At 71.7% G+C, this 54,530-nt stretch carries 59 protein-coding genes (1 of these 59 running past the window's edge); 20 read left to right on the plus strand and 39 right to left on the minus strand.

The window, feature by feature from the left end:
• On the plus strand, window positions 1–537 hold a 537-nt coding region (locus ACF09J_RS33350), incomplete at its 5' end, for an NDP-sugar synthase (protein WP_392309213.1).
• 40 nt (window positions 538–577) lie between these two features.
• On the opposite strand, the gene ACF09J_RS33355 is transcribed toward ACF09J_RS33350, so the two are convergent.
• From ACF09J_RS33355 to ACF09J_RS33385, 7 genes are all read right to left on the minus strand, one after another.
• The gene (locus tag ACF09J_RS33355; protein WP_392309214.1) at window positions 578–2,383 is read right to left on the minus strand and encodes a DoxX family membrane protein; all 1,806 of its coding nucleotides are present in this window, start codon (window positions 2,381–2,383) and stop codon (window positions 578–580) included.
• Between the two features lie 149 nt (window positions 2,384–2,532).
• Entirely contained in the window at window positions 2,533–3,474 is a 942-nt protein-coding gene (rlmB, locus tag ACF09J_RS33360; protein WP_392309215.1) for a 23S rRNA (guanosine(2251)-2'-O)-methyltransferase RlmB, read from the minus strand.
• 101 nt (window positions 3,475–3,575) lie between these two features.
• On the minus strand, window positions 3,576–4,976 hold the full coding sequence (gene cysS / locus ACF09J_RS33365) for a cysteine--tRNA ligase (RefSeq protein ID WP_392309216.1): 1,401 nt from the start codon (window positions 4,974–4,976) through the stop codon (window positions 3,576–3,578).
• 103 nt (window positions 4,977–5,079) lie between these two features.
• Window positions 5,080–5,484 carry a PPOX class F420-dependent oxidoreductase gene (locus ACF09J_RS33370; RefSeq protein ID WP_392309217.1) on the minus strand — a complete coding sequence of 135 codons (405 nt, stop codon included), beginning with the start codon at window positions 5,482–5,484 and terminating at the stop codon, window positions 5,080–5,082.
• A gap of 71 nt (window positions 5,485–5,555) precedes the next feature.
• A complete protein-coding gene (ispF, locus tag ACF09J_RS33375) occupies window positions 5,556–6,050 on the minus strand; it encodes a 2-C-methyl-D-erythritol 2,4-cyclodiphosphate synthase (protein WP_392309218.1) in 495 nt (164 codons plus the stop codon).
• Window positions 6,040–6,804 (minus strand): 2-C-methyl-D-erythritol 4-phosphate cytidylyltransferase, encoded by a 765-nt coding sequence (gene ispD / locus ACF09J_RS33380; protein ID WP_392309219.1) that lies wholly within the window; start codon window positions 6,802–6,804, stop codon window positions 6,040–6,042. Before ispD ends, ispF begins: the two co-directional genes overlap by 11 nt.
• A gap of 309 nt (window positions 6,805–7,113) precedes the next feature.
• Window positions 7,114–7,596: a CarD family transcriptional regulator gene (locus tag ACF09J_RS33385; RefSeq protein WP_003953493.1), complete on the minus strand. Its 483-nt coding sequence runs from the start codon at window positions 7,594–7,596 to the stop codon at window positions 7,114–7,116.
• Window positions 7,597–8,286: 690 nt separating this feature from the next.
• On the opposite strand from ACF09J_RS33385, the gene ACF09J_RS33390 reads away from it, so the two are divergent.
• Window positions 8,287–8,958: a DUF461 domain-containing protein gene (locus ACF09J_RS33390; RefSeq protein WP_392309220.1), complete on the plus strand. Its 672-nt coding sequence runs from the start codon at window positions 8,287–8,289 to the stop codon at window positions 8,956–8,958.
• Between the two features lie 117 nt (window positions 8,959–9,075).
• On the opposite strand, the gene ACF09J_RS33395 is transcribed toward ACF09J_RS33390, so the two are convergent.
• Together ACF09J_RS33395 and ACF09J_RS33400 are read right to left on the minus strand one after the other, a co-directional pair.
• On the minus strand, window positions 9,076–9,756 hold the full coding sequence (locus ACF09J_RS33395; RefSeq protein WP_010358452.1) for a response regulator transcription factor: 681 nt from the start codon (window positions 9,754–9,756) through the stop codon (window positions 9,076–9,078).
• Complete coding sequence (locus ACF09J_RS33400) at window positions 9,753–11,066, minus strand: sensor histidine kinase (protein WP_392309221.1); 1,314 nt, start codon at window positions 11,064–11,066, stop codon at window positions 9,753–9,755. Before ACF09J_RS33400 ends, ACF09J_RS33395 begins: the two co-directional genes overlap by 4 nt.
• Window positions 11,067–11,300: 234 nt before the next feature.
• Here ACF09J_RS33400 and phoU point away from each other — a divergent pair, with 234 nt between their 5' ends.
• The 3 genes from phoU (at window position 11,301) to ACF09J_RS33415 (ending at window position 13,265) form a co-directional block, all read left to right on the plus strand.
• Window positions 11,301–11,990, plus strand: coding sequence for a phosphate signaling complex protein PhoU (gene phoU, locus ACF09J_RS33405; protein ID WP_392309222.1), 690 nt, complete (start codon window positions 11,301–11,303; stop codon window positions 11,988–11,990).
• Between the two features lie 122 nt (window positions 11,991–12,112).
• The gene (locus ACF09J_RS33410) at window positions 12,113–12,268 is read left to right on the plus strand and encodes a hypothetical protein (protein ID WP_199836638.1); all 156 of its coding nucleotides are present in this window, start codon (window positions 12,113–12,115) and stop codon (window positions 12,266–12,268) included.
• 478 nt (window positions 12,269–12,746) lie between these two features.
• Window positions 12,747–13,265: a lamin tail domain-containing protein gene (locus tag ACF09J_RS33415; RefSeq protein WP_392309223.1), complete on the plus strand. Its 519-nt coding sequence runs from the start codon at window positions 12,747–12,749 to the stop codon at window positions 13,263–13,265.
• Window positions 13,266–13,347: 82 nt separating this feature from the next.
• On the opposite strand, the gene ACF09J_RS33420 is transcribed toward ACF09J_RS33415, so the two are convergent.
• Complete coding sequence (locus tag ACF09J_RS33420; protein ID WP_392309224.1) at window positions 13,348–14,835, minus strand: MFS transporter; 1,488 nt, start codon at window positions 14,833–14,835, stop codon at window positions 13,348–13,350.
• A 182-nt stretch (window positions 14,836–15,017) separates the two neighbouring features.
• Here ACF09J_RS33420 and ACF09J_RS33425 point away from each other — a divergent pair, with 182 nt between their 5' ends.
• The 5 genes from ACF09J_RS33425 (at window position 15,018) to ACF09J_RS33445 (ending at window position 19,821) form a co-directional block, all read left to right on the plus strand.
• Complete coding sequence (locus ACF09J_RS33425; RefSeq protein WP_392309225.1) at window positions 15,018–15,374, plus strand: hypothetical protein; 357 nt, start codon at window positions 15,018–15,020, stop codon at window positions 15,372–15,374.
• 309 nt (window positions 15,375–15,683) lie between these two features.
• Window positions 15,684–17,003 (plus strand): phosphatase PAP2 family protein, encoded by a 1,320-nt coding sequence (locus tag ACF09J_RS33430; protein WP_392309226.1) that lies wholly within the window; start codon window positions 15,684–15,686, stop codon window positions 17,001–17,003.
• Between the two features lie 195 nt (window positions 17,004–17,198).
• Window positions 17,199–18,407, plus strand: coding sequence for a sodium:calcium antiporter (locus tag ACF09J_RS33435; protein ID WP_392309227.1), 1,209 nt, complete (start codon window positions 17,199–17,201; stop codon window positions 18,405–18,407).
• A gap of 193 nt (window positions 18,408–18,600) precedes the next feature.
• On the plus strand, window positions 18,601–19,140 hold the full coding sequence (locus ACF09J_RS33440) for an EF-hand domain-containing protein (protein WP_392309228.1): 540 nt from the start codon (window positions 18,601–18,603) through the stop codon (window positions 19,138–19,140).
• Between the two features lie 270 nt (window positions 19,141–19,410).
• A complete protein-coding gene (locus ACF09J_RS33445) occupies window positions 19,411–19,821 on the plus strand; it encodes a hypothetical protein (RefSeq protein ID WP_392309229.1) in 411 nt (136 codons plus the stop codon).
• 317 nt (window positions 19,822–20,138) lie between these two features.
• On the opposite strand, the gene ACF09J_RS33450 is transcribed toward ACF09J_RS33445, so the two are convergent.
• On the minus strand, window positions 20,139–20,900 hold the full coding sequence (locus tag ACF09J_RS33450) for a phosphoglyceromutase (RefSeq protein ID WP_392309230.1): 762 nt from the start codon (window positions 20,898–20,900) through the stop codon (window positions 20,139–20,141).
• 186 nt (window positions 20,901–21,086) lie between these two features.
• Between ACF09J_RS33450 and ACF09J_RS33455 the strand changes: the two genes are divergently transcribed.
• A complete protein-coding gene (locus ACF09J_RS33455; protein WP_392309231.1) occupies window positions 21,087–22,355 on the plus strand; it encodes an MDR family MFS transporter in 1,269 nt (422 codons plus the stop codon).
• Between the two features lie 27 nt (window positions 22,356–22,382).
• Here ACF09J_RS33455 and ACF09J_RS33460 read toward each other — a convergent pair whose 3' ends face one another.
• Window positions 22,383–22,811, minus strand: coding sequence for a DUF2000 family protein (locus tag ACF09J_RS33460; protein WP_392309232.1), 429 nt, complete (start codon window positions 22,809–22,811; stop codon window positions 22,383–22,385).
• 49 nt (window positions 22,812–22,860) lie between these two features.
• On the opposite strand from ACF09J_RS33460, the gene ACF09J_RS33465 reads away from it, so the two are divergent.
• Window positions 22,861–23,691 carry a helix-turn-helix domain-containing protein gene (locus ACF09J_RS33465; RefSeq protein WP_392309233.1) on the plus strand — a complete coding sequence of 277 codons (831 nt, stop codon included), beginning with the start codon at window positions 22,861–22,863 and terminating at the stop codon, window positions 23,689–23,691.
• A gap of 3 nt (window positions 23,692–23,694) precedes the next feature.
• On the opposite strand, the gene ACF09J_RS33470 is transcribed toward ACF09J_RS33465, so the two are convergent.
• Window positions 23,695–24,222 carry a YbjN domain-containing protein gene (locus ACF09J_RS33470; RefSeq protein ID WP_392309234.1) on the minus strand — a complete coding sequence of 176 codons (528 nt, stop codon included), beginning with the start codon at window positions 24,220–24,222 and terminating at the stop codon, window positions 23,695–23,697.
• Window positions 24,215–25,552 carry a D-inositol-3-phosphate glycosyltransferase gene (gene mshA / locus ACF09J_RS33475; RefSeq protein WP_392309235.1) on the minus strand — a complete coding sequence of 446 codons (1,338 nt, stop codon included), beginning with the start codon at window positions 25,550–25,552 and terminating at the stop codon, window positions 24,215–24,217. Before mshA ends, ACF09J_RS33470 begins: the two co-directional genes overlap by 8 nt.
• 806 nt (window positions 25,553–26,358) lie before the next feature.
• On the opposite strand from mshA, the gene ACF09J_RS33480 reads away from it, so the two are divergent.
• The 3 genes from ACF09J_RS33480 to ACF09J_RS33490 all read left to right on the plus strand — a co-directional run bounded on the left by ACF09J_RS33480 (window position 26,359) and on the right by ACF09J_RS33490 (window position 30,103).
• Entirely contained in the window at window positions 26,359–27,144 is a 786-nt protein-coding gene (locus ACF09J_RS33480; RefSeq protein WP_392309236.1) for a class I SAM-dependent methyltransferase, read from the plus strand.
• A 195-nt stretch (window positions 27,145–27,339) separates the two neighbouring features.
• Window positions 27,340–28,446, plus strand: a complete 1,107-nt coding sequence (locus tag ACF09J_RS33485) for an NlpC/P60 family protein (protein ID WP_392309237.1) — start codon at window positions 27,340–27,342, stop codon at window positions 28,444–28,446.
• 328 nt (window positions 28,447–28,774) lie between these two features.
• Window positions 28,775–30,103 (plus strand): PP2C family protein-serine/threonine phosphatase, encoded by a 1,329-nt coding sequence (locus ACF09J_RS33490; RefSeq protein WP_392309238.1) that lies wholly within the window; start codon window positions 28,775–28,777, stop codon window positions 30,101–30,103.
• 33 nt (window positions 30,104–30,136) lie between these two features.
• Here ACF09J_RS33490 and ACF09J_RS33495 read toward each other — a convergent pair whose 3' ends face one another.
• The 3 genes from ACF09J_RS33495 to ACF09J_RS33505 form a co-directional block, all read right to left on the minus strand.
• Entirely contained in the window at window positions 30,137–30,481 is a 345-nt protein-coding gene (locus ACF09J_RS33495; RefSeq protein ID WP_390829755.1) for a DUF2516 family protein, read from the minus strand.
• A 143-nt stretch (window positions 30,482–30,624) separates the two neighbouring features.
• Window positions 30,625–31,302 carry a hypothetical protein gene (locus ACF09J_RS33500; RefSeq protein ID WP_392309239.1) on the minus strand — a complete coding sequence of 226 codons (678 nt, stop codon included), beginning with the start codon at window positions 31,300–31,302 and terminating at the stop codon, window positions 30,625–30,627.
• Between the two features lie 104 nt (window positions 31,303–31,406).
• Window positions 31,407–31,937 (minus strand): helix-turn-helix domain-containing protein, encoded by a 531-nt coding sequence (locus ACF09J_RS33505; RefSeq protein WP_392309240.1) that lies wholly within the window; start codon window positions 31,935–31,937, stop codon window positions 31,407–31,409.
• 412 nt (window positions 31,938–32,349) lie between these two features.
• Here ACF09J_RS33505 and ACF09J_RS33510 point away from each other — a divergent pair, with 412 nt between their 5' ends.
• On the plus strand, window positions 32,350–33,426 hold the full coding sequence (locus tag ACF09J_RS33510) for a MerR family transcriptional regulator (RefSeq protein WP_392309241.1): 1,077 nt from the start codon (window positions 32,350–32,352) through the stop codon (window positions 33,424–33,426).
• Here ACF09J_RS33510 and ACF09J_RS33515 read toward each other — a convergent pair.
• Together ACF09J_RS33515 and ACF09J_RS33520 are read right to left on the minus strand one after the other, a co-directional pair.
• Window positions 33,423–35,603, minus strand: coding sequence for a phosphotransferase (locus ACF09J_RS33515; protein WP_392309242.1), 2,181 nt, complete (start codon window positions 35,601–35,603; stop codon window positions 33,423–33,425). The two genes, ACF09J_RS33510 and ACF09J_RS33515, sit on opposite strands and share 4 nt — an antisense overlap.
• A 254-nt stretch (window positions 35,604–35,857) precedes the next feature.
• Entirely contained in the window at window positions 35,858–36,730 is an 873-nt protein-coding gene (locus tag ACF09J_RS33520; RefSeq protein ID WP_392309243.1) for a winged helix-turn-helix domain-containing protein, read from the minus strand.
• Window positions 36,731–36,898: 168 nt separating this feature from the next.
• On the opposite strand from ACF09J_RS33520, the gene ACF09J_RS33525 reads away from it, so the two are divergent.
• Window positions 36,899–37,090, plus strand: coding sequence for a hypothetical protein (locus ACF09J_RS33525; protein ID WP_392309290.1), 192 nt, complete (start codon window positions 36,899–36,901; stop codon window positions 37,088–37,090).
• Here ACF09J_RS33525 and ACF09J_RS33530 read toward each other — a convergent pair.
• Both ACF09J_RS33530 and ACF09J_RS33535 read right to left on the minus strand, forming a co-directional pair.
• Window positions 37,081–37,848, minus strand: coding sequence for an HAD family hydrolase (locus ACF09J_RS33530; protein ID WP_392309244.1), 768 nt, complete (start codon window positions 37,846–37,848; stop codon window positions 37,081–37,083). The genes ACF09J_RS33525 and ACF09J_RS33530 overlap by 10 nt on opposite strands.
• Window positions 37,848–38,726: a winged helix-turn-helix domain-containing protein gene (locus ACF09J_RS33535; RefSeq protein WP_392309245.1), complete on the minus strand. Its 879-nt coding sequence runs from the start codon at window positions 38,724–38,726 to the stop codon at window positions 37,848–37,850. The genes ACF09J_RS33530 and ACF09J_RS33535 overlap by 1 nt, the downstream gene beginning before the upstream one ends.
• A 180-nt stretch (window positions 38,727–38,906) precedes the next feature.
• Between ACF09J_RS33535 and ACF09J_RS33540 the strand changes: the two genes are divergently transcribed.
• A complete protein-coding gene (locus ACF09J_RS33540; RefSeq protein WP_392309246.1) occupies window positions 38,907–39,095 on the plus strand; it encodes a hypothetical protein in 189 nt (62 codons plus the stop codon).
• Between the two features lie 42 nt (window positions 39,096–39,137).
• Here the strand turns inward: ACF09J_RS33540 and ACF09J_RS33545 are convergent, their stop codons facing one another.
• The 4 genes from ACF09J_RS33545 to ACF09J_RS33560 all read right to left on the minus strand — a co-directional run bounded on the left by ACF09J_RS33545 (window position 39,138) and on the right by ACF09J_RS33560 (window position 43,644).
• Window positions 39,138–40,046 carry a winged helix-turn-helix domain-containing protein gene (locus ACF09J_RS33545; protein ID WP_392309247.1) on the minus strand — a complete coding sequence of 303 codons (909 nt, stop codon included), beginning with the start codon at window positions 40,044–40,046 and terminating at the stop codon, window positions 39,138–39,140.
• Window positions 40,047–40,475: 429 nt separating this feature from the next.
• Complete coding sequence (locus ACF09J_RS33550) at window positions 40,476–41,735, minus strand: GNAT family N-acetyltransferase (protein ID WP_392309248.1); 1,260 nt, start codon at window positions 41,733–41,735, stop codon at window positions 40,476–40,478.
• Window positions 41,736–41,853: 118 nt separating this feature from the next.
• Window positions 41,854–42,876 (minus strand): asparaginase, encoded by a 1,023-nt coding sequence (locus ACF09J_RS33555; RefSeq protein WP_392309249.1) that lies wholly within the window; start codon window positions 42,874–42,876, stop codon window positions 41,854–41,856.
• 99 nt (window positions 42,877–42,975) lie between these two features.
• Window positions 42,976–43,644, minus strand: a complete 669-nt coding sequence (locus ACF09J_RS33560) for an AmfC protein (RefSeq protein WP_392309250.1) — start codon at window positions 43,642–43,644, stop codon at window positions 42,976–42,978.
• A 172-nt stretch (window positions 43,645–43,816) separates the two neighbouring features.
• Here ACF09J_RS33560 and dtd point away from each other — a divergent pair, with 172 nt between their 5' ends.
• Window positions 43,817–44,242, plus strand: coding sequence for a D-aminoacyl-tRNA deacylase (gene dtd / locus ACF09J_RS33565; protein ID WP_392309251.1), 426 nt, complete (start codon window positions 43,817–43,819; stop codon window positions 44,240–44,242).
• A 68-nt stretch (window positions 44,243–44,310) separates the two neighbouring features.
• Here the strand turns inward: dtd and ACF09J_RS33570 are convergent, their stop codons facing one another.
• From ACF09J_RS33570 to ACF09J_RS33595, 6 genes are all read right to left on the minus strand, one after another.
• The gene (locus tag ACF09J_RS33570) at window positions 44,311–45,276 is read right to left on the minus strand and encodes a YgfZ/GcvT domain-containing protein (protein WP_392309252.1); all 966 of its coding nucleotides are present in this window, start codon (window positions 45,274–45,276) and stop codon (window positions 44,311–44,313) included.
• 10 nt (window positions 45,277–45,286) lie between these two features.
• Window positions 45,287–45,757 (minus strand): Fur family transcriptional regulator, encoded by a 471-nt coding sequence (locus ACF09J_RS33575; RefSeq protein ID WP_392309253.1) that lies wholly within the window; start codon window positions 45,755–45,757, stop codon window positions 45,287–45,289.
• 29 nt (window positions 45,758–45,786) lie between these two features.
• Window positions 45,787–46,362: an FABP family protein gene (locus ACF09J_RS33580; protein ID WP_392309254.1), complete on the minus strand. Its 576-nt coding sequence runs from the start codon at window positions 46,360–46,362 to the stop codon at window positions 45,787–45,789.
• Between the two features lie 220 nt (window positions 46,363–46,582).
• Window positions 46,583–47,512, minus strand: coding sequence for a hypothetical protein (locus ACF09J_RS33585; RefSeq protein ID WP_392309255.1), 930 nt, complete (start codon window positions 47,510–47,512; stop codon window positions 46,583–46,585).
• A complete protein-coding gene (locus tag ACF09J_RS33590; protein ID WP_392309256.1) occupies window positions 47,509–48,291 on the minus strand; it encodes a hypothetical protein in 783 nt (260 codons plus the stop codon). The genes ACF09J_RS33585 and ACF09J_RS33590 overlap by 4 nt, the downstream gene beginning before the upstream one ends.
• Entirely contained in the window at window positions 48,288–49,043 is a 756-nt protein-coding gene (locus ACF09J_RS33595) for a hypothetical protein (protein WP_392309257.1), read from the minus strand. The genes ACF09J_RS33590 and ACF09J_RS33595 overlap by 4 nt, the downstream gene beginning before the upstream one ends.
• 202 nt (window positions 49,044–49,245) lie before the next feature.
• Here ACF09J_RS33595 and ACF09J_RS33600 point away from each other — a divergent pair, with 202 nt between their 5' ends.
• A complete protein-coding gene (locus ACF09J_RS33600) occupies window positions 49,246–49,608 on the plus strand; it encodes a DsrE family protein (protein WP_392309258.1) in 363 nt (120 codons plus the stop codon).
• A 50-nt stretch (window positions 49,609–49,658) separates the two neighbouring features.
• Here the strand turns inward: ACF09J_RS33600 and ACF09J_RS33605 are convergent, their stop codons facing one another.
• From ACF09J_RS33605 to ACF09J_RS33640, 8 genes are all read right to left on the minus strand, one after another.
• Window positions 49,659–49,916, minus strand: a complete 258-nt coding sequence (locus ACF09J_RS33605) for a DUF3099 domain-containing protein (RefSeq protein WP_365419099.1) — start codon at window positions 49,914–49,916, stop codon at window positions 49,659–49,661.
• 143 nt (window positions 49,917–50,059) lie between these two features.
• On the minus strand, window positions 50,060–50,347 hold the full coding sequence (locus tag ACF09J_RS33610; protein WP_358730715.1) for a DUF1416 domain-containing protein: 288 nt from the start codon (window positions 50,345–50,347) through the stop codon (window positions 50,060–50,062).
• Window positions 50,348–50,396: 49 nt separating this feature from the next.
• Window positions 50,397–51,242, minus strand: a complete 846-nt coding sequence (locus ACF09J_RS33615; protein ID WP_392309259.1) for a sulfurtransferase — start codon at window positions 51,240–51,242, stop codon at window positions 50,397–50,399.
• Window positions 51,243–51,385: 143 nt separating this feature from the next.
• Entirely contained in the window at window positions 51,386–51,466 is an 81-nt protein-coding gene (locus ACF09J_RS33620; RefSeq protein ID WP_355139345.1) for a putative leader peptide, read from the minus strand.
• 209 nt (window positions 51,467–51,675) lie between these two features.
• Window positions 51,676–52,413 carry a DUF2993 domain-containing protein gene (locus ACF09J_RS33625; protein WP_392309260.1) on the minus strand — a complete coding sequence of 246 codons (738 nt, stop codon included), beginning with the start codon at window positions 52,411–52,413 and terminating at the stop codon, window positions 51,676–51,678.
• A 122-nt stretch (window positions 52,414–52,535) separates the two neighbouring features.
• Entirely contained in the window at window positions 52,536–53,831 is a 1,296-nt protein-coding gene (locus ACF09J_RS33630) for a hypothetical protein (RefSeq protein ID WP_392309261.1), read from the minus strand.
• Window positions 53,832–53,834: 3 nt separating this feature from the next.
• Window positions 53,835–54,089 (minus strand): MoaD/ThiS family protein, encoded by a 255-nt coding sequence (locus ACF09J_RS33635; RefSeq protein WP_358730707.1) that lies wholly within the window; start codon window positions 54,087–54,089, stop codon window positions 53,835–53,837.
• A 37-nt stretch (window positions 54,090–54,126) separates the two neighbouring features.
• Window positions 54,127–54,530, minus strand: partial view of an alpha/beta hydrolase gene (locus ACF09J_RS33640; protein ID WP_392309262.1) — the 3' portion only. The gene runs 487 nt beyond the window's last position; only the last 404 of its 891 coding nucleotides appear in the window; its start codon lies beyond the right edge, outside the window; its stop codon occupies window positions 54,127–54,129.

A 54,530-nucleotide genomic window follows, 5' to 3' on the forward strand; every position in this document is an offset into this window, starting at 1 on the left:
GGCCACCTCGCCGAGGTGCTGGAGAAGTGGCTGAACTCGGCGGACCTGCCGGTCCGCGTCTGCACCGTCGTGGAGCCGGAGCCCCTCGGCCGCGGCGGCGGCCTGAAGTTCGCCGCCGCCCAGCTGCCCCACCCGGACCAGCCCTGGTACGCCACCAACGGCGACATCTGGACCCGGTTCTCGCTGCGCGACATGGCCGACTTCCACACCGAGCGCGACGCCATCGCCACGCTCGCGCTGGCCCGCCCGCGGATCCCCTGGGGCGCCGTGCGGACCGACGGCTTCGGCCACATCACGGACTTCATCGAGGCCCCGCCCTCGACCTTCGAGATCAACGCGGGCGTCTACGTGTTCTCGTCCGAGTTCGCCGCCCTCCTCCCGGAGCGCGGCGACCACGAGCGCACCACCTTCCCGCACCTGGCCCGCCAACGCAGGCTCGCCGGCTTCACGATCCCGCAGGGCGCCTACTGGCGCGCCATCGACACCGCGAAGGACCTCACCGAGGCCGCCAAGGAACTGGCGGCCCTGGGGAGGTGAGTCCGCGGCGCCGCGCCCGTGCGGCGCCGCGGAGGCCGGGCTATCCCAGCAGTCCGCCCACCAGCCCGGGCTGGCCCGAGGAGGACCCGCCACCGCCGGAGCCGCCGCCGCTGGAGCTGGGTCCCCCGGAGCCACCGCTCGATCCGGTGCTGCCACCGGTCGCGGTACCGCCCGATGCCGGACCCGAGCTGGTGCTGGGCGCCTGCTGCGCCGGGGCGGAGTGCCGCGGCGGGGTCTGACCGGTGCCCTGGGTCTCGCTGGGCACGCCGCCGGGCGCGGTACCGCTCTCGCGGGCCGCGCCCGGCGTGCTCGCGGGGCCGCTGGACGGGCTCGCCGAGGATGATTCGTGCCGGGTGGCCGGCGAGGCCGGCGCCGACGGCTGCTTCTGCTGCCGCTCGCCCGTGTCCTTCGGCAGCGGCGAACCCGGCAGCTCGTTGCGCGGGGCCTCGCCCGGTCCGGGCACGACCACCCGGCCGGCGTCGCGGACGGCACCGCCGAGCAGCGAGCCGACGAGCAGCGTCAGACCGGTGACGACCACCGTGACCAGGGCGCCGCGGCGCAGCACGAACCGGCGCAGCTCCCAGATGTCGGAACGCGGCCCGAGCCGCCGCCAGGCGGAGGCGGCGAGACGGCCGTCCACGGAGTACACGGGCGCGCCCGCGATGACCAGCGGGGACCAGGCGGCGAGGTAGATGATGTCCGGCGCGTCGTAGGCGGGCACCGTCTTCCAGCTCACCGTCACGATCAGCGCGGCCGACAGCAGCGCGCCGATCGCCGCGGCCACCCGCTGCCAGCAGCCCAGGACCGTGAGGATGCCCACGACGACCTGGAGGAAGGCGATGAAGAGCCCTGAGCCGACGGGGTGGTGGAGCGCGAACTGGCGCAGGGGCTCGGCGACTTCCCAGGGGTGCAGGGAGTTGAGCCACTTGACCATGGAGCCGCGCTTGCCGCCGTCGAAGTACAGCGGGTCGCACAGCTTGCCCATGCCGGCGTAGAGGGAGATGAACCCGAGGAAGATGCGCAGCGGGAGCAGCACGACGCCGAGGTTCAGGCGCCGGCCCGGGTAGTACGCGTGCCGGGACGGGTCGTCGGCGTGGCGCCCGCCCTGCCGGTGCCCGTCCTGTTCGCCGTACGGGTCGTAGGCGCCGTCCTCGTCGTACTCGTCGTACCCGTCGTCCGCGAAGCCGTCGTCGTCGTACCGCGGTTGGCCGTACGCCGGGGTGCCGTACCCGCTCTCGCCGTGCCCGGCGCCGTCGTACCCTGCACCGCCGTACCCGACGCCGCCGTACCCCGCGCCGCCGTGGGCGGACTCCTCGTAGGCACTGCCCGCGGTCCGCATGTGCGGCAGCAGCCGGGTCTCGCCGGGCTGGGGCGCGCGCTGGGCCCCGACGACGGGGGTCTCGACGGTCCGCTCGAGGTCGTAGGCGTCGTGGCGCGGCGTGCCGCCGACGCGCGGGATGACCCGCGTGGCCCCGGCGTCCGCGGACGGCTCGTCGGTGTACCGCACGCTTCCGCTCCGCGCGGCCTGGAGCAACCGGTGGGCGCCGGTGTCGTCCGGGGCGGACCGGCCGCTCCAGACGACCGGACGGCGGTGGGTCGCGGCCCCGGCCCGGCCCCCGGCGACGGGCACGCCGCCAGTGTAGTCGGTGCCGCCGGGATGCCGGGCGATCCGCCGGGACTGGGCACGTCGCGAGGTGGCGCCCAACTGCACGCGGAAACTCGCGTGGTTGACGATGACCTGCGCCGGATCGCTCGGCACCTTCACCATGCTCAGCGCGGGAGCGTCGTCGTATCCCGACGAGCGGTCCCCCGTGGGTGTGCGGGGTGTTCTGGTGTCCACACTCATCTAACCGAGTGACGAGGAGTTAGGACACTGCCACGACGCGTCGGATCTGTCCGGACCGCGTCAAGGTTGTGCGGATCGCCCGGTTTCACCCGGGCGGGTGACCGTACGGACGACCGTTCGACCACCCGCGCCCGGCTTCGGGCGGCCCGTCACGAACGCCTGCGCGCCGCCTCGTAGAGCACGATCCCGGCCGCCACACCGGCGTTCAGCGACTCCGCGCCGCCCGGCATCGGGATCCGCACCCGCAGGTCGCAGGTCTCGCCGACCAGCCGCGACAGACCCTTGCCCTCGCTGCCGACGACGATGACGACGGGACCCTCCAGGGCGTCCAGGTCACCGAGTTCCGCCTCGCCGTCCGCCGCGAGGCCGACCACCGTGATGCCCGCCTTCTGGTACGACTCCAGGGCGCGGGTCAGGTTGGTGGCGCGGGCCACCGGCGTACGGGCGGCCGTTCCGGCGGAGGTCTTCCAGGCGCCGGCGGTCATACCGGCCGCGCGCCGCTCGGGGACGACCACGCCGTGCCCGCCGAAGGCGGAGACGGAGCGGACGACCGCGCCGAGGTTGCGCGGGTCGGTGACCCCGTCGAGGGCGACGATCAGCGGGTCCTCGCCCTCGTCGTAGGCCGCGTCGGCGAGGTCCTCGGGGTGCGCGTACTCGTACGGCGGCACCTGGAGGACCAGGCCCTGGTGGTTGAGCCCGTTCGTCATCCGGTCGAGCTCGGGACGCGGGGCCTCCATGAGGTTGATCCCGCCGCGCTCGGCCGCGAGCTGGAGCGCCTCGCGGACCCGCTCGTCGTTGTCGATGAACTGCTGGACGTAGAGCGTCGTGGCGGGCACGCCCTCACGCAGCGCCTCGACGACCGGGTTGCGGCCGACCACCAGCTCGGAGGACGACCGGCCCGAGCCGCGCCGCTGCTGCGGACGGCCCTGGGCGCGGCGCGCCTTCGCTTGGGCGGCACGCTGCTTGACGTGACCCTTGCGCATCTCGGCGGGGGGCGTCGGCCCCTTGCCCTCGAGCCCCCGGCGCCGCTGGCCGCCGCTGCCGACCTGCGCGCCCTTCTTGCCGGACATGCGGCGGTTGTTCCCGGCCATGACCTACCTGTCTGTCGAAGCGTCGTTCGTACGTACGTCTATGCAGTGTGCCGCCCGGAGGGCCGGGCGGCACAATCGATCTTCCGCAATGGTGGGCGGGCTCAGCGCGCGCCCAGGCTCCAGCGCGGTCCCTGCGGGCTGTCCTCGATGACCAGGCCCGACTGGTTGAGCTGGTCGCGGAGGGCGTCGGCGGTCGCCCAGTCCTTGCGCGCACGGGCCGCCTCGCGCTGGTCGAGGACCATGCGGACCAGGGTGTCGACCACGCCGTGCAGATCGTCACCGCGCTGCTCGCCCGCTCCGGCCCAGTGCGGGTCCAGCGGGTCGAGGCCGAGGACGCCGAGCATGGCCCGCACCTCTGCGAGCCGGGCCACGGCGGCCTCCTTGTCGTCCGCGGCGAGCGCGCTGTTGCCCTGGCGGACGGTGGTGTGCACCACGGCGAGCGCCTGCGGCACGCCCAGGTCGTCGTCCATCGCCTCGGCGAACGCGGGCGGCACCTGCTCGGCCGGCTCGACCGGGCCGGCCTTCTCCACCACGCGCTGGACGAAGCCCTCGATCCGGGCGAACGCGGACTCGGCCTCGCGCAGCGCCTCCTCGCTGTACTCGATCATCGAGCGGTAGTGCGGGGTGCCCAGGTAGTACCGCAGCACGATGGGCCGCCACTGCCTGACCATCTCGGAGACCAGCACGCTGTTGCCCAGCGACTTGGACATCTTGTCACCGGCCATGGTCACCCAGGCGTTGTGCACCCAGTACCGCGCGAAGTCGTCGCCGTAGGCCTTGGCCTGGGCGATCTCGTTCTCGTGGTGCGGGAAGACCAGGTCCAGGCCGCCGCCGTGGATGTCGAAGGCGCTGCCGAGGTACTTGTGCGCCATCGCCGAGCACTCCAGGTGCCAGCCCGGACGGCCCGGACCCCACGGGGTGTCCCAGGTCGGCTCGCCCGGCTTGGCCGCCTTCCACATGGCGAAGTCGCGCGGGTCGCGCTTGCCGGTCTCGCCCTCGCCCGAGGGCTGGAGCAGGTTGTCCAGCTCCTGCCGCGAAAGCTCCAGGTAGCCGGGGAAGGAGCGCACGTCGAAGTAGACGTTGCCGTCGGAGGCGTAGGCGTGGCCGCGCTCGATGAGCCCCCGCATCATCTCGATCATCTCCGGCACATGGCCGGTGGCGCGCGGCTCGTAGGTGGGCGGCAGGCAGCCGAGCGCGGTGTAACCGTCGTCGAACGCGCGCTCATTCTCGTAGCCGATCGCCCACCACGGGCGGTGCTGCTCGCGCTCCTTGGTGATGATCTTGTCGTCGATGTCGGTGACGTTGCGGATGAACGTCACCTCGTAGCCGCGGTAGGCGAACCAGCGGCGCATGATGTCGAAGTTCAGCCCCGAGCGGATGTGCCCGATGTGCGGGGCCGCCTGCACGGTCGCGCCGCACAGGTAGATCGAGACACAACCCGGCTCGAGCGGGGTGAAGTCACGGATCTGCCGGGCGCTGGTGTCGTACAGGCGAATAGTCACCACTCCAGGGTAGTGGGCGCCGGGCAGTGCCTCGCCTGCCTCCCGCCGTCCGCCCGCCGTTTTCCCGCACGGGTTCCGCCCCTTCGCCGCGGGAGGGCAGCGGTCACAGGATGCCGACGACCTTCCGCGGCCTGATCCGTACGATCACGCGCTCGGCGTCCTGCGCCGAGGAGGGGTTGAACTCGGCGTACTTCTTGCCGGTGTACTTCATGGACAGCTCGTCGATGAGCTGCCGCCCGCCCGCGGTGGTCATCTCGGCGGTGCCGCGGATCTCGGCGTACTCGTAGGGCGATTCGGGGTCCTGCACGACGACGCTCACGCGGGCGTCGCGGTCGAGGTTCTGCTTCTTGCGGCGGTCGACGGTGGTGGAGACGAGGACGTCGTCGCCGTCCCGCTTCGCCCACACCGGGGACAGCTGCGGGCCGCCGTCGGGCTGGATCGTGCCGAGGACGACGAAGACGGGACCGTCGAGCAGTGACTTGAGGCGGTCGGGCAGGGCGGCGGACATGGGGGACCTCCGTGAACCTGGTCGCGCGCGGGGTACTGGGGCGGGGCGTACGCGGGTACCCTCGCACGCCGTCAGTCCACTCGCACCACGAGCGCCGTGGCCACCGCCATCAGTCCCTCGCCACGGCCGGGGAAGCCGAGCCCGTCGGTGGTCGCGCCGGAGACGGTGACCGGCGCCCCGGCCGCCTCGGACAGGACCTTCTGGGCCTCATCCCGGCGCTTGCCGATCTTCGGCCGGGGGCCGACGACCTGGACCGCGACGTTCCCGATCCGGAAGCCCGCCGCGCGGACGATCCGCGCGGCCTCCGCCAGCAGGGTGACCCCGGACGCGCCGGACCACTCGGGGCGACCGGTGCCGAAGTGCTGTCCGAGGTCGCCGAGGCCGGCGGCCGAGAACAGCGCGTTGCACGCGGCGTGCGCGACGACGTCGGCGTCGGAGTGCCCGGCCAGTCCCGGGCCCTCGCCCTCCCACTTCAGGCCCGCGCACCACAACTCGCGGCCCTCCTCGAAGGCGTGGATGTCGGTGCCGATGCCGACCTGCGGAAGCGGGGGCGCGTCAGAAGCCATCGTTCAGCCTCCGCCGGGCCAGGACCGCCTCCGCGAGGACCAGGTCCAGCGGGCGGGTGACCTTGAAGGCCTCCTCGTGGCCGGGCACCGCCACGACCGGCTCGCCGAGCTGCTCGACCATGCTCGCGTCGTCGGTGACGTCGTCGGTGACGGTCTCGTGGGCGCGGACCAGCGTCGCCCGGTCGAAGCCCTGCGGGGTCTGCACGGCCCGCAGCCGCGACCGGTCGGGCGTGGCCACCACCGGCTCGGGCCCGCCGGGCACCGCCGCGGGCTCGACCTGCTTGACGGTGTCGGCGAGCGGCAGCACCGGCACGACGGCGGACGCCCCGGCCCGCACGGCCTCGATCACCGCGTCCACGGTGTCCACCGGCACCAGCGGGCGGGCCGCGTCGTGCACGAGGACGATGTCGTGGCCCGGCGGCAGCGCCGCAAGACCGAGCCGGACCGACTCCTGGCGGCTCTCGCCGCCCGGCACGACGAGGAAGTCCGTGCGCTCGGGCAGCGCGTGCGCGTCGAGGAGCGACTTGACCTCGGCGGCGCCGTCGGGCGGGGCCACGACGACCACCAGACCGACCGCCCGTGAGGCGGCCATGGCCCGCACGGCGTGGATGAGCATGGGTGTGCCGCTCAGCGCGCGCAGCGCCTTGGGGGCGCCCGGGCCGAGGCGTACGCCCCGGCCGGCGGCCGGAATCACGGCGGCGACGGAGGCTCCCGGCCGGCCGCTCGTGGGCGAGGGACGCGATTCGTCAGACATGGTTCCTGTCAGGTTTGTGTGGCGGCCCGGCGTGGGTATGGCCTGGGGGAGCACCCCCCTTGCTCGCAGGAGCCCGGGGGAAGTGCCGGGCACGCGGCCTCGACCGGACCCTTCCGTGACCCTGGTCGAGCCGGCTGTCCGGGCCCGGCACACAGTATCGGGGGCCTCCCCCGCCGTACGGCATGGAGGAGACCCGCGCGGGCCCGCGCGGGTACGAACATGCCGCAGCGCCCGGCGACATGAAACGCGCCATCGGGCACCGCGGCATTTTCTGTGCTGAACTGAGGCGGGTGTGACGGTCGCCTCGCGTCAGGACGCGAGAACCTCGTCGAGCAGGGCCTCGGCCTTGTCCTCGTTGGTGTTCTCCGCGAGGGCGAGCTCGCTCACCAGGATCTGGCGGGCCTTGGCGAGCATGCGCTTCTCACCGGCGGAGAGTCCGCGCTCGCGCTCGCGACGCCACAGGTCACGCACGACTTCCGCGACCTTGATGACATCGCCGGAGGCGAGCTTCTCCAGATTTGCCTTGTAGCGACGCGACCAGTTCGTGGGCTCCTCGGCGTACGGAGCACGCAGGACCTCGAAGACCCGGTCCAGCCCGTCCTGACCGACCACATCACGCACGCCGACGAACTCCGCATTGTCCGCTGGCACACGCACCGTCAGGTCACCCTGGGCGACCTTCAGCACCAAGTAGGTCTTGTCCACGCCTTTGATCTGGCGAGTTTCGATAGCCTCGATCAGCGCGGCCCCGTGATGGGGATAGACCACGGTGTCGCCAACCTTGAACGTCATGTGACAGGTACCCCTTCCGTGGCTATCCAGGGTAACACGGATACGGCGTCTTCTGAATGGCGTTTTCGCAGGTCAGGGCATATCTCGGGGCTTGACAACAGCGACGGGGACGTGCTTCGGAAGGGCCCCGGAGGCCAAGAGGAAGGGGGTATTCGCAGGTCGGAGGGGCTCTGCGCGCGGGCTGAAACGCGTACGTTACACACATCCGGCGCCCCGTCCAAACGGCTGAACATCCCGTTTTGTCTGGTTCCAAGCGCTCGACTTCCGCTACTCCGTTCGGTGCTTCCCAGCCGTCTCCAAGACGAATCCGGAATTGATCACGCCGTTCGTCCCATCCACCGGACGGGCGGCCGGTGATCAATTCCCGTCCCCGGCGCACATTCCTTCACCGGAAATCCCCAGTGGGCCGATGCCACGCTAAGAGCGGGCCTATGCGGGGGCGCTTATGGGAAAGGCGGACGGTCGCACGGCCAATCCGCGGGCACCCGCGCGAACCGGATCACCCGACCCGAGCCGGGACGCCGGGACGGCCGTGCCGCGGGGGTGCGGGGTGTGGCGAGGAGCACAGGGGGCGGGTCGGGTGCGGGCCTGCGGGAACGGCTCGATAACCTATGGCCGCTGACAGACGCTTAGGGCGGCTTTATAAGGGAGCCGCCCTGTTCCGCCCACGTTCAAGGAGTTGCCGCCGCCGTGAGCAGCAGCCTTCGACGCGGCGCCCTCGCCGCCGCCGCCATCGCGTTCTCGCTCGCCTCGCTCGCCGCGTGCGGCGCCGGCAACGATGCCCAGACGCTCCAGGTCCACCCCGACAACGCGGCCACGACGGTCGGCACGATCAAGGTCCAGAACGCGGTGGTCGTCACTCAGCCCGGCGTCCAGACCAAGGGCCCGGCCGTGATCATCGCGACGCTGTTCAACAGCGGCGCGACGGACGAGACGCTGGACGCGATCCGTGTCGACGGCGACGGCTCCGCCCAGCTCACCGCGGCGCAGGGCGGCGGCAAGGTGACCGTCCCCGCGCACGGTTCCGTGATCCTCGGCGGCAAGGGCAACGCTTCCGCCGCGCTGACCAACCCGGGCCCGGTGCTCAAGGACGGCAACGCGCAGAAGATCACCTTCACCTTCAGCAAGACCGGTGACGTGAGCCTGCGCGCCTTCGTGGTCCCGGCCGAGAGCTACTTCGACAAGTGGGGCCCGAGCAACATCCCGGCGGCCCCCGGCGAGCCGGCCGCGTCCCACTCCCCCGCGGGCAAGCACTCGAAGTCGCCGTCGGACCAGCCCTCCGAGTCGGCCACCGCGTCGGAGGGCGCCGACGCCGGCGCGACCCCCAGCGACTCGGCCTCGCAGTCGGCGGCCGGTCACTGAGACCCGCTCCACGAGCGGCACGACACGCACGACAAGGGCGGCACCCTCCCGGAGGATGCCGCCCTTGTCGTGCGTCGCGGGGGAAGAGGCGGTGCGTGCGCCCCGGCCCGCACCGGTCTACGGCTCGAACTTGTAACCGAGCCCCCGGACCGTCACCAGATAGCGCGGGGCCCCCGGGTCCGGCTCGATCTTCGCGCGCAGGCGCTTGACGTGAACGTCCAGCGTCTTGGTGTCGCCGACGTAGTCGGCGCCCCAGACACGGTCGATGAGCTGCATCCGGGTCAGGACCCGGCCGGCGTTGCGCAGCAGCATCTCCAGCAGGTCGAACTCCTTGAGCGGCAGGTCGACCTTGGAGCCGGAGACCGTGACGACGTGCCGGTCGACGTCCATGCGGACCGGCCCGGCCTCCAGAGCCGCCGGAGTGACCTCCTCCGGCTCACCCCGCCGGCGCAGCACCGCGCGGATCCGGGCGACCAGCTCGCGCGAGGAGAACGGCTTGGTGACATAGTCGTCCGCGCCTATCTCCAGGCCGACGACCTTGTCGATCTCGCTGTCCTTGGCGGTCACCATGATCACGGGGACGTTGGAGCGGCCGCGCAGCTGACGGCACACCTCCGTGCCGGGCAGGCCCGGCAGCATCAGGTCGAGGAGGACGAGGTCGGCGCCGTTGCGCTCGAACTCGTCGAGTCCGTCGGGCCCGGTGGCCGCGACGGCGACCTCGAAGCCCTCCTTGCGGAGCATGTACGAAAGGGCGTCGGAGAAGGACTCCTCGTCCTCGACGACGAGCACTCGGGTCACGGAAGGACCTCCGGGGCGGGAAGCGGTTCGTAAGGGGCTTGATCGTTGAGTGGCTGCCCGGCCTCCTCGTCGAGGGCGGGGTGCTGCTGCGCGCGGTCGCGGGCCTCTCGGGCCGCGGCCGCCTCCGGCAGCCGCAGGGTGAAGGTGGAGCCCTGTCCCTCGGCGCTCCAGAGGGTGATCTCCCCGCCGTGCGAGGCGACCACGTGCTTCACGATGGCCAGACCCAGGCCGGTGCCCCCCGTGGCACGCGACCGGGCCGGGTCGACGCGGTAGAAGCGCTCGAAGATGCGCTCCTTGTCCTTGTCCGAGATGCCGATGCCCTGATCGGTGACGGCGATCTCGACGAGGTCCCCGCCGGGAACCTTCACCTGGCGGGCGGCGATGCCGACGCGGGTGCGGGACGGGGAGTAGTTGACGGCGTTCTCCACGAGGTTGCCGAGGGCCGCGGCGAGTTGGCCCCGGTTGCCCCACACCCGCAGGTCGGCGGTGCCGCCGGCCCGCCCGCCACCGACCTGATCGAGCCCTTCGGGCGCCACCATGTTCGTGGCCATGGTGATCTGCTTGGTACCGGCCTGGTGGCGGCAGCGGTCGATGGCCTCGGCCACCAGTTCGTCCACCCGGACGGGCTCGGCGTCCTCCAGCGGGTCGTCGTTCTGCACCCGGGAGAGGTCGATGAGCTCCTGCACCAGGTTGGTGAGCCGGGTCGCCTCGATCTGCATGCGCCCGGCGAAGCGCTCCACGGCCTCCGGGTCGTCGGAGGCGTCCATGACGGCCTCGGACAGCAGGGAGAGCGCGCCGACGGGGGTCTTCAGCTCGTGGCTCACATTGGCGACGAAGTCACGTCGTACGGCCTCGATGCGGCGGGCCTCGGTCAGGTCCTCCACCAGGAGCAGCACCAGCCGGGAGCCCAGCGGCGCGACGCGCGCGGAGACGGCGAGTGCCTCGCCGCGTCCGGTGCCGCGCCGCGGCAGGTCCAGCTCGACCTGCCGTATCTCTCCGTCCCTCCTGGTGTCCCTGGCCATCTGGAGCATCGGCTCCACGGCCAGCGTGCCGCCGCGGACCAGCCCGAGGGCGTACGCTGCCGAGCTGGCCTTGACCACGGCGTCGGCCTCGTCGAGGACGACCGCCGAGGAGCGCAGAACGGAGAGGACGGTGTCCACACCCGGCGGCAGGACCGGGTCGGTGTGCAGGGAAGTACGGGTCGGGCGCTTCTGCTCGCGCTCGCTCCAGCGGAACGCCAGCATGGCGACGACACCGGTGAGCACTCCGGCGATCGCTGCCGCTGCGGCGACCGCCGCGTTCACGTCCATGCGACCAGGTTAGGCACGGGACAGGACCGGACCACAGCCGTCGATGTGCGACCTCGGACACTCGTCGCCCAGAGTTCACCTTGCAGCCAGTATTGGTTCATTTGGGGTGACGGAAACGGACGCGTACGCCCCGGACCGTGGGAGCGTGGGGTTCGCACCCCGGGCTCCGCCGCGGCCCCTCGGCCCCGGAAACCCTACGAACCCCCGAACGACGACGCACGAGAGGGAACCCTGATGCGGGACGCGTACCACGAGGAACTTGACTCGATCGGCGACGGTCTGGTGGAGATGGCCCGGCTGGTCGGGTCGGCGATCGGGCGCGCCACGACCGCCATCCTGGACGCCGACCTGAAGCTGGCCGAGAGCGTGATCGAGGCCGACCAGCGGGTCGACGAGCTGCAGCACGACCTGGAGGCCCGGGCGATAGCCCTGCTGGCCAGGCAGCAGCCGGTGGCGACGGATCTCAGGATCGTCGTGACGTCCCTGCGGATGTCCGCCGACCTGGAGCGTTCGGGCGACCTGGCTCAGCACGTGGCCAAGCTCGCCCGGCTGCGCTTCCCGCAGCGCGGGGTCCCGCAGGACCTGCACGCCACCATCCTGGAGATGGGGCAGCTCGCCCAGCGCCTGATGGCGAAGGCGGCCGAGGTGATCGTGACCAAGGACGTCGACCTGGCCCTCCAGCTCGAGCAGGACGACGACGAGATGGACCTGCTGCACCGGACCCTGTTCACGCACCTGATCGACGACCGCTGGAAGCACGGCATCGAGACGGCCGTGGACGTCACCCTGCTCGGCCGCTACTACGAGCGGTACGCCGACCACGCGGTGGCGGTCGCCAAGCGGGTGGTGTACCTGGTGACCGGCGAGCACGCGGACGAACTCCAGCAGGACATCCAGCCGGTGACGGGGGTGGAGGGGGCCTGACGGCCGGGGGCGGCGTGGGCCGGCCCGGGGCACCTGGGCGCGTACGAGCCACCGTGCGCCGTTGATGCGCCCAGGGAAGCGGGCATGGAATGGGCAAAGGCACCAGTCTCGAGGAGGGACCCATGGCCGAATCCCCCAGCACCACGCCCGACCCCACGCAGGAACGCGAGACCGAGCAGCCCGCCGAGATCAAGAGCCTCCCGCTCTTCGGCGCCTGCGGCTGCGGCTCGGGCTGCGGCTGCGGGTGCCAGTCGGGCGGCCCCTGCCAGTGCGGCTGACGGGCCGCCGCCCACCGAGTTCGACCACGACCCCACCACGGCGCAGGCCGCCGCGGTGATCGCAGGGCCCCGGTACTCACCGGGGCCCTGCGACGTATGTACGGACACCGTACGCACGAGCGGTCGAAACGGGTGCCGGCTGTTACCCACTGGAGAGTGACGGCCGTCCGGCGCCCGGGGTGGCGCGCCCTGGCGAGCGCGCACGGGGACTCAATGCCCGCAAGGACCTTCCCGCCGACGGGCCGTCAACCGCCCGTGTTCGGCGGCTGAATGAGCCCTACAGCCAACCGTCACAGAAATATGGGCACTCTGTAACACCAGTCGGGAATCACCCCCATGTCCCGGAATCGGCGGACAAGGTATGAGGGCGCGGCCAGCCGGCCGCCACCGTACAGCGCACACCCTCCCGCGTGGCTCGTCCCCGGGGGCGGAGTGTGCTCGCACCAAGCAGGGAGAGCCTGTGTCCGTTTCCGTTTCTGTGACCGCTCGTCGTCTGGCCGCCACCGTCGCCGCTGCCGGAGCACTGGTCGGTACGGTGGCGCTGCCGGCGTCCGCGGCCGACCACGCCCCGCGTCCGCACCGCCAGAACGTGGTGATCAGCAACGTGCACCTCGGCTCCGAGGGCCGCGACCACCGTTCCCACCGCGCCCTGAACCAGGAGTGGGTGGCGATCACGAACAACAGCCGCCAGAACGTCAATCTGAGCGGCTGGACGCTGTCCGACAGGCAGGGCCACACCTACACCTTCCGTCACTTCCGGCTCAACGGCCACGCCACGGTGCGTGTCCACACCGGTGTCGGCCGCGACACCCGCGCCGACCTGTTCCAGGACCGCCACCACCAGATCTGGGACCGCCGCGACACCGCCACCCTGCGCAACGAGCGGGGCCGTGTGGTGGACACCAACAGCTGGAACGACAACCGGCACGACCCCCGCGACGACCGCGACCACCGCAACGACCGCAACGACCGCGACCACCACGGCGGCCGCCGCTGACCCGGCAGCCCTGCGGCCCCCTGCCGGCGGAGTCTCCGCCGGCAGGGGGCGTCTTCGTGCGGGCGCCGCGCGCGAAGTACCCCTATCCACCCGGGAGTTGTGGAGACGAGCACGCCACCCTGACCCAGAGACCGCCGAGTGGGCACTCGACCGGCTCCCCGACTGAGCAGACGGACGGAATCAGGACGCGGCGCGCGCCTTCGCGTTCCGCCAGGAGGAGAGAGCCAGCATCGCCGCGGCGAAGAAGGCCGCCGAGGCGATGAGCGAGGCGAAGAGTGCGACACCGAGCGAGTTGCCTATCTGGCGTGCCACGTTGAACACCGCTGACGCCACACCGGCGTTCTCGGCGGGGGCGGCCCGCACGATGGCGGCGGTGGCCGCCGGAACCGTGCACGGGAATGGCGAGGCCGGTCGCGACGAGAGCGGGCAGCAGCATCCAGTACGGGGTGTCGGCACCGGCGAGCAGCCAGCCGAGGAAGCCGGCGGCACCGAGCAGCAGGCCTCCGGTCATCAGGGCGTATGGGCCGTGACGTGCGGTCAGCCAACCGGAGAGCGGTGCCGCGACGACGGCCATGCACACCGTCGGCAGCAGGGCAAGGCCGGCGCCCATCGCGTCGTAGCCACGCTCGTTCTGCAGATAGAGCGTGGAGAGGTAGAGCATGCCGTAGTAGCCGAGGTTGAGCAGGACGCCCACCGCGGCGGTGGAGGAGAAGCCGGGTGACCGGAAGAGCGACATGGGCAGCAGCGGCGGCTTCTCCGCGGCCCCACGTGCCTGCGCCCGTCGCTCGGCCAGTACGAACAGAGTGAGCGTGACCGCGCCGAGGGCACCGGTGCCCAGCACCACCGGCGAGGTCCAGCCCCGGGTGCCGGCCTCGTTGAGCATGGCGGCCGGCGCCAGCACACCGACGACGCCCAGCACCTGACCGAGCGGATCCAGGCCGCGTGCCCCCGCCCGGACGGCTGGGGCAGGAACGTTCTTGCGGGTCAGCCACACGGCCAGCAGAGCGATGGGGACGTTGATCCAGAAGGCGGCGCGCCAGTTCAGGCCCGCCACCAGCAGACCGCCCACGAGGGGCCCCGCCGCGAACGCGATGCCGGAGATGCCGGCCCAGACGCCCAGGGCCCTGGCCCGCGCCGCCGCGGCCGGGTGGGCCGCGGTCAGCAGCGCCAGCGAGGTGGGCACCAGCAGGGCGCCGCCGGCCCCCTGCACGAGGCGCGCGATCACGAGCGCCGCCGGAGTGGTGGCCAGGGCGCAGCCGGCCGAGGCGAGGGCGAAGACGCCGAGGCCGGTGAGGAACACCTTCCGGTGCCCGATCCGGTCGCCGAAGCCGCCGCCCACGAGCAGCAGGCCGCCGAAGACGGCGCTGTAGCCGTCGACGACCCAGGCCGTCGCCGAGGCACTGGCGCTGATCGAACCACGGATGGCGGGGACCGCCACGGTGACCACGGTGACGTCCAGCATGACGAGGAAGTAGCCCAGGCTGAGGGCGATGAGCGAAGGCCACACCAGTCGCCCGGTCGCAGGGTGCGGCGCCTTGTTCACCGCTGTCGTTCCGGTCGTTGTCCTCATACGGCCAATCCTCGGCCGCCGACACTTAGCCGTTCGCCGAAGTGTGCTTGCATGGCCGGCATGGGGAAGCCTGAGACCAAGCCGCGGAGCGGACCGCGGACAGGACCGAGCCGGAGCCGGCACGCGCCGCACGCCTGCCGGCACGCGCCGCACTCTCCGAACAGCGGTGAGGGGCGGCAGTCGTGAAACGGGTCGTCCCCTGGAGTGAGGCGGCGTTCGTCGCCGTCGTCTGCTGGGTGGTCAGCGGGCTGGGATACGGCGTGTTCGCCGCCCTCGACGAGCCGCAACTGCCCGTTGCGCCCCTCATCGGCATGGGGCTCGGCCAGTGGTTCTGGGTGCGGCACCGCTGCTGGCCCGCCGCGGTCGCGGCGGGCCTCACGGGGTTTGCCGTGCTGTTCGCTCTCGTCGACACCCTGCGTCCGGGTCTGGGCCGGTACGTCGCGGACGCGCTGGCCACGGGGGCCGCGGCGACGGTCGCCCTGGCCGTCTTCACCCTGGTCGGCCGCGGGGTGGGACGCCGGCGTCACGCAACGCGCTGAGGCGGACCTCGTCGCCCGTGACACCTCCCGGGCCGGGCGGGCTACGGCATTTGTGCACCCGCACGGCTATTGACCTGCACAGATCCCCTGTGCTTCGCTCCCCGTGAGGGCCTGGGGCACCGCTACTGACCGTGGCTGTCCGCTCTGAAAGGCACACCAAGGGCACGGATGGCGTGCAGGGGCGGACGAGGGGGTATTCACGTGTCTCGGGGCTTGGGGAGATACATCGGGATCGCGGGCGAAGAGACCGCTCCGCCCAACCGCGTACCGCAACCGGACCTGCCCCGACGACGGGCGAGACTCTGGGCCGTGGCGGGCGCCGCGGCCCTCGGATTCCTCATCCTGCTGGAGTTCGCCGCGCGTCGCTACGGCCTGCCGGGGCCGATCACCGGCCAGGTGCGAGAGCTGGTGGCCGCCCCCAAGTCGGGCGGTCTGCTCTACGCCGCCATGGCGTTGATGATGGTGGTGCTCACCTGGCGGCAGCGCTTCATCGCGGCGGCTGCGGCGATCGGTATCGACATCGCCTTCGCGCTGGTCCGGTGGGCGGTGGACGCCCGGACGACCGGCGGCCACCCCTTCGGCAACGGTGCGTTGTGGGTGATTCTGGGCTGCGCGGTCATCGCCGTCACTCGCCGCACCGGCCAGGAACGTCTCCTGCTGCTGAAGGGCGTCGGGCTGGGCCTGCTGCTGGTGGCCGGCCGCAAGACCGGCGACACATGGCTGCTCATCACCTCGAAGACGCGCCCGGCGGTGCTCGACCAGTACGTGGCGACAGCCGACCACGCGCTGGGCGATCCGTCGTGGCTGGTGGGCCGGGCCGTCACGGCCACCGGCCCCTTCGGCTTCAATCTCCTCGACATCGTCTACGGCCAGCTCGCGGTGGCCGCGGTCGTCGTCGCGCTGTACCAGCTGCGCGGCGTGGCGGTCGAGCGCCACTTCCCGGGCCATCACCTGGTGCGCACCTTCCTGGTGATCGGCCTTCTCGGGCCGGCCTTCTACATGATCTTCCCGGTGGTCGGACCGATCTTCGCCTACGGCAACGGCACCGACTACTGGGCGACGGTCAGCCTGTGGTCGCCGGACATTCCCTCCAGCGGGCACTGGGCGGTCGCCGACCTGTGGCCGCAAACGCCCCCGCCGGTCACTGGTCCGCACGCCATGCCGTTCGACGAGATCACCCCGCGGAACTGCATGCCCAGCCTGCACACGGCCTGGGCCACCGCGCTCTTCATCCATTCCCGGAAGGGCCCGCGCCTTCTGCGGTACGCGGGCACGTTCTGGCTGATCGCCACGCTCACCGCAACGCTGGGCTTCGGCTACCACTACGGCGTGGACCTCATAGCCGGCGTGGTCTTCGTGCTCACGATCGAGGCAGCCCTGCGGTCGCTCGACCGCGGCTGGGACCGATCCGGGATCCGGCTGACCGCTTACGGCACAACGGTCTTCGCCGCGCTGCTGCTGTCCTACCGCTTCCTGCCACTGCGGATGGCCGAACATCCGTGGCTGTCCGGACCCCTGCTCCTCCTGGCGATGGCCTCGGTGATCTACGGCTACGTACGGACCACGGCAGTCTGGGACCCGAGGCCCACACCGGCACGCCACCCGCAACCGCAACCGGAACCGATCTGAACCGTGTGTAGCCGTCGCCCCGACAAACCAGGCCGGCGACCGAATTCGAACGAAGTGGGCGCACGATCTGAAGGCCGGTGTGCTTCAGTGCGCCCGGCTGCCACTCGCCCCGATCGCTGCTAGCTTCCGAATGAGTCACTGGCCAGGTCCCCGGGGGGCCTGGCCAGTCCGTTCTGCTCAAGGGGGAGCAATCGGATGACGTCAATTCTCATCTTCACCGCCGGAGTGGCGCTGCTGATCTACAGCGCCGAGAAGCTGATCACCTACCTGGTCGGTGCCGCGCGCGGCCTGGCGATCTCGCTCTTCTTACTGGCCATCGTGTTCACCGGGATCGAGTTCGACGACCTCGCCTTCGGCGTAGTGCTCAACGTCGAGGGCCTGGAAGACGTCGCGCTCGGCGTCGTCTTCGGAACCGTCATCTCGCTGTCGGGCCTGGTGCTCGCGATCGCCGCTCTGGTCGCGCCCTGCCGGGTGGAGATCCCCAAGGACTACATCGCGTTGTTCGCGATCGCTCCTCTGATCCTGGTCGGGCCCGCACTGCTCGGCGCGCTGGGGACCGTCTTCGCGATCGTTCTCGTCCTGCTGTTCGTGCTGTTCGTCGCCTACATCGCCTACCGCGAGTCCCGTCGGGCGGTGCCGACGTTCCGGAGCGCGGAAGTACTGGAAGCGGTGGACAGCCCCGAACTCGTCGGCGTCGCCGCCGGGACGGCCGGGGGTGCGACCGGTAGTACCGGGGACGGGGACCACGGCACCGGTGGCCTCTACGAGACCGGCCAGGTCGGCGCGGCGAAGTCGGCCAACCGGCCGGGATGGTTGCTGCTCGGGCTGGCGATCCTCGCGCTGACCGGGATCGTCGGCGGCGCCTGGATCATGACGAAGGGCACCGAAGGCATCCTGGAGAACTTCGCGATCAGCGGCACCGTCTTCGGGGCGACGATCGCGACGCTGGTGCTCTCCCTCGAAGACATCTTCCTGACCGCGGAGCCGGCCCGGCGGGGCGCACCCGCGATCGGTGTCGGCAACGTCATCGGCAGCGTCGTGTTCTCGGTGACCGCGAAGGTGGGCATCATCGCCCTGGCCGGCGGCGCGCTCGTGATCACCCCGGAGATCTTCAGCTGGCACCTGCCGGCCCTCGTGGTGATCAACGGGTTCGCCGCCTACGCCCTTTTCACCGGGCACCTCAGGCGCTGGCACGGCGTCTTCCTCCTGGTGGCCTACATCGCCTACTGGGCCGTCGGCTTCTCCGTGTTCGGGCTCGTTCCCGTCGACGACGCCCCGGGCAGCGACGACGACGCACGGCGACCGGGCATCGAGGCACCGGCGGTCCCGGGCGCGCCCGCGCCCGACGCGGCTGCTCCAGTTGCCCTCATCGCCCTGCCGGCAAGCGTGGCCACGACGTCGTGATCCGGCCTTGGCCAGCCCCCTATCACTCGGTTGGCGATACGCACGAGGTCCGCCATCACCGCAAGTGCCGGTAATGTGACGTTACGTGCCTGTTTCGATGGGGTGACGGCACTTCTCAGATGCACCCGGGTGCCACCGCCGACCCTGCCCCTGGACCGGCCCCGCCCGGACGAACCACCTGGAGATCTTCGAGATGACCACTTCCGTGCAGCTCGACCGCAGCAAGAAGCGCTTCGACAGCTGGGACGTGAACGGCGACGGCCACATCGACCGGTCCGACTGCGATGCCGAGTCCGAGCGCATCCTGCGGGCCTTCGGCGAAGCTCCCGGCTCCCCGAGGGGCCGCGCGCTGAGCGACGCCTACCTGGGCATGTGGCACTTCTTCGCCGACAAGGCCGGGATCGACAAGGAGAACGGCCGGCTGACCCCCGAGCAGTTCAACGCCATCGTCGAGGAACACGTCCTGGAGAACGGCGGCGCGGACTTCGGGAAGGCCGTCAAACCGACCATCCAGGCCATGATCGCGCTGGCCGACGTCGACGACGACGACCAGATCAGCCCGACCGAGTTCAAGACCTGGCTGGACGCCATGGGTGTCGACGACATCGACCCCGCCGACGCGTTCCGCCAGATGCACGCCAACGGCAACGCCCAACTCTCCGCCGACGAACTGGTTCAGGCCGTCCTCGCCTACCACCTGGGCGAGATCGACGTCCCACTGCTCGGCCGCTGAGCCTCACCGGAACATACTGAACACCGGATGGCCCGGAGACGGGCCCAGTGCAGCAACAGGCCCCCTGCCAGCGGCGAACCCGCGGGCAGAAGGCTTTGTTCGTGCGCCTGGCGGTCATCGTCGGTCGTCATTGGCCACCGTTGAGCGACCTCGGACGTTCCGGAGACAGCCCAACGAGCCAACGGGCTACTCGCCAGGGTTCAGTCGCTGCCTGGCATGCCTTTGGCCAACACGGAACCGTGCGAGGTGTGTTCGCTGTAGTGCCATGGCGTGGACACAGCCAAGCCGAGATCCGACTCCTGCTTCCCTTGGGCGGGCTCCGCATTGTTCGGGGCCGCCATGGGCTGCGTCGCCTGGTCGCTGACCGTCTGGGCCCGCGCGTACTGCGACGCGGGTTACGACGCCGGCGGACGCTTCGAACTCAACTTCTTGCTCCCTCTGGTCATTGGAGCCGAAGCACTCGTTGGCCTCATGGCGCGGACCATCGGCCGTCGGCTGGGACTTCGCGCGCCAACGGCGGTCCGCGTCTCACTGCCAACGCTGCTGGTGGTAGTCGCGACGGTGTGCCTGGCATGGTGGTTCTTCGCGACCCGAGGAACGCTGGACGGCTACCCCGGCGACTCCGGCCTCTGCCCCGTGAGCAACGTCCCACCGCACTGGCCTGACTGGATCCCGGTCTGATCAGCCACAACTGACCAACGGTGGCCGCAACCTCCGGTCGCCACCCCGCTGAGCGTCGCGCGACTGATCGCAGCCAACACACCACATGGCAGCGGAGGCGGAGAGACTCTGGCTGGTGGACGGTTTCAGGGCCTCGTCGCGGATCCCGGAGCGTAGCGGCACCGACGGTCACCCACATGGCGCATGCACCAAGTCGGGGCCGCCACTCTCGGCAAGGACCCGGTCCGGGTCGACCTGACAGCGCAAAGACGGCCCCTGCTGACGAAAAAACCCTTCCCAGCGGAGAAGCCGCAGGGAAGGGGCTTGTTCGTGGGCGCTTACTTCTTCTTGCCCTGGTTCTTGACCGCCTCGATGGCGGCGGCCGCCGCGTCCGGGTCGAGGTACTTGCCGCCCGGGGTGACGGGGCGGAAGTCGGCGTCGAGTTCGTAGGAGAGGGGGATGCCGGTGGGGATGTTGAGGCCCGCGATGTCGGCGTCCGAGATCTGGTCGAGGTGCTTGACCAGGGCGCGCAGGCTGTTGCCGTGGGCGGCGATCAGGACGGTGCGGCCGGCCAGGAGGTCGGGGACGACCGAGTCGAACCAGTACGGGAGCATGCGGACGACGACGTCCTTCAGGCACTCCGTCTGCGGGCGCAGCTCCGGCGGGAGGTTCGCGTAGCGCGGGTCGGAGAACTGGGAGTACTCGGCGTCGCGGTCCAGCGGCGGCGGCGGGGTGTCGTAGGAGCGGCGCCACAGCATGAACTGCTCCTCGCCGAACTCCTGAAGGGTCTGGGCCTTGTCCTTGCCCTGGAGGGCACCGTAGTGGCGCTCGTTCAGGCGCCAGGAGCGGTGGACCGGGATCCAGTGACGGTCGGCTGCCTCCAGCGCGAGCTGGGCCGTGCGGATCGCGCGCTTCTGGACGGAGGTGTGGACCACGTCGGGCAGCAGGCCGGCGTCCTTCAGCAGCTCACCGCCGCGGACCGCCTCCTTCTCGCCCTTGTCGTTGAGGTTGACGTCCACCCAGCCGGTGAACAGGTTCTTCGCGTTCCACTCGCTCTCGCCGTGGCGGAGCAGGATCAGCTTGTACGGTGCGTCGGCCATGCCTCAGAGCGTAATCCACGCATTCGGGCCCCTGCCCCGGTGCCCGCCAGGCGGACGGCCACCCCGCGGAGGCGGCCGACAGTTGACGGCTTCTGTTAATCGAGTGGTCCTGCACGGGCCCCGCCACGTAAGTTGTGCTCGCCTTATCAGCCGCTTACATCCGCGTACATCCCCGGGGGGTCGTCCATGTCCGTCGCCAGTCTCAGACGCGCCGCCCGCGAGACCGTCTCGGGACTCCCCCGTGAGTTCTGGTGGCTGTGGACCAGCACCCTCGTCAACCGGCTCGGTGCCTTCGTCGCGACGTTCATGGCGCTGTACCTGACCCTCGACCGCGGCTACTCCGCCTCGTACGCCGGTCTGGTCGCCGCGCTGCACGGGCTCGGCGGGGTCGTCTCCTCGCTCGCCGGGGGCGTGATGGCCGACCGGTTGGGACGGCGGCCGACCCTGCTGGTCGCCCAGTCCGCCACCGCCGTGTCCGTCGCGGCGCTCGGGTTCGTCCGGGATCCCGTCGCCATCGCCGCCGTCGCCTTCCTGGTCGGCATGGCCAGCAACGCCTCCCGGCCCGCCGTGCAGGCGATGATGGCCGACATCGTGCGGCCCGAGGACCGGGTCCGCGCCTTCTCCCTCAACTACTGGGCGATCAACCTCGGCTTCGCCGTCTCCTCCATGGCGGCCGGTTTCATCGCCGAGTACAGCTACCTCGCCGGCTTCCTGATCGAGGCCGCGATGACGATGGCCTGCGCGATCGTCGTCTTCCTGAAGCTGCCCGAGTCCCGGCCGGGCCCGGACGCGCAGGTGAGCCAGGAGGGCGGCGACGCCGTCCGGCTGTGGACCGTCCTGAGGGACGGACGCTTCATGGGCGTCGTCGGGGCGTCCTTCCTGATCGCCGTCGTCTTCCAGCAGGGGTCGGTCGGGCTGCCGATCGCCATGGGCCGGGCCGGGTTCACGCCCGCCGACTACGGCACCGCCCTCGCCGTCAACGGGTTCATGATCGTCGCCCTGCAGATCCCGGTCACCCGTTTCATCGAGCACCGGGATCCCGGGCGGCTGCTGATCATCTCCTCGCTCCTCGCCGGGTACGGCTTCGGGCTCACGGCGTTCGCCGGATCGGTCGGCGTGTTCGCGCTCACGGTGTGCGTGTGGACGCTCGGCGAGATGATCAACGCGCCCACCCAGACCGGTCTTGTCGTCCGGCTCTCCCCGGTGCACGGGCGCGGGCGCTACCAGGGCGTCTACACCCTGTCCTGGTCGGTGGCCGCCCTGGTCGCGCCCCTGATGTCCGGCGCCGTCATCGACCGGTTCGGCGCCGAGTGGCTGTGGGGCATGTGCGCGGCCGTCGGCACGGCCGCCGCCCTCGCCTACTGGGCCCTGATGCGCCGCCTGCCGAAGTCCGCGCCGGCCGTCGTGGAAACCCGCGCCGAGCCCCGTACCGAGGTCGGCACAGGCACCGTGTAAGCCCACGTGGACCAGGCGCCGGCGCCGCTACGGGTGCATCTGCGCTCCCTTCAGCACCTTGTCCACCGCGTTGCGCGGCCCGTACACCGCGAGCCCCACCAGGTCCAGCTCGGCGGTCGGCACGGCCCTGACCGCGGCCCGGTTCTCGCGGTCGTTGCCCGTGGTGAACAGGTCGGAGGTGAAGACGGCGCGCGGCAGGGACCGGGACAGGGCCCGCCCGTGCGCCGCGGTCAGCGTCTCCTTGGTGCCCTGGAAGACCAGCACCGGCTGGCGGAACATCGGCAGGTACGGCACCTCGCCGGCGTCCTCGTACGGCTCCCCGATCACCTCGGGGACCGTCGTGCCGAGGCCGCTGACCAGGAACGCGGTGACGTTCAGGCGCTGCCAGGGCTCCAGGTCCTCGCGCAGCAGGACGGCGATCTTGGTGTCGAAGCGGATGGGCTGCTCGTCGTTCATGGAACGAGGCTCCCGAACGCCGTACCGCGCCGTCTTGTACGTTCTTTGCATGGCCCCGCAGCGGAACGTCTCCGCCTGGCGCCCGCGTGTCCCGGGCGTCGTGGAGGTGTTCCACGCGCACTTCACCGAGTACGCCTACCCGATGCACGTCCACGAGGCGTGGACGCTGCTGATCGTGGACGACGGCGCCGTACGGTACGACCTGGACCGGCACGAGCACGGCACCCCGCACGACACCGTGTCCCTGCTGCCGCCGCACGTCCCGCACAACGGCTCGCCCGTCGGCCCGCGCGGCTTCCGCAAGCGGGTGCTGTACCTGGACACCACCCACCTGGGCGACGAGCTCATCGGGGCGGCCGTGGACGGTCCTGACCTGCGCGATCCGGTGCTGCGGCGGCGGGTCGGGCAGGTGCACACCGCGCTCACGCTGCCCGGTGACGAGCTGGAGGCGGAGAGCCGGCTGACGCTCATCGGCGAGCGGCTGCGCGCCCATCTGCGGCCACGGCTCGCCGTCGGGGCCCCGCGCCGCGACCCCGCCCTCGCCCGCCGGGTGCGCGAACTGCTCGACGAGCGGCTGCCGCGGGGCGTCACGCTCGACGAGGCCTCGTCCCTCGTGCAGGCCCATCCCGCCCATCTGGTACGGGCGTTCAGCGGCGCGTACGGCATCGCTCCGCACCAGTACCTGATGTCACGCCGGGTGGACCGCGCCCGCCGGCTGCTGCTGGCGGGGCGGAGACCGGCCGAGGTGGCCGCCGAGACCGGCTTCTACGACCAGGCCCATCTGACCCGGCACTTCAGGAGGCTCATGGGGGTGACTCCGGGGCGCTACGGCCGCGGGATCTCACGGGGCAGGCTCGGCACCTCATCTGAGGCGGGGTGAGGGTCAGTCGGCCGGGCGCCGGGTCAGGTGCGCGAACGCCTCCAGGTTGCGGGTCGATTCGCCACGCGAGACGCGCCAGGCGTACTCGCGGCGGATCGCCGAGGCGAAGCCGAGCTCCAGCAGGGTGTTGAAGCTGCCGTCGGCCGCCTCCAGGACCTGCCCGAGCAGCCGGTCGACCTCGTCGGCGGTCACCGCGGCCAGTGGCAGCCGGCCGGTGAGGTAGACGTCGCCGAGCTGGTCGACGGCGTAACTCACGCCGTACAGCTTGAGGTTGCGCTCCAGCAGCCAGCGGTGGACGGCGGACTCGTTCTCGTCGGGGTGCCGGACGACGAAGGCGTTCAGGGACAGCGAGTGCCGGCCGACGATCATCGACAGGGTGGTCGACAGCTTGCGGGTGCCGGGAAGTTTCACGACGTAGGTGCCGGACCGCGGGCTCTCCCACTCCAGTTCGGCGCTCTTGAGGACGTCCTCGACGACCCGCGTCGCGCGCTGCTGCTCCGCCTCACCCGTGGCACCCGTGGCGCTACCCATGGGGCGAGCGTACGCGACGCCGGTGGGCCTGCAACGCGGCCGTGTACACGTCGGCCGTGGCCGCCGCCGACGCGTCCCAGCCGAAGAACCGCGCGTGCCGGGCGGCGGCCTCGCCCATCCGGTCGGCAAGGTGCGGGGCGTCGGCGAACCGGCTCAGCACGTGCGCGTAGTCGGCCGGGTCGTGGCCCTGGACCAGGAATCCCGTCTCGCCGTCCCGTACGGCCACCGGCAGGCCGCCGACCGAGGCAGCGACGACCGGGGTGCCGGTCGCCTGCGCCTCTATCGCGACCAGGCCGAAGGATTCGCTGTAGGAGGGCATGACCAGGACGGACGCGGCCCGGAACCAGTCGGCGAGCCGGTCCTGCCCGACCGGCGGGCAGAACCGTACGACGTCGGCGATGCCGAGCCGGGCGGCCAGCTTCTGCAGGCCCTCCGGCTTGGCGAGGCCGCTGCCGCTCGGGCCGCCGACGACGGGTACGACGATGCGGGAGCGCAGCTCGGGCCGCCGGTCGAGGAGGACGCCCACGGCCCTCAGCAGCACGTCGGGAGCCTTGAGCGGCTGTATACGGCCGGCGAACAGCGGGATCAGGGCGTCCTGCGGCAGGCCGAGGCGGGCGCGGGCGGCGGCGCGGCCGTCGCCGGGGCGGAAACGGGTGAGGTTCACGCCGGGGTGCACGACGGCGACCTTGGCGGGGTCGGCGCTGTAGTGCCGTACGAGTTCGCCGGCCTCCTCGTCGGTGTTGGCGATCAGCCGGTCGGCGGCGTTGACGATCTGGGTCTCGCCGATGACGCGGGCGGCGGGCTCCGGGGTGTCGCCCTCGGCCAGGCTGGCGTTCTTGACCTTGGCCATGGTGTGCATGGCGTGCACGAGGGGGACGCCCCAGCGCTGGGCGGCGAGCCAGCCGACGTGGCCGGAGAGCCAGTAGTGGGAGTGGACGAGGTCGTAGTGGCCGGGGCGGTGACCGGCCCAGGCCTGCATGACGCCGTGCGTGAAGGCGCAGAGCTGGGCGGGCAGTTCCTCCTTGGCCAGGCCCTCGTAGGGGCCGGCGTCGACGTGCCGGACGAGGACGCCCGGGGAGAGTTCGACGGCGGGCGGCAGATCCCCCGCGGTGGCCCGGGTGAAGACCTCGACCTCGACGCCCTGGGCGGCCAGCCGCTGGGCGAGCTCGACGATGTAGACGTTCATGCCGCCGGCGTCGCCCGTGCCGGGCTGGTGGAGCGGTGAGGTGTGCACGGAGAGCATGGCGACGCGCCGGGGCCGGCGGTGCAGTCGCAGTCGCGCGGGTGCCGTCGGGGAACGGCGCCCGAGCCTGCTGACGTACTGGCTCACGTGGCGCTCCTCCTCGTTGCGGACATGCCGGACGGAGGGCGCCGAGCGCCCTCCAAGACCCAACGCCAGAGGCCCCGACTCCATTTCCGCCCCGGGCTCCTTTGCCCAATCATTACCGACCATCGCTCAACCGTTCGACGTGGGGGCCATGGCCGCCAGGACGCGAGCAGTGCCGGACGCGCCGCGGGAGCCGCACGATCGGGACATCACCTCCGGCGGCCGGGCTTCCGACGGCTTCCTGTGCAGCCGCGTCCGCCCACAGGCGCGGCCAACGCTGCGGGTACCGCGGGACCAGGGCGTTACGCACGCGTGCGCAACCTGCCACGACCGCCGCGCGGGCCGTGCCGCGCGGCGGTCGTGGCAGGGCACGCCGTGAGACAGGCCCACGCCACCGCCCGGCGGCCCGTCCCGCCTTCCCGACGCACCCGCACACGTCGTGGCGGGCCCGGCCGCAGGACGGGGCCGTGCCCCGCACGCCGCCAAGCCCGTGCCTTCGAACCCGGCCCGCGCGACGCGCCTGCCGCCGGACGCGCACCCGCCGCGCAACGTGCCGCGCCCGCCAGAGAATCACGGCGACCGGCGGCGCCCAGGTCGCCCGGCAGGTCGGCGGGCCGGCGGGGTGCGCAGGCCGTACCTCGCACGGCGCTACCCCCCGCGCCCGAACCGAGCAAGGCGGCGGGGCTCGTGCGGGAGGGTGGTACGTCCGTGCCGTGCGGTTCGAGGGGGGCCATACCCTCGTATGCATGACATCCCGCGCAGCGACCCTCCCCCAGTCTCGGCTTCGCTCGAGCGGGGGGACCCCCGTCGTGGGAACGGTGACGCGCGGGACGACCAACCCCAACCGGCTCCGCCGCATGGACCGCTGGATCGCGGCCGTGCACGGCGCCGAGCTGCGCCGCGCCGCCGAGCCGGTGGCCGTCGACCTCGGCTACGGCGCCGCCCCCTGGACGGCGGTCGAGCTGCTGCACCGGCTGCGCACCGCCGCTCCACGCGCGCGCGTGGTCGGCGTCGAGATCGAACCGGCCCGGGTCGCGGCCGCGAAACCGTACGAGCGCGACGGACTCGTCTTCCGGCACGGCGGCTTCGAGGTTCCCGTCCCGCGGCGCCCGCACCTCATCCGCGCGGCGAACGTGCTGCGGCAGTACGACGAGGGAGAGGTCGCCGCCGTCTGGGAGCGGCTGCGCGCGCGGCTCGCCCCGGCGGACGGGCACTCGCGCGGAGGGCTGCTGGTCGAGGGCACCTGCGACGAGATCGGCCGCCGGCACGTATGGGTCGCGCTCGGCCCGGAGGGCCCCCGCACGGTGACCTTCGCCACCCGGCTCGGCTCTCTTGACCGCCCGTCCGACCTGGCCGAACGCCTCCCGAAGGCGCTCATCCACCGCAACGTCAGGGGCGAGCCGGTGCACGCCTTCCTGCGCGACTTCGACCGCGCCTGGGCGAGCGCGGCGCCGTACGCCTCATACGGCGCCCGGCAGCGCTGGATCCGCACGGTGCGCGACCTGGCGGCCGACTGGCCGGTGACGGACGGTCCGACGCGATGGCGGCAGGGCGAAGTGACGGTCGGCTGGCGGGCGTTGGCGCCGCGCGACTGACTGACCGCTGTCGGGCGCGCGGCAGTTCGCACATCCGCCGTGACCTGCGGGGAACGATCTTTGCGGGTCGTTCGTCACACAGACGGGGAGATCGCCGGGAGATCGCCACACCTCTGTCGCTTTGCGCCGAGTCGTGGCACGATCACCCGAGCGTCCATATGTTACTGACGGTTAACCAGCTGGGGGGGGCGGAGTATGGGACGGGGCAGGCACAGTGTGCTCGCGGCGGCCGTGACCGTGGTCTGCGCGGTGACGCTCCTGGGAGCACCCGGCACCGCCTTCGCACGCGCGTTGCCGGACCCGACGTCGCCTGCCGCATCCGCTTCCCCGCCCCCGCCCTCCCCCTCCGTCACGCTCGCGCCCGACCAGGATCTCGAGGCCGTCCGCACCAAGCTGGACAAGCTCTACCACGACGCGGCCGTCGCCACCGATGCCTACAACCTGGCCGACGAGAAGGCGAAGAAGCAGTCCGCCGAGATCACGGACCTGAACCGGAAGATCGCCGACGAGCAGGGGAAACTCGACGGGCTGAAGGACCGTGCCGGCGCCGCGGCCAGCGCCCAGTACCGCACGGGCGGTCTGCCGCCCCAGGTCCAGCTGATGCTCGGCAACGACCCGCAGGACTTCTTCGACGGGGCCGGCCAGTTGCTCCAGAGCCAGCGTGCGACCAAGAGCCTGATCGAGGAAACGACCCGCGCCCAGCAGGACTTGAAGCTGTACGCGGACGACGCCGCCGAGCGCCTGCGGGAACTGGAGGCGGGCCGCAAGGCCAAGGCCGCCGCGAAGAAGCGGATCAAACAGCGGATCAAGGAGGCCAAAGAGCTCGAGGCCAAGCTGGAGAAGCGGCAGCGCGAGCGCCTCGCCGAACTGGAGCGGCAGGCCGCCGACCAGGCCCAGTCGGCCTGGCTGAGCACCGGGATCCTCGACGAGCTCAAGGGCAAGGCCTCCCCGGCGAGCAGGAAGGCGGTCGAGTTCGCCACGGCACAGCTCGGCAAACCGTACGAATGGGGCGCCGTGGGTCCGCGGACGTACGACTGCTCCGGCCTCACCTCCCAGGCCTGGGCGGCGGCCGGCCACCCCGTCCCGCGCACCTCGCAGCAGCAGTGGCGGCAGCTCCAGCGCGTGAACATCAAGGACATGAAGCCCGGCGACCTGATCATCTACTTCGACGACGCCAGCCATGTCGGGATGTACGTCGGCGACGGCACGATCGTCCACGCCCCGCGGCCCGGGCGAACGGTGACCCTCGCCGGAGCGGGCTCGATGCCGATCCTGGGAGTCGTACGACCCGCCACGGAATGAACCCCCACGGACTGAACCCCCACGGCGGGACACGGGCCGATCCCCCACGGACCAGCCCCCTCGCCCTCCCCCGGTGACCCCGGCCACGTGACCGATCGCACCCCAGGTCGCCGCCAAACCCACGGGTGACGTGACCTTCGTCATTCCGGCCCCGGCGCCGCCGTGTCCAACTCCGGTAGGGATCGCGGCATATGACAACGGCGAAAGCCGGAGCGACGCGCCTCACACCATTCCCCCGCGGCGCCCACTACCGCTAATGTCCCCGTCGGCGGCCCGAGGTCCCTCGGTACCCGCCATGCCCTCGGGGGGAGGGAAGGAACCCAGGACAATGCCCGTGCCCGTACCGCGGCAGAGGACAGTCCCGGCCGCGGAGTGCGACCAGGCACAGACCGCGTCCCACGGCGACGGCACCTCCGCAGCGAAGGCCCCGCGTAAGGAAGCAACGGTCGAGAACGACAACCGCGCCGCCACCCCGGCCAACACGACCCAGCTCACGCTGCTGCTGATCGAGGACGACCCGGTCGGCTCGCCGATGGTGCCCGAACTGCTCGACTCGTCCGGCAAACCGATCCGCGTGCGCAGGGCCCGCAACCTCACCGAGGCCGGGCGGCTGCTCACCGACGACGTCCACTGCATCCTGCTGGACCTCGCGCTGCCCGCGCCCGGCCGGTCCGCGGGCGACGACGACGAGCTCGCCGTGCTCAGGCACGTGCTCGAACTCGCGCCCCGGCACGCCGTCCTCGCGCTCACCTCCTCCGGTGACGCCGAGCGCGCCGCCCAGGCCGTGCGGGTCGGCGCCCAGGACTACCTGTTCCGCGACGAGCTGGACGGGCGGCTGCTGAGCCGTGCCATCCGCTACGCGGTGGAGCGCAAGCGCTCCGACTCGGCCGAGCGCAGGCTCGCCGAGGGCCGGCTGCGCGCGCAGGAGAACCGCCGCCTGGAGCGTGGCCTGCTGCCGACCCCCCTGCTGGACGGGTCCACGCTGCGCTTCGCCGCCCGCTACCGCCCCGGCCGCTCGCGCGCGCTGCTCGGCGGCGACTTCTACGACGCCGTCCGCACCCCCGACGGCACCGTGCACGCCATGATCGGCGACGTCTCCGGGCACGGACCCGACGAAGCGGCGCTCGGCGTGGAGCTGCGTATCGCCTGGCGGGCGCTGACCCTGGCGGGGCTGTGCGGGGACGAGCTGCTGGGCACGCTCCAGCAGGTGCTGGAGCACGAGCGCTCCGACGACGAGATCTTCGCGACCCTGTGCGCGGTCGACATAGCGCCCGACGGGCGCCACGCGGGTCTGTGCCTGGCCGGCCACCCGTCACCGCTGGTGATCACTCCCGGCCGGCCCGCCCGGCTGCTGCCGTACGAGAACAACGGCCCCGCCCTGGGCCTGCTGCCCGGCGCCCGCTGGCCGCGGATGCAGGTGCAGCTCGGCGCCGAGTGGAGCCTGATGCTCTACACCGACGGCCTGATCGAGGGCCGGGTCGGGGACGACGGTGAGCGGCTGGGCCAGGACGGCATGGTCGACGTGGTCCGCCGCCAGCTCGACCAGGGGCTGCGCGGGGAGGGGCTGCTGCGGGCGACGGTGAATGAGGTGCGCGGGCTCAACGGCGGCGAGCTCACCGACGACGTGGCCGTGGTCCTGCTGGACCGGGAGCCGTAGCCGACCGGCGCGGGGCGTCGTCGACCCCGGGGGTCACCGGCCGCCGTTGTAGGGGCCGTACGGGCCGTCGCTGCTGCTGCCGCGGCGGCGCCCCCAGCCGTTCCCGCCGGAGACCTGCTTGAGCGCGGGCCGGACGTCGACGATGTAGACGATGCTCGCGATGACGCCGATGATCGGCAGGAACGAGAAGATCGAGAACAGGTAGCTCACGGCGAGCGCGATGCCCAGGATGATCAGCCAGAACACCTTGTTCTGTTTGTCGGCCGCGCGGAAGGCGTCCTCGCGCCGGAACGCGGCGTCGAACAGCCCGAACGCTGCCAGGGCCATCAGGACGATCTTCAAAATCCCCAGGAGCCCCTGGAAGCCCAGCATCAGCATGTTGCCCACCGCCCGTTCTCTCCCGATTCCTACGCCGCCACCGTACCCGTAGAACGGGCCGGACACCCCAAGGGTGCCCGGCCCGGGTGCCTGTCGCCCATACGGGTGAGGCGTTCCGGCGTGTCGCCGCCTCCCGGCGCCGCCTACGGGGCGGGCGGGGTGGTCTTCTTCGCCGTGGGCGGGGCCTTGCGCACGCCCGGGCCCTTCTTCGCCTGGTTCTTCTTGGCCGTGATGGGCGTGGCCTCGGCCGGCCCCTCCTCCTTGACCACGACCGGCTCCGCCTTCGGCTCGGGCCCGGGCTCGACCGCGACGGCGAGCTCCTCGACCTCCTCGGCGATGTCCTCGATGCCGTCGGCGGCCTGGCCGCGCCAGGTCCGCACGGTCTGCTCGCCGTGCTCGGCGACCTTCTCATAGGTCTCGCGGGCCTTGACGGCGTACTCGGCGGCGACGCCGACCCCGCGCAGGGCGAGGTCCTGGGCGCTCTCGCCGAGCCTCTTCAGGTCGGCGTCGAGGTTGGTGCTGAGCCTCTTCAGGTCGGTGTCCAGGTAGTTCAGGAAGCCGTTGACCCTGGTCTGGAGGTTCTCCTGCGTCTCCCTGACCCGGAGACCGGCCTCCTTGGCGCGGGCGGTGGCCCGCGCCTGGACGGCCTTCGGGTCGGTGTTGCGCACCGCGTCGATACGGGCCGGGGCGTCGGCGCGCAGTTGCTCCACCAGGGCGGGCACCTTCTTGGCCTGCTGGAGGGCCAGATCCGCGGTGCCCGCGGCGAAGTAGAGCGGCGTGGGGTCGCTGAGGGTCTTGCGCAGGTCGTCGGTGATGGCCATGGAGATGGTCCTCCCGGATCGCTTGTGGCTGAGGGTTCTGGGTTTCCGCGGTGGCCGGGCCTGGCGCCCGGCCCCTGCGGGCCGTGCCCGTGGGATCGCTGGGATCAGCCCGCCGCCTCCCGCGGATCGGCGTCACTGCCGCCGGACGTGCGGGTACCGCTCTGCCCGTCGGGGGCGGGCCGGACGGGTATGGAGCCCTGGTCGGCGCCGGCGCCGTCGTCCGCCGCGCGGGTGCCGTGGCCGGTGGTGCCAACGGTGTCGCCGGTGCCGTCCGTCTCGGCGGTCCCGAACCCGTTCTCCTTGCGGAAGGACTCGTAGATCTGGAGCAGCACCTGCTTCTGCCGCTCGTTCAGCGACGGGTCGGAGAGGATGACGGCGCGCGTCTCCACGTCGTCCCGGTCCCGCTCGGCGTCGAGGATCCCGGCCCGCACGTACAGCGTCTCCGCGGAGATCCGCAGCGCCTTGGCGACCTGCTGGAGCACCTCCGCGCTCGGCTTGCGCAGCCCGCGCTCGATCTGGCTCAGATACGGATTGGACACCCCGGCGGCATCGGCGAGCTGCCGCAACGACAACTGCGCGTTGCGCCGCTGCTCGCGCAGATACTCACCGAGATTGCCGACGTTGAGCGATGCCATGCCTCCACCTTGCACCACCACCGCTAACAATTGCAAGCAACCCGCTTGCAAGAGTGCGCTGTGCCGGTGACGGGAGGCCACCGGAGATCCATAATCCGGCCATGGACATCTCGGACGAGGGCCTGGAGCCGGCCCCCAGGTGGCAGGAGGCCGCCAACAACCTGTGCGGCGTCCTGCGGGGACGCCGCACTTCGGCCGTGGCCGGGCACTTCGTCGGGGCCGGCTGGACGTCCCGTTCCTTTCGACGGGCCGGACACCTTGCTGAACGGTGTCGTCGACCCGGGCAGGCTCGATCTCCTCACGACGCTGCTGTCACGGAATCACCGGGCGAGGAGCTTCGGGTTGACCTTCACCTTGGGGGAGGTCGGAGCATCGAGGGGCCGGGCGATGTGCCCGGTGTGAGGGGGCGGGCATGGGGTTGCTGACCATCGGGGCGTTCGCGAGGGCGTCCCGGCTGTCGCCGAAGGCGCTGCGTCTCTACGACGAGCTCGGCCTGCTGACCCCGGCTCGTGTGGACCCGGTGACCGGCTACCGCCTCTACGCACCGGAACAACTGGACCGGGCCCGGCTGGTCGCCTGGCTCCGGCGTCTGGGGATGCCGCTGACCCGCATCCGGCACGTCTGCTCGCTGGAGGCGGCCGCGGCGGCCCAGGAGATCCGCGCGTTCTGGGCCCGGGTCGAGGCCGACACCGCCGCACGGCGTGACCTGGCCGCCTTCCTCATCGACCACCTGTCCTGGAAGGACCCTGCCATGTCCCCGACCACCAGGCCCCTGGGCATCCGTTACGCCGCTCTGTCCGACACCGGCCTCGTCCGCGAGAGCAACCAGGACACCGCCTACGCCGGGTCCCGCCTGCTCGCCGTCGCCGACGGCTACGGCAGCCAGGGAGCCCCCGCGAGCGCGGCCGCCGTCGACGCGCTCAAGCACCTCGAAACCGACAGCATCCCGGCGGGCAGTCTCCTCAATGTCCTGGAGGACGCGATCGAGCAGGCCCAACGGGCCGTTCACGGCATCGCGGGGGCCGGTTCGTCCCCCGAAGAGGCCGGCACCACGCTCACCGCGATGCTCTGGACCGGATCGCAACTCGCCCTCGTCCACATCGGCGACTGCCGCGTCCACCTCCTGCGCGACACGGAGCTGTTCCAGATCACCCACGACCACACCATGGTGCAGACGATGGTGGACGAAGGACGCCTCAGCCCGGAGGAAGCCGCCTCCCACCCCCAGCGGTCGCTCCTGATACGAGCCCTGGGCCAAGGAGCCGACGGCACCCCCGACATGCGTCTGCACGACGCCCGGCGAGGAGACCGCTACCTGCTCTGCTCCGACGGCCTGTCGAGCGTCGTGCCGGCCGAAGAGATCCAGCGGGTGCTCTCCGAGACCGGGGAGCCGGAGCGGACGGTCCGCGAACTCGTCGCCCTCGCCAACGGCTCCGGCGGCCCGGACAACGTGAGCTGTGTGGTCGCCGACGTCGTGGAGCTCGGCTAGGCCAGAGCCCGCGCCAGGTACGGGTTTGCCGTGGCTCGGACCGTCAGGCCCAGGAAGCCCGTGGCCTCGGCGAGGGTCATCGCGTAGGAGTCGACGGCTCGGCGGACGTTCGGGGCGTCCAGGCTGGCGCCGGTGACCAGGCGGTCCAGGTCCACGTAGGCGGAGCGGACGGTCTCCAGTCGGTGGTACACGCGCCAGTCCTGGCGCCAGCCGGCCGTGTACTCGGCGGGCAGGCGGCGTTCCCAGCGACTGAACATGCGCTCGCGGATCTCCGGGCGGGTCGGTGTGAGGTGCATGTGGCGGACCAGGTCGTACAGCGGGTCGCCGATCAGGGCCATCTCCCAGTCGATGACGGTGAGGGCGAGGGCGTCCTCGCGGCGTACGAGGTTCCACGGGTTCAGGTCGCCGTGCAGGAGCGACGGGCAGCGGGGGCTGACCCAGAAGCGGGAGAGGATCTGCCGGAGCCGGGACGCGCCGGGCAGGCCGAGGAACCGGGCCAGCTGCCGCGACTCCTTGGGCAGCTTCTCCACCAGGAGCACGAGCTGGTCGCACAGCCAGGTGAAGAAGGCCTCCTTGCCCGCGACCGGGTCGAGCTCCCGGTAGTCCACGCCGGTCAGCGCGCAGAGCTGGTCGACGAGCGCGTCCGCCTCGTGCGGTCGCAGGCCGTGCTCCGGGTGGCTGGGCGGACGGTCGGGGTCCTCGGGGCCGACGTAGGTGTGGATGGCGCAGGGTTCCCCCCGGTGGCTGCGGCCCAGGGCGAGCACCTTCGGCGCCGCCACGGGGACGCCGGACTGCTCGATGGCCCGCAGCACGGCATGCTCGCTGAGGAAGCTCGGCTCACGGCGGCAGACGTTCGCCACCTTGCGGCGTACCACCACCGGAACATCCGACTCGGGCACGCGGACCACCGAGTTGAGGTGGGTGGTGCCCTTGAGGACCCATCTGGCCGGGGCCGTCCCCTCGGCGAGCAGCGCGTGGCGGATCGCGGAGCCGGGGAAGTCGGGCCGCTCCGGAAGGCGCGGGTCCCACGACCAGGAGACCGTCTCCGCGGCCTGCCTGGCACCGCCGGTCCGTCCCGCCGTCCGGGAGGCCCGCCAGCGGAAGAGGATGCGTTCGATCTGCGCGGTGTCCGGAACGTTCCTGAGGCCGAGCGGTTCGGCGGCCGTCTCCAGCGCCCGCTGGACGGAGGCCGTCGCCTCGTCCAGGCTCTTCTGGTCGGGCGCGTCCTCCAGGGCCCTCGCCGCCCGCATCACGTCCGGGTAGACGGACTGCGCCCGCTCGAAGGCGACGTAGTGCCGCAGGTCGTTGCCCAGGCCGTTGACGGAGGCGGGGCGGATGTGGCTCATGGCCTCGGCCCAGGCGTCGATCACCTCGTGCCACTGGTGGCCCGGATACTGCATGCGGACCAGGTGCGTGGCGAGGTCGTGCAGCGGATCGCCGTAGGTCGCCAGCTCCCAGTCGACGCAGATGAGGGCCGGGTCACCGTCGTAGGACATGATCAGGTTGTCGCGGTGCAGGTCCGCGTGGAGCAGGCTGTACGGCCGTCTGGCCATCGCGGGCACACGCTCGGCCAGTTGGACCAGGGCGTCCTCGGGGATGCCCAGGGCCGCGAACAGCCCACCGAAATCCTGCCAATTGGCCTGCCTGATCTGCCGGTCCGCGAGCCGCGCCAGCGTCTGCAGGAACGCCTGGCTGTCCTTGTCGTTGCGCGGCCACTCGGACGGCAGCGGGGGCAGCACCTCCCTGCGGACCTGGGTCATCCGGGCGAGCAGTTCCGCCAGCGCCTTGACCAGCAGCGTGTCGACCGGCTTGCCGTTGCCGCAGACGCTGGAGAGCGGAACGCCCTCGACGTAGCTGTGGATCGCGAAGGAGTCCTGCTTGACCAGGCACTCCGGAACGTTGGGCAGCACGCCTCTGACGGTGTCGAGGATGTCGGCCTCGTCCCTCCAGGTCCTGATCACCACGGGCAGCACCCGGGCCCGGCGGATGCGCACCGTCACCGACGTGCCGGCCTCCCGGCCCAGCAGCCGCGCCATGCGTTCCGTCAGCGGCAGCACGTGGTTCTGGTTGTGGTGGCCGCTGCTCGCCCGGCCCAGCCTGGCGGCGAGCCGCACGAACGCCCTGACGTCGCGGAGGGCGTGTTCCCCGAGAAAGGGACGGGGAGGAGGTGCGCCCACGGCCGCTCCAGTTGCTCAAGTGCTCAGAAGTGATGGTGTGAAAAAAGGTACGCCACGCCCCATAAAGGACACGATCGGAGCGCACCCGGCGTCGGCACAACGGGTGGTGTGCCCCTGCCTGTGGTCTCCGGACTGCGTCGCACCGTCGAGGTCGCCTTCACGCCACCTCTTGCGTGCCATACGTGAGAAACGGAGCTGTCGCTCATGCGGTGCGCGCATGCTACCGGACAGCGTGTGGCGGAGGTGCCGCCGCGTCATTCCGACAGCAGTGCCCACACGGACTCGAACCACGACTGCATCGAGGTCACGAAGACCGACCCCGGCGAGTCGGCGTTCGCGTCGCGCACGTGATGGGTCAGGGTCGACCCAAGACCCAGCACGTCGAGCGCCCTGACCTCCTCGCCGGTCTCGAGCACCACGGGGCGTTCGATCACCTCGTACGGCCCGAAGAGGACCTCCGTGCCGTTGAGGACGTAGAGCTTGAAGGCCGGGGTCAGCGGTGCGTGCCGGATCTGCACCTCGACCGCGGGCACCAGTTGTTCGGTCCGCAGTTCGCGCAGTACACCGCGCAGCGAGTCGGTGTGCCGCCGCGTGATGGCGAGCAGGCGGTCGTGCAGGCGGGGGGCGTTCTCGTCGTCCATGGCCCGCGGGTAGGGCAGCGGCAGCGACGTGGCCGGCAGGAGCATGCGCAGCACGATGCTCTGCGGCCGGATGAAGCCGCCCCTGATGCGTTCCGCCTGGAGCCGGATGTGCGCGTCCAGCGACTCCGACGTCAGCGTGTAGACGTCCAGCCGAACGTCGGGCTGTTCGAACGCCTCACTGATGAGCGGACCCAGCGTGACGCCACGGGCCGACCGGGTGGCCTTGGCCGCCGAGGACTGTATGCGCTGGTTCTTCTTGACGCGGGTGCCGCTGCCCCGCCGGGACTCCGTCCAGCCCTCGTTGCTCAGCTCCCGCAGCACCCGCTGGACGGTGTCCCTGGAGACGCCGAACTCCTCCGCGAGATCGCGCTGCGAGGGCAGGAAGGAGCGCACGGGGTACCTGCCGTCCGCCATCCGGGCCCGCAGCTCGTCGGACACCCGGCGAAACTCCCTGCCCCCGCCGTCGATCGCGCGTTCCTCGCCCACACCCTGACCGTACCGCCGACGGACCGCCAACAAACCGGCCTTTCGGGTCTGTTGGCAGTCAATCCGGCCTGCCGCGTTAAGCGATCAGCCGGGCAGGGGACATCCATTCCAAGACAACCAGCCCAATTGGCCTGCTGGTTGACCGCCTCACTGAAACTGGAAGGGTTGGTGGGGAACGTGGTCCTGCTGCAACTGCTCCGGATCCTGGGGGAGTTCCTCCTGACAAACGAGTCACGGGCCCGGCTGGGCGTGCTGGGCCCGGCCCTGCTGGTCGCGGTCACCGTGGGCATACGGGCCCGCGACACCCGGGTCGCGGTCGGTGCGGCCGTCGCCTTCACCCTGCTGATGACTCAGGCCTGAACCGGCGGGACGCCCAGGCCCCGCAGGATCCTCAGTACCGGTTCCAGGGAGTCCACGACCACGGTGGCGCCCGCCTCCCTGAGCAGCTTCTCCTTGCGGGCGTTGCGGGCGTAGCCGAGGAAGCGCACACCGGCCCGCAGGGAGGCCTCGTGGTCGGTGGGGGTGTCGCCGATCATCAGGGCCCGGCCGGGAGCCGTGCCCGTGGCGCTCAGGGCGCGGTTCAGGCAGTGCGGGTCGGGCTTGAGGGGTTCCAGGTCCCGGGTGCGCCCGTACACGTGGGGGGCGAAGCAGTCGCCCAGGTCGCGGCCGTCAAGGTACTCGCGCACCACGAGGGGCGAGTTGTTGGTGGTGATGGCCAGGCGCGAGCCCAGGGCCTTCCAGGTGCGTATCAACGGGTCGGCGTACGGGGTGGGTTGCGCGGAGGGGACGGCTCGCCGTTCCTCCTCGGTCAGTCGCGCCTCCAGCTCCGTGACGAGGTCGCTGCCGGGGTGCCGGCGGTCCACGGCCCGCAGGACGACGTGCGGGTCGAGCGACTGCCGTTCGGAGCCGGTCAGCAGGCCGTGCAGGCCCTGGCCCTCCAGCCACCGCACCAGTTCGTTCGCCACCCGCTCCGCCGAGTGCCCGGCGAACAGCCGGCAGATCGGCCCGTCGAAGTCCCAGAGCACGACATGGGCATCCGCGATCAGATTCCGCAGTTCCTCGGTCTCGTTCCCGGTCTCGGCTGTCACCGCTTCGGTCTGCGTCGTATCAGAAGTCACTAGGAGAGTGTCAGATCCGACGTGATGGTTTCCCAGAGGGCGTCGAACCACTTCTGCGATTCCGCCACGAACGCGGCGTCGCGCTGCCCGGTCGCCCTCTCGAAGGAGAACAGCAGGGACTCCGTGCCGAGGACGTCGTACATGTCCAGCGTCCCGTCGTCCGCCCACTCCTCGCGGCGGGTGATCATGTAGTACGCCATCAGCGCCTCCGCGCCGTTGAGCAGGTACAGCTTGACCGGCGGGGTGAAGGGCAGCGCCCGGAAGGTCACGCGGACGTCGATGCCGTGGGTCGCGCGCAGAGCCTTGAGGTTGTGGCTCAGGACGTGCCCCTGGGCGTTGCGCTGGGCGAGCCAGCGCTCGTGGACCGGGTCCTCCTGGCCCGGCCGGTCCACCGAGACCGGGAAGGCCAGGTCGATGTTGCGGGACGGCAGCAGAATGCGCACGTCGATCGACTCGGGGCGCAGCCGGCCCTCGTGGATCAGGCGCAGGGGCTCGCCGACGGCGATCATCAGGGACTCGGCCGTGAGGCAGGCCGCGTCGATCCTGACCTGCGGGGCGGAGAAGGCCTCCACGAGCCGGGGCGCGAGGCCGACCATCGTCGGCTGCGGCTCCGCGCGGGCGGCGACGGGCACGGCGACGCGCGGCGGGCTGCCCTTGGTGACGTTGCTGAGCAGGCCGTCCTCCTGGAGCACCCGCAGCGCCTGGCGCACGGTGCCGCGCTCCACCCCGAACTCCTCGGCGAGTTCGGCCTGCGTGGGCAGGCGGTCGCCCGGCCGGAGCTCGCCGGAGCGGATCCGGTCCCGCAGTGTGTCGGCGATCTCCTGGGGCGAGCTTCTTCTGCTGCCGTTCACGGCCACGCTCTCCTGGTTCACAACCAAACGCTACAACTTTGACCCATCTAAAGGGAGTTGTTTGAAACTTGTTTATGGATGGCAGCCAAGTGGGGACATCTAAAGCATAGTTGGTCACCAACTTGATTGAGTTGGCAGAAGTATTGCCCTCTCTCCGACACCCCCCACGCCCGTCCCGGCCCGTCATCGTCCGAAGGGGGAACCACCGTGCCTGCTCTCGCTCTTGTGTCAGCCATCTTCGTCGTCGGCTTCGAGGAACTCGTGCAGTGGAAGTACGGCGCGATGGGCATCGTCGGCCTGCTGCTGCTCACCGTCGGCCTCAAGGCCAAGAACCCGACCCTCAGCTCCGTGGGGGCCGTGGTGCTGGCGATGCTGCTCGCGGGGCCCGCCCTGTGACACGCGGGTCCCCGGCGGCCGGGCCGCTTTGCGTGGGAGGCGTCAGCTCGTGAGCAGCAGCTCCGAACTGATCGTCTCCCACAGTGCGTTGAACCACACGTGGGACTGCTCGACGAAGGTGGTGTCCCGCGCCCCCGCGCCCTGCTCGAAGGCGAAGAGGATCGACCGCGTGCCCTCCGCGTCGTACAGCTCCAGCGGCTCCTGGTCGATCTCCTGCTCACGCCGCCGCAGCGTGTAGTACGCGAAGAGCGCCTCCCTGTCGTTGAGCAGGTACAGCTTGACCGGCGGGGTGAAGGGCAGCGCCCGGAAGCTCACATGCACGTCGATCCCGTGGCTGGCGCGCAGGGCCAGCAGGTTGTGCTTGAGCACCTGGCCCTGGGCGTTGCGCTGGGCCAGCCAGCCGCGGCGCAGCCGGCCCGCGTCGGAGGCGTCCACCGGCGCCGGGAAGGCGAGGTCGATGTCCCGGCTGGGCAGCAGCACGCGGACGTCGACCTTGGCCGGTTTCAGTCGCCCGGCGTGGATCTGCCGCAACGGCTCACCGATGGCCAGGGTGAGCGAGATGGCGGTCAGGCACAGGGCGTCGATGGCGACATGGGGGGCGTCGAAGGCGGCCGCGATACGGGGCGCGAGCGCGGCCGTGGTGGGCAGCGGCGGGGCGGCGGGGCCGGTCAGGGCCCCCACCGGGCCGGCCGCGACGGTCGCCGGGCTCCCCTTGGACACATTGGTGAGCAGGTGCTCCGACTGGAGGATGCGCAGGGCCTGGCGCACGGCCCCGCGCTCGATGCCGAACTCGTCGGCCAGCTCGGCCTGGGTGGGCATGCGCTGGCCCGGCCGCAGCACTCCGGTCCTGATCCGACGCCGCAGCTCGTCGGCCACCTCGCGGTGTGACCTCTGTGGCCGCTGTGACCTCTTCCGTCCATTGACGGAGGCATGTTCCGGGTCCACGGCCAAACGGTACAACTTCCCGCCATCTTCCGGCAGTTCCCTGGAAGGTGGTTATGAGCCGCTTCCAAGCGGAGATAACAGCAGTGAAGTTGGTAGCCAACTTGAGCGACATGGCCAGACCTTCCAAGTGTTGGCCACCAGGTGACGGTTGGTACGTACGACCGTGCTCCCTTCCGGAGGGGAGCCGGGAGCCCGGTCGGTCGGCACGCCAACGGGGAGCGGAAGCCGGCATCGGCACCGCGCAGGCACAGCCACAACTGAACAGCCGGCGCACAGCCGGCACGAGCAACCGGCGCACAGCCGGCAGGCACAGCCACAACCGAACATGCCGCACAGCCACAACTGAACACCGTCTCGTACCGCCACAACCGAACAGCCAAGCTACGGATGCGTGACGCGTCATATCCGTCACCCGGCACCGGCAGGAAGGAGCGCTCAGAACATGTCCGGGCACCAAGGCCGCCTGGACGTACGCAGCAGGGCGTCGGCCCCACGGGCGGCGCCCGCTCGTTCCTCCCGGACCCGGCCCAGCGCGGCGAGCCGCACCGCGGACTCGTCGCCGAGCCACAGGGCCGCCAACTCCGCCACGTCCAGCGTCAGATCGGCGCTCCCGGTCGTCGGCGTACAGTTCCCTCCGGCGGGCGACGCCTCGAGGCGCCAGCGCCCGCCGGCCATTCCGGCCGGGTCCAGGACCTCGAGCACCAGCGTCCCCGTGCCCTCGTACGTCCGCGCTTCCAGGGCCCGTCGGACGTCGAGGATCCGCACCCACAGCCAGTCCGCGTGCGTGGTGATCGTGGCGGCGCGCGGGTCCGGCAGGAAGAGGGGGAGCAGGTCGTCCGGGGCGCGCCAGCCGCTCTTCACCTTCATCACGTAGTCGATCGAGCACAGGTGCAGCCACAGGGCGCGCTCGGCGGCCGGGGTCACCGCGATCAGGTTCTTCACCGTGGCCGTGTTCAGCGGCTGCTTGGCGTCCGACCACGTCTCGTCGCACTGGTACGCCGCCAGTCCCTCGACCGTGCCGTCCGCGGCGCGGTAGACGGCGTGGAACCGCTCGGTCCACCGGCTGGGGTCCGGGCACACCACGCCGGTGCTGACCTGCCACCAGCGGTCGGAGCGGTCGACCGCGCCGGGCTGGGCGCGGCGCAGCCGCTCGTGCAGCTCCGGCCCGAGCTTGCGTACGTCGTCGGCGTCCACGAGGTCGACCCGGCCGCCGTCCTCCGGTCCCGACCGGCGGCGGTCGAGGCCGGCCCGGGGCACGTCGATCGCCCACTCGGTCGTCCAGGCGGCCGGACCGAACCCGTAACGGCCGTAGATCGGGTACTCGGCGGCGATCAGGGTCGCCACGACGTCACCGCGCTCCTTCGCGGCCGCCAGGTCCTGGGCCATCATCCGGGACAGCAGGCCGCGGCGGCGGTGGGTGGCGGTGACGCTGACGTTGGTTATCGCGTCGGCGGGAACGGTCGCCCCGCCGACAGCCGTGATCTCCTGCGGGAAGGACCGGAACGTCGCCACGCACCGGCCTGCGTCGAAGGCGCCGAGGGCGCGGGACGGCTCGATGTACGTGCGCAGGTCGGCGATCTCGGCCTCGGAGACGCCGGGGGGACGCAGGAAGCCGGTCTTCAGGGCGCGGGCCCAGTCGGGGATCTCGGCCTCGGTGATGGGACGTACGTCGATGTCGGGGCTGGCGGCAGTCATGGGCTGACAGTAGGGGCGCCGGGGGCGGGGTGTCGCGATGTTTTCCCCCACCCCGCCGTCCCGGCCCGCGCCCCCTCCCGGCCCCGCCGCGGCGGGGTGTCGTGGTCCTCCGCCGTGGTCAGAACGCCGCCCGGATCTCCCCCACCTGCCGGCCGCCGCCCAGCAGCGGGGCGTGCCCGACGCGTTCGAGCACCGGGGCGTCCAGGCCCATCAGGGTCAGCGCGCGGGCCAGGACCGGGCCCAGGGTCCTCGTCCCACCGTCGTCGATCTTGAAGGCCAGGGCGCGGCCGTCCGCGAGCGCGACGGCCTGGACGGCCTCCGCGCCCATCTTGGACAGGGTGCCGGGGACCTCGCGCATCAGCCAGGTGTCGGGGCGGCGGGTGCCGGCGACGTACTCGGGGTGGGCGCGCATGGCGTCCGCGACACGGCGCTCGGGGGTGCCGGGCGCGGCGAGAACGAAGGACCGGTAGGCGCGGGCGAGGCCCGTCAGGCTGATCGCCGCCAGCGGCGCGCCGCAGCCGTCCGTGCCGACCGCCGCCACCGGCTCGCCCGCCGCCTCCTCCACCACGGTGTGGACGATCCGCTGGAGCGGGTGCTCGGGGTCGAGGTACGACTCCAGCGGCCAGTCGCGCAGCGCGCACGCCGCGAGCATCGCGGTGTGCTTGCCGGAGCAGTTCATCACCACCCGGTCGCGCACCGACCCGGCGGCCAGGTAGGTCTCCTGCTCCTCCGGGTCCAGCGGCAGGTCCGGCGGGCACCGCAACTGCGCCGGGGTCAGCCCGTGCTCGCCGAGCATCTTGTGCACGAGGTCGCGGTGGAAGACCTCCCCGGAGTGGCTGGCCGCCGCGAGCGCCAGGCGTTCACCGGCCAGGTCGAGCCCGGCGCGCAGCACCCCCGCCGCCTGCATCGGCTTGTTGGACGAGCGCGGGAAGACGGGCGCGTTCACGTCCCCCAGCGCCCACTCCACCGAACCGTCCGCGGCCAGCACCACCAGGCTGCCCCGGTGCCGCCCCTCCACGAACCCCGAGCGGACCACCTCGGCGAGCACGGGCGGCACCGCCTGTGCCGCGCCGGACGCGGACGCCGGGGCGGAGGAGGAAACGGCGGAGGAGCCGGAGGAGGAGACTGTGGACGCGGACATCGGCGGTGGCCTTCCGGGCGACAGGTGGAACAGGCGGAGCAGGCGCGATCGAGGCGACCTGCTCCCCGCCCCGGTCCCGGGGTCTCCGCGGCCGTCGCGTCAGACGAGCAGGTCGTCGACCTGAGCCTCCCCCTCACGGTACCTGCGGGCGATCTCCGTGCCGCATCCGTCGGCCGTGCGCTGCAACTGCTGCCGCCGCCCGGACACCTGCTGCTCGTACCGCTCGAGCCGTCCCATCGCGGCGCCCAACTCCCGGTCCGTACGCGCCCCGAGGTCCGACAGTTCGACCTCGGCGAGCATCTGGGCGGCGAGTTGCCGGTACTCCTCCCCGTGCGGTGTGCCGAGCGTCACATGCCGGGCGGAGGAGCGCTGCCGGGCGGGCGCGTCCTTGAGGATCTCCGCGAGCCGCTCGACGACGGACCCCTGCTCGGGCGCGGGCACCTGCCCGGCGCCCAGGACGGACTCCGGCCCGCGCCGGGCCAGTTCCGCGCGGAGGATGTCGATCCGCCCCTGGAGCAGCCGCCGTACGTAGCTCAGGTCGGCCTCGTCCCGCTGCGCCTGCCGGCGCAGGGCGCGCAGCTCCGGCAGGCTCAGCACGGTCAGGTCGGGATGGCGGGCGTACCCGGTGCTCGACGAGCTGGGCTCGGGGTCCACGGCGGGTGCCCCGGGGCTGTCGGTGCGCTGCACCGGCGGCCGGTGGGCGTCGGCGGCCTCCGCGAGGATCGGCGAGGCCGCCGCCGGGTGCCGCTCGGTACTCGATGTGCTCATGGCGCCTCAACCGTCCCCTCGACCGGCGCGTACGACAGCATCGTGCCACCCTGAGTGGCCGGGATGTGACCGAGTGCGCCCGATCAGCCCCGGATGGGGGGTTACGGAGCGGAAAGAAGCACGATATGGCCCCCTCGTGGCACCCGGACGGCCGAGAGGCATCATGGTCGGCATGCGTGCAGTGGTGCAGAGGGTGGACGGCGCGAGCGTCGTCGTGGACGGCGAGACGGTGGGGGCCATCGAGGGCGAGGGGCTGTGTGTCCTCGTCGGGGTCACCCACGAGGACACCAAGGAGAAGGCGGCGCAGCTCGCCCGCAAGCTCTGGTCGCTCCGCATGCTGCACGACGAGAAGTCGTGCAGCGACACCGGGGCCCCGCTGCTCGTCGTCAGCCAGTTCACGCTGTACGGCGACGCCCGCAAGGGCCGCCGCCCCACCTGGAACGCGGCCGCGCCCGGCGAGGTCGCCGAGCCGTTGGTGGACGAGGTGGTCGCGCGGCTGCGCTCCCTGGGCGCGACGGTGGTGACGGGCCGGTTCGGCGCGCGGATGCGGGTGGCGCTGACGAACGACGGCCCGTTCACCGTCCTGCTGGAGATGTGAGAACCCGGAACCCGGAGATGTGAGAACGCGGAGGCGTGAGCCCCGGGGACCCGTGAGTCCCGCGCAGGCTACGGCTCCACGACCACTTCCTGCGCGGCCGCCGTCTCGCCCGCCATCAGCCGCGCGTCCACCGGGACGTTCCGCTTGACCAGGGCGAGCGCGACCGGGCCGAGCTCGTAGTGCCGTACGGACGTGGTGATGAAGCCGACCTTGCGGCCGTCCGGGCCGTCGTCGGCGAGGCGGATCTCGGTACCGGGCACCGGCAGGTGGACCTCGCTGCCGTCGAGGTGCAGGAAGACCAGGCGGCGCGGCGGCTTGCCCAGGTTCTGCACCCGGGCCACGGTCTCCTGACCGCGGTAGCAGCCCTTCTGGAGGTGCACCGCCGTGCCGATCCAGCCCAGTTCGTGCGGGATGGTGCGGTGGTCGGTCTCGAAGCCGAGCCGGGGCCGGTGCTGCTCGACGCGCAGGGCCTCGTGGGCGAGGATCCCGACCGGCGGGCCCGCCTGTTCGGCGTAGGACTCCAGGTCCGCACGGGGCAGGAACAGGTCGCGGCCGTAGGCGGTCTCGCGGACGACGACCCCGTCGGGCGCGTCGGCGATCGAACCGGCCGGCAGGTGCACGACGGCGAAGTCGGCGGTGCGGTCGGCGACCTCGACCCGGTAGAAGAACTTCATCGACTCCAGGTAGGCGATCAGCGCCTCCTGGGTGCCGGGTTCGACATGGGCCCAGACCGTCTCGCCGTCGTCGACCAGGTAGAGCGCGTGCTCGATGTGGCCGTGTGCGGACAGGATCAGCGCCTCGGTGGCCCGGCCGGCCGGCAGCTCACTGACGTGCTGGGTGAGCAGCAGGTGCAGCCAGCTCAGCCGGTCCTCGCCGGAGACGGTGATGACACCGCGGTGCGAGAGGTCGACGAATCCGGTGCCGTCCGCGAGGGCGCGCTGCTCGCGGAACAGGTCGCCGTAGTGGGCGGCGACGCCTTCGTCCACGCCCTCGGCCGGAACGGCGCCGGGCAGGGACAGCAGGGGGCTCTTCATGAACACAACCCTACGACTCGGTACTTGGACTCCTGCCGGCCGAGGCACCCGAAGCCGCCGCGGCCCTGCGCGCGCAGTCCGCGCACCGCCCGAAGATCGCGAAGTGCTTCATGTCGGTGTCGAAGCCGAACTGCTCCCGCAGCTTGGCGGTGAACTCGGCCGCCACCGACAGGTCCGCCTCGATGACGTTCGTGCAGTCCCGGCAGACCAGGTGGATGTGGTGGTGCCGGTCCGCCAGGTGGTACGTCGGCGCCCCGTGTCCCAGATGGGCATGGCTGACCAGCCCGAGCTCCTCCAGGAGCTCCAGGGTCCGGTACACGGTGGAGATGTTCACCCCCGACGCGGTCTTCCTCACCTCGCCGAGGATGTCGTCCGGTGTCGCGTGCTCCAGGCTGTCGACGGCTTCGAGCACGAGTTGCCGCTGCGGGGTCAGCCGGTAGCCACGCTGCCGCAGATCGCTCTTCCAGTCGGTGCTCACCACACCCCAAGTCTAGGGCGACCCGCCGGGACTCACTTGAAGAAGGCGATTCCGTCGTCCGGAAGATCGTCCGGGAGGGCCTTGGCCCAGCGTTCGACCTGCTCGGGGGTGACGACCTTCTTCAGGTGCGCGGACATGTAGGGGCGCAGCTCGACGTCCGGCGTCTGCTTCTCGCCGACCCACATCAGATCGCTCTTGACGTAGCCGTAGAGCCGCTTGCCGCCGGTGTAGGGGCGGGAGGCGGCGGTACGGGCGACCGCGTCGGTGACCAGCTCGATCTGCGGCTTCTTGTGGGCCAGCTCGCCGTACCAGATCTCGATGACGCCGTCGTCGCGGGTCATCGTGACCTCGACCTTGCGGTCGGCGTCGATCCGCCAGAAGCCGGACTCGGACTCCAGCGGCTTGACCTTGTTGCCGTCGTTGTCCAGCACCCAGGTGCGGGAGTGGTACTCGAGGAAGTCACGGCCGTCGTGGGTGAAGCTGAGCTCCTGGCCGAAGTTGCACTTCTCGGCGCCCGGGAAATCGTGCACGCCTGCACCGGCCCAGTCGCCGAGCAGGAAGACGAGGGGGACCAGGTCCTTGTGGAGGTCGGACGGGATCTCGATCATGAGCGGCGGTTCCTGTTCGGGGTCAGCGCTGGCCCTGGTACAGCTTCTTCACGGTCAGGTAGGCGAAGGCGAGAACGCCGACGCAGACCAGGACCAGCAGGGTTTCGAAGAAGATCTCCACGGGGTGCTCCTCGGTTGAGCAGGTGCGGTACATGCACAGGGCCGGTCCCCAGCTTAGTCGGCCGGGGTCCGGCCCTCGTGGTGAGGTGCGTCTGCCCGGTCAGGCGAGCAGTTCGCCCTGCAGACTCACCGTCTGCTGGAAGGGAACGGCGGGCGCGGTGCCCTTGCGGGTCTGGAGGACGACCGCGAGGGTGTCGCCCGCCGACAGATACGCCTGGCGCACCTGCTCGGCGCCGTACGGCTTGGCCTCGGCATAGACGGAGTACGTGATGATGTCGATGCGGGCCCGGTCCGGGAAGTCCTCGTCGGGCACGGAATCCGCGGCTCCGCGCACCTGGTAGGCCGGACTGTCATACGCGGTGATCCTCGTATCCGTTCCGAGCAGGTGGTCCACGAGCGCGGCGCTGTTGAACTGGAGCAGGTAGATCCGCGTGTGTGTGCCGTCCCGCGTGGTCCAGCCGCGGGCCGCGATGTGCCGCAGACCGTGGTCGGTCAGCTGCTGCGCGAACTTCTTCCGGTCCTTCTGCCGCGCGTACTCCGCGAGGAAGTCCTTCGTCTCCAGCCAGCCGTCCTTGCCGCGCAGGGCCTTGTCCTCACGGGCCCCCACGGGCGCGGGCAGCACGAGCGCCCGCAGGTCGGCGTGGTGCGCCCAGGTCTTGTTGGACGCGGCGAACGGAGCGGGGCTGCCGGACGGCAGCGGCGGTTTGACGAGCCGCGGGTAGTCCCAGCGCCCGTCCGAGGAGGTGGCGAGTCCCGGTACGTCCGTGCGGTCCATGCCGGTGATGCCGTACGCCGTCGCCGCCCCCGCCGCCGCGAACACGACGACGGCCGCGGTCCAGCGCAGTACGGCCCGCAGGACGCGCCGGTTCCTCCGGGGCACGGGCACCGGGACGACGGCGGCCGGCGGCACGTCCGGCACCGGCGGCACGTCCGGCACCGGCGGCACGTCGGGTGCCGGGGGCATGCCGGGCGCCGGGGGCACGTCCGGCGCCGGTGGTACGGGGGTCACAGGTGCCTGCTGCTCGGTCATACGGCCTTCCCCGGGTCCTTGATGCGGTCGAGCTGGTCGCGGAGCAACTGGGCCACGCCCTTCCTGTCCAGCGGCTTGACCCCGTACGCGGTGGCGCTGACCAGGACGTCGCCCTCGTACGCGGAACAGGCCACGAAGTCGATCTTCTTGCCGGAGTCCGCAGGCGGCAGGAAGCAGCGGGCGTTGCGGTGGCCCTCGATCCGGGGTCCCGCCCGAAAGATCTTCATCGCGGCGAGGAACTCCTGCTGGGCGACCGCGATGGACCGCACGGTCCCCCGGTTCTCCATCCGGGACAGCACGATCTCGACCACGAAGGCGCCGTCGACATCCACGTAGCCACCCGGGTCCTCGACGCTGAGGTAGCTGCGCATGGCCATGCCCGTGATGTGCTGCTTGTCGATCTGCCGCTCCAGCTCCCGCCGCTGGGGACGCGGCAGGTTCCGCAGCGACTCCTTGCGCATCGCCACGGCCTGCGCGCCGCTCAGTTCGGCGTCGGCACCGTACTGGGCGAGGTCCGGGCCGCGCCCGAATCCGTTCGTGCCGTAGGGCAGCAGCATCGCCTTCAGGCCGGTGTCCGCGGGCCGCTCGCCTTGCGTCACCGTCTGCGGCAGGCGCCACACGGGTTTGCCGGGGTCATGATCCGCGCCGCGGACGGTGACCGCAGTGAAACCGACGCCGCCGGCGAGCGCGGCGAGCAGTACGACGCATCCGGCGATCAGCCCTGCGCGGCGGCGCCGGGTGGACGGGACGGCCGCCTCCGTGCTCGGGTGCTCGCTCACAGCCGCCCCACCTGCCGTTCGGCCAGGCTCATGATCTCCTTCTTGGACACGGGCTTGGTGTCGTAGACGTAGATGTCCATCGCGATGTCGCCGCGCCAGGCATGCGCCTCGGCCGAGTACGCGGGAAGGTAGCCCGGCTTCCGGTCGGGCGTGCTGTCCACGTAGGCCCTGCCGTCACTCGTACCGGGAATGAGCCAACTGCGGTTGCCCGAGTCGCGCTCGGCCCAGTACATCCCGTTGCCCATCTGCCCGACGGCGGCCACGTCCTCCTCCTGGTGGTACTGCACGAGGTAGATCTCGACGGAGTGCGTGTCGGTGGTCCGCCACGAGGTGACCGCGGCGCGGCGGAACTCGCTCTCGATCTGGCTCTGGAAGGCCGTGTGCGGCTTGTTGTAGATGCCCGCGTACTGGACGAGGTTCATCCAGCCGTCGTTGCCCGGCGGGAGCGGGAGGTCCCGCACCCCGCCCGGCCGCGGCAGCAGCAGCTTGCGCAGATCGCCGTCGGTCCGCACACGGCGGTCCTGGGCGGCCGAAAGGGGTTCCGGAGCCGGGCCCTTCGCCCGCTCGAGCGTGGGCTGCGAGAGGGAGGGCAGCCGGGTGGGTTCCCGGTCGGCCTGGATCAGATAGCCGGTGCAGGTGCCGGCCAGCACCCCGAGGACGGCGGCGGTGGCGATGAGCAGTGCGGTGCGGCCGCGCCGGCGGGCGCGGGGTGCGCCCGCCGACACCTCGGGCGCGTTCGGCGTGTCCGGCACCTCGGGTGCTTGCTGCGCCTCAGGTGCTTCCTTCGCCTCAGGCGGTTCCTGCCCCCCGGGTGTCGCGGTCGACGGTTCGGATCTTTCGGGTACTTCCAAGACGTCCCCACCCATAACATGAAGCGCGCCTTCCGTATGCGCGCTTCACGGGAGACTCGTGGATGGCGTCCGTGGTTGCAAGGGAGTTGTTTACGATTCCGGTATGGCGAAGAAGCTGGTGATCAAGGTGACCGCGGGGGCGGACGCTCCCGAGCGGTGCTCCCAGGCGTTCACGGTCGCGGCGGTGGCCGCGGCCAGCGGGGTGGAGGTCTCCCTGTGGCTGACCGGGGAGTCCTCCTGGTTCGCGCTGCCGGGCCGGGCCGCCGAGTTCGAGCTGCCGCACGCCGCTCCGCTGCCCGACCTGATCGAGTCGATCCTCGCGGCCGGCCGTCTCACCCTGTGCACCCAGTGCGCGGCCCGCCGGGACATCACGGAGAAGGACGTCATCGAGGGCGTGCGGATCGCGGGCGCGCAGGTCTTCGTGCAGGAGGCGCTGGCCGACGGGACGCAGGCGCTCGTCTACTGATCGATCCCGGTCTGTTGAACGATCCTGGGCGGACCCGCACGAGCCGCGGGCTACCGGCGCTTCTTGCCGTCCAGCTCGTCCCACCACTCGTCGGACTTGGGGTCGCCGGAGGGGTCGTCCCACCAGCGGTCCTCGGGTCCGCGCCGGTTGGCGACCATGGCGGCGACCGGCGGGATCACCATGGCGACCAGGCACATGCCGACGGCCGCGGGGACCGACCAGATGCGCACGACACCCCACGCCAGGACGAACAGCCCGATGCAGATGCCCATCATGGCGAAGTACACATGCCGACGTCGTGCGTACATACCTCCAGGGTAGATCCGTACGGGCGTGTCGCGCCGGGGCCAGAACGCCGAAAGGACCGCGCCCCGGGTGTCCAACCCGTGGGGCGCGGCCCTTCGGCCGTACCGTGCTCGGACCGCCCGGACAGACCGCTCGGGCGGACCGCTCAGACCGCGATCGCGACCTCCGCGAGGCCGCCCTGCTGGGCGACGACCGTGCGGTCGGCGCTGGCGCCGGGGACGAGGGCGCGGACGGTCCACGTGCCCTCGGCCGCGTAGAACCGGAACTGGCCCGTCGCGGAGGTGGGGACCTCCGCGGTGAACTCGCCGGTCGAGTCCAGCAGACGGACGTAGCCCTTCACGGGCTCGCCGTCGCGGGTCACCTGACCCTGGATCGTGGTCTCACCGGGCTTGATCGTCGAGGCGTCCGGGCCGCCGGCCTTCGCTCCACACATGTGCTTCTCCAGAGGTTCGATGAGGTCGAAACGGTCTGAGCCGTCGTGCTTACTTGCCGGCGCCGAGCTCGATCGGCACACCCACCAGGGAGCCGTACTCGGTCCAGGAGCCGTCGTAGTTCTTGACGTTCTGCACACCGAGCAGCTCGTGCAGCACGAACCAGGTCAGCGCCGAGCGCTCACCGATACGGCAGTAGGCGATGGTGTCCTTGGCCAGGTCGACGTCCTCCTTGACGTAGAGCTCCTTGAGCTCCTCGTCGGACTTGAAGGTGCCGTCGTCGTTGGCGTTCTTCGACCAGGGGATGTTCCTGGCGGACGGGACGTGGCCCGGGCGCTGCGACTGCTCCTGCGGCAGGTGCGCCGGGGCGAGCAGCTTGCCCGAGAACTCGTCGGGCGAGCGGACGTCGACCAGGTTCTGCACGCCGATGGCCTGCACCACGTCGTCGCGGAAGGCGCGGATGGAGGCGTCCTGCGGCTTGGCCTTGTACGCGGTCGCCGGGCGCTCCGGCACCTCGGTGCCGTCGACCAGCTCGCGGGCGTCCAGCTCCCACTTCTTGCGGCCGCCGTCGAGGAGCTTGACGTCCTGGTGGCCGTACAGCTTGAAGTACCAGTAGGCGTACGAGGCGAACCAGTTGTTGTTGCCGCCGTAGAGGATCACCGTGTGGTCGTTGGCGATGCCCTTCTCCGACAGCAGCTTCTCGAAGCCGGCCTGGTCGATGAAGTCACGGCGGACCGGGTCCTGGAGGTCCTTGGTCCAGTCGATCCGGATGGCGTTCTTGATGTGGTTCTTGTCGTACGCGGACGTGTCCTCGTCCACCTCGACGATGGCGATGCTCGGGTCGTCCAGGTGCTCCTGGACCCAGTCGGCGTCGACCAGGACGTCGCTGCGGCTCATGCTCAATCTCCTCCGGGGCAGGTACGGCGGGGCGTGCGAGTGCGAAGGGGCACGCGGGTACGCGTTCGATGCCGGCGTACACGGCGCGCGGGTGGGCCCCGGGTCGTCGCGGGGCGGGGGGGGATACGGGAGAAAGCTCCCGCTCAGGAAGTGCGACAGAGCATGGCGGCAACACGGCACAGGTCCACTGCCCGCCGCTTCGTGAGATCCGCCTGTCGCTGCATGGTGTCGATCGTAGGGAGGGAAAGGCGGACATGTCACCGGCGTGTCGGATGTTGAGACACGATCGTCCGGGATGTGGGAAAGGAGTGGCGTCCGGGGTGTCGCCGCGCGGCCTCCGGGCGCGCGCGTCCGTTCTCGGCCGGACAGCCCATCTACGCTGCGGACGAGGATGTCTCGCTACTCGGACACCTCTTCGTCGCCCGCATGCTGCCTACCCGGCCAGCCTGACGTCCGAACCCTTCACCGTGATCTCGACGCCGTCCTTCGCCGCCCGTACCGAGTCCAGCCGGACCTCGCCGGGCAGCCGTTCGATCGCCTGCTGGAAGTCGGTGATCGCCCGGACCCGGCTCTCGGGAAGCCGCAGGCCGCCCACCACGGGGAGGTCGTCGGCGCTCACCTCCACCTTCTTGCCCCGCACGGTGACGGAACTGAGCACGGAGAACGTCTGCTTGATGCCCAGCGCCCGGGCCTCGACCTCGAGGCCGACCTTGACCTTGCCGTCGCCGCCGTCGGACAGGCCGACCACATGGGCGGTGACGCCGGGAAGGACCGGCGTCGGCTCGGACTTGGCGGCCTTCAGCAACTCGTCGTAGGCGATGGTCGCGGTGCCGGTGGCGGTGGCCGCGGTGGCCGAGCTGTAGTCGCCGGAGAACTTCACGCCCCGCATGTCGGCCTCGATGTCGGCGATGCGGATCTTCTGGCCGTCGTTTCCCGTGGCCGCCTCGTAGTCCTTGATGCCGACCCGGACGTCGTCCAGCTCGCCGCCTGCCACCTGGGTGAGGAACGGGAAGCCCTTGATGGAGACGTCCGGGGTGCTCGCCAGGTTCTCCGTGGTCCTGAGCCTGTCGGCCGCCTGTCCCTCGGCGAAATACACCGCGACCCGGTCGACCACCGTGAACAGCACGCCCAGGACCACGACGACGACCAGGAGTACTCTCAGCGCTCGCAACCGGTTCCCCCCTCGGCGGTCCTTCACGACCGGATGGCCGTCACGTGCGAGCGTAGACCTCCCCGGGGACCGGGCCGGGGATTTGTCGAACACCTGTCGAAGGGACCCGGTCCGGGGTGCGGTCAGCCCAGCGCCCGTCCCAGCACCCACACCACCGGCGCCGCGGCCGACAGCGGCAGGGCGACGCCGGCCGTGAAGTGCACGAAGCGCGAGGGGTAGTCGTAGCTCGCCGCGCGGTGCCCGATCAGCGCGCACACCGCGGCGCCCGCGCCGAGCAGCGCGCCCTTGGCGCCCAGGTCCGTCATGCCGCCCACCGCGATGCCCGCGCCCGCCGCGGCGAGCAGCGCTACGACCACCGAGGCGGCCGTGGGCAGCGGCAGCGCCCGCGCCAGGACGGCCACCGCGACCGCCACCGCGCCGACCGCGACCGCGTCCCGCGGGGCGGCCAGGTAGCCGGTGGCCACGATCGCCAGCGCCGCCGCGGCGACGGTCGCCATCAGGCCGTACATCCGCTCGTCCGGGTCGGCGTGGGAGCGCAGCTGGAGGACGAGGGAGAGCAGCACCCACACCCCGAGCGTGCCCAGGATCGCGCCGGGCGCGTGGTCGCGGCCCGCGGCGAGCACCGCCGCGTCCGCGGCGAGCGCGCCCAGGAAGCCGAGGGCGATGCCCTGCCGGGCGGGCCACATGCCGTTCAGCCGGAACCAGCCCGCGGCCGTGACTCCCTGGAGCACGACCAGCGGCAGGAGCAGCCCGTAGACGCCGAGCTCCGCCGCGCCGGCGAGCAGCAGCCCGAGCAGCGCCGTGAGCGCGGCCGGCTGCATCCCGGGCTCGATGATCGGCGAACGTCCCTCGGCGCGGGCCCGCTGCGCGTCGGTGACCCGGGCGTTGCCGGCGAGGGTGGCGGGCCCGTAGCCGGGCCCGTCCCCGGCGGGGTCGGCGGCGGCCGGGGCGGGAGCCTGCGGCTGCGGGGCGTGCTGCCCGACCGGGTGCAGGTACGCCGTCTGCGCGGCGGCGGACGGGGCCGGAGCCTGCGGCTGCGGGGCGTAGGAGGGCGCCTGCGCACCCTGGGCCCCGCCGCCCTGGGCCCCGTGGGACGCGACCGGGCCCTGGTGTCCCACCGGGGGCAGGTACGCCGTCTCCGCCGCCGCGGGGGCCGCCGGTGGCCGGGCGTGCGTCTGGGTGTCCCAGGTCTCGCCCTGCCACCGCTGCGTGTACTGGTCGGCCTCCCGCGGGTCGTACGCCTGCGGCTGCTCGGGCCACGCCTGCGGCTGCGCGGCCTGGTGGGGCTGCTGCGCGGCGGGCGGGTACGGCTGGTGTGCCGCGGGCTGCTGGGCGTGCTGCCCCGCGTACGGGTCGTACCCGCTGTAGGGGTTGTCGTACGGAGACCCTGGGGACCCCTCATACGGCCGGTCGGTCATCGCTCACCCTCCTGCGAACGGGGGGAGCACCTCGACCGTGCCGCCCTCGGTCAGCCGTACCGTCTCGTGCGCGCGCTTCCCCACCGGGTCGCCGTCGATGAGGAACGAACACCGCCGCAGAACGCGGTCCAGCTCACCGGGGTGCCGCCCGCGCACCGCGTCCAGCACCTCGGCGAGCGTCTCCGCCTCGTACGGCTCCTCGGCGACCCCGGCCGCGGCCTTCGCCGCCGCCCAGTAGCGCACCGTGACCTCTGCCATCCCGTCCCTCGATCACTCGTCCATGAACAGGGTCAGGCTAGCCCGCCTGTGCGAGGGTCCAGCGCGCGATGCGGTGCAGGAGTTGGTCGTCGGCGGCGTTCTCGGCGTGGCCCATGCCGTGCTCCAGCCACAGTTCCCCGTGGTCACCGGCGGCAGCGGCCAGCATCCGGGGGTGGTCGAGGGGGAAGTAGCCGTCCCGGTCGCCGTGCACGATCAGCAGCGGGGTGGGCGCGATGCGCGCGGCGGCCCGGAACGGCGGCAGCGGGACGGGGTCCCAGTCGCGGTGGTGGATCCGGGTGCGCAGCCCGTAGCGGCCGAGCAGGCGGCCCTCGGGGCGCGTGACCAGCCAGTGCAGCCGGCGCATGGGTGCCGTGCCCCGGTAGTACCAGCGGGCGGGCGCGCTGACGGAGACCACGGTGTCCGTACGCGTGTCCGCGCGCC

The sequence above is a fragment of the Streptomyces sp. NPDC014889 genome, from assembly GCF_043081205.1.
Taxonomy (GTDB): domain Bacteria; phylum Actinomycetota; class Actinomycetes; order Streptomycetales; family Streptomycetaceae; genus Streptomyces.

What these genes read in the sequence shown, in the direction of transcription:
- ACF09J_RS33355 (WP_392309214.1), bottom strand. Translation starts at nt 2,383, where the DNA reads ATGAGTGTGGACACCAGAACACCCCGCACACCCACGGGGGACCGCTCG.
- ACF09J_RS33500 (WP_392309239.1), bottom strand. Translation starts at nt 31,302, where the DNA reads ATGGCCATCACCGACGACCTGCGCAAGACCCTCAGCGACCCCACGCCG.
- ACF09J_RS33400 (WP_392309221.1), bottom strand. Translation starts at nt 11,066, where the DNA reads ATGGACGTGAACGCGGCGGTCGCCGCAGCGGCAGCGATCGCCGGAGTG.
- ACF09J_RS33370 (WP_392309217.1), bottom strand. Translation starts at nt 5,484, where the DNA reads ATGTCCGCCGCCCTGCCCGACCGCCTCAAGTCACTGCTCGACGGTCCC.
- ACF09J_RS33605 (WP_365419099.1), bottom strand. Translation starts at nt 49,916, where the DNA reads ATGTACGCACGACGTCGGCATGTGTACTTCGCCATGATGGGCATCTGC.
- ACF09J_RS33505 (WP_392309240.1), bottom strand. Translation starts at nt 31,937, where the DNA reads ATGGCATCGCTCAACGTCGGCAATCTCGGTGAGTATCTGCGCGAGCAG.
- ACF09J_RS33435 (WP_392309227.1), top strand. Translation starts at nt 17,199, where the DNA reads ATGACGTCAATTCTCATCTTCACCGCCGGAGTGGCGCTGCTGATCTAC.
- ACF09J_RS33460 (WP_392309232.1), bottom strand. Translation starts at nt 22,811, where the DNA reads ATGAACGACGAGCAGCCCATCCGCTTCGACACCAAGATCGCCGTCCTG.
- ACF09J_RS33570 (WP_392309252.1), bottom strand. Translation starts at nt 45,276, where the DNA reads ATGAAGAGCCCCCTGCTGTCCCTGCCCGGCGCCGTTCCGGCCGAGGGC.
- ACF09J_RS33440 (WP_392309228.1), top strand. Translation starts at nt 18,601, where the DNA reads ATGACCACTTCCGTGCAGCTCGACCGCAGCAAGAAGCGCTTCGACAGC.
- phoU (WP_392309222.1), top strand. Translation starts at nt 11,301, where the DNA reads ATGCGGGACGCGTACCACGAGGAACTTGACTCGATCGGCGACGGTCTG.
- ACF09J_RS33465 (WP_392309233.1), top strand. Translation starts at nt 22,861, where the DNA reads ATGGCCCCGCAGCGGAACGTCTCCGCCTGGCGCCCGCGTGTCCCGGGC.
- rlmB (WP_392309215.1), bottom strand. Translation starts at nt 3,474, where the DNA reads ATGGCCGGGAACAACCGCCGCATGTCCGGCAAGAAGGGCGCGCAGGTC.
- ACF09J_RS33450 (WP_392309230.1), bottom strand. Translation starts at nt 20,900, where the DNA reads ATGGCCGACGCACCGTACAAGCTGATCCTGCTCCGCCACGGCGAGAGC.
- ACF09J_RS33420 (WP_392309224.1), bottom strand. Translation starts at nt 14,835, where the DNA reads ATGAGGACAACGACCGGAACGACAGCGGTGAACAAGGCGCCGCACCCT.
- ACF09J_RS33550 (WP_392309248.1), bottom strand. Translation starts at nt 41,735, where the DNA reads ATGACTGCCGCCAGCCCCGACATCGACGTACGTCCCATCACCGAGGCC.
- ACF09J_RS33485 (WP_392309237.1), top strand. Translation starts at nt 27,340, where the DNA reads ATGGGACGGGGCAGGCACAGTGTGCTCGCGGCGGCCGTGACCGTGGTC.
- ACF09J_RS33455 (WP_392309231.1), top strand. Translation starts at nt 21,087, where the DNA reads ATGTCCGTCGCCAGTCTCAGACGCGCCGCCCGCGAGACCGTCTCGGGA.
- ACF09J_RS33585 (WP_392309255.1), bottom strand. Translation starts at nt 47,512, where the DNA reads ATGACCGAGCAGCAGGCACCTGTGACCCCCGTACCACCGGCGCCGGAC.
- ispD (WP_392309219.1), bottom strand. Translation starts at nt 6,804, where the DNA reads ATGTCTGACGAATCGCGTCCCTCGCCCACGAGCGGCCGGCCGGGAGCC.
- ispF (WP_392309218.1), bottom strand. Translation starts at nt 6,050, where the DNA reads ATGGCTTCTGACGCGCCCCCGCTTCCGCAGGTCGGCATCGGCACCGAC.
- ACF09J_RS33470 (WP_392309234.1), bottom strand. Translation starts at nt 24,222, where the DNA reads ATGGGTAGCGCCACGGGTGCCACGGGTGAGGCGGAGCAGCAGCGCGCG.
- ACF09J_RS33620 (WP_355139345.1), bottom strand. Translation starts at nt 51,466, where the DNA reads ATGCAGCGACAGGCGGATCTCACGAAGCGGCGGGCAGTGGACCTGTGC.
- ACF09J_RS33510 (WP_392309241.1), top strand. Translation starts at nt 32,350, where the DNA reads ATGGGGTTGCTGACCATCGGGGCGTTCGCGAGGGCGTCCCGGCTGTCG.
- dtd (WP_392309251.1), top strand. Translation starts at nt 43,817, where the DNA reads ATGCGTGCAGTGGTGCAGAGGGTGGACGGCGCGAGCGTCGTCGTGGAC.
- ACF09J_RS33580 (WP_392309254.1), bottom strand. Translation starts at nt 46,362, where the DNA reads ATGATCGAGATCCCGTCCGACCTCCACAAGGACCTGGTCCCCCTCGTC.
- ACF09J_RS33615 (WP_392309259.1), bottom strand. Translation starts at nt 51,242, where the DNA reads ATGAGCCGCAGCGACGTCCTGGTCGACGCCGACTGGGTCCAGGAGCAC.
- ACF09J_RS33555 (WP_392309249.1), bottom strand. Translation starts at nt 42,876, where the DNA reads ATGTCCGCGTCCACAGTCTCCTCCTCCGGCTCCTCCGCCGTTTCCTCC.
- ACF09J_RS33560 (WP_392309250.1), bottom strand. Translation starts at nt 43,644, where the DNA reads ATGAGCACATCGAGTACCGAGCGGCACCCGGCGGCGGCCTCGCCGATC.
- ACF09J_RS33385 (WP_003953493.1), bottom strand. Translation starts at nt 7,596, where the DNA reads ATGACGTTCAAGGTTGGCGACACCGTGGTCTATCCCCATCACGGGGCC.
- ACF09J_RS33635 (WP_358730707.1), bottom strand. Translation starts at nt 54,089, where the DNA reads ATGGCAGAGGTCACGGTGCGCTACTGGGCGGCGGCGAAGGCCGCGGCC.
- ACF09J_RS33610 (WP_358730715.1), bottom strand. Translation starts at nt 50,347, where the DNA reads ATGTGTGGAGCGAAGGCCGGCGGCCCGGACGCCTCGACGATCAAGCCC.
- ACF09J_RS33630 (WP_392309261.1), bottom strand. Translation starts at nt 53,831, where the DNA reads ATGACCGACCGGCCGTATGAGGGGTCCCCAGGGTCTCCGTACGACAAC.
- ACF09J_RS33490 (WP_392309238.1), top strand. Translation starts at nt 28,775, where the DNA reads ATGCCCGTGCCCGTACCGCGGCAGAGGACAGTCCCGGCCGCGGAGTGC.
- ACF09J_RS33600 (WP_392309258.1), top strand. Translation starts at nt 49,246, where the DNA reads ATGGCGAAGAAGCTGGTGATCAAGGTGACCGCGGGGGCGGACGCTCCC.
- ACF09J_RS33495 (WP_390829755.1), bottom strand. Translation starts at nt 30,481, where the DNA reads ATGCTGATGCTGGGCTTCCAGGGGCTCCTGGGGATTTTGAAGATCGTC.
- ACF09J_RS33410 (WP_199836638.1), top strand. Translation starts at nt 12,113, where the DNA reads ATGGCCGAATCCCCCAGCACCACGCCCGACCCCACGCAGGAACGCGAG.